Source organism: Bradyrhizobium sp. WD16 (assembly GCF_024181725.1).
Taxonomy (GTDB): Bacteria; Pseudomonadota; Alphaproteobacteria; order Rhizobiales; family Xanthobacteraceae; genus Bradyrhizobium_A.
In genome coordinates, this window is sequence record NZ_CP028908.1 from 3,853,268 (window position 1) to 3,907,740 (window position 54,473).

At 64.7% G+C, this 54,473-nt stretch carries 57 protein-coding genes and 1 pseudogene (1 of these 58 cut by a window edge); 31 read left to right on the top strand and 27 right to left on the bottom strand.

The window, feature by feature from the left end:
• From DB459_RS17755 to flaF, 3 genes are all read left to right on the top strand, one after another.
• Nucleotides 1–1,133, top strand: partial view of a RimK family alpha-L-glutamate ligase gene (locus DB459_RS17755; protein ID WP_253706589.1) — the 3' portion only. 118 nt of this gene lie to the left of the window's left edge; 1,133 of the gene's 1,251 nt are visible here — the last part of the coding sequence; the start codon falls outside the window, past its left edge; its stop codon occupies nt 1,131–1,133.
• A gap of 179 nt (nt 1,134–1,312) precedes the next feature.
• Nucleotides 1,313–1,690 carry a flagellar biosynthesis repressor FlbT gene (gene flbT, locus DB459_RS17760; protein WP_253706590.1) on the top strand — a complete coding sequence of 126 codons (378 nt, stop codon included), beginning with the start codon at nt 1,313–1,315 and terminating at the stop codon, nt 1,688–1,690.
• Nucleotides 1,691–1,693: 3 nt separating this feature from the next.
• Nucleotides 1,694–2,062 (top strand): flagellar biosynthesis regulator FlaF, encoded by a 369-nt coding sequence (gene flaF / locus DB459_RS17765; RefSeq protein ID WP_253706591.1) that lies wholly within the window; start codon nt 1,694–1,696, stop codon nt 2,060–2,062.
• Nucleotides 2,063–2,108: 46 nt separating this feature from the next.
• On the opposite strand, the gene DB459_RS17770 is transcribed toward flaF, so the two are convergent.
• The 4 genes from DB459_RS17770 to DB459_RS17785 all read right to left on the bottom strand — a co-directional run bounded on the left by DB459_RS17770 (nt 2,109) and on the right by DB459_RS17785 (nt 4,606).
• Entirely contained in the window at nt 2,109–2,468 is a 360-nt protein-coding gene (locus DB459_RS17770) for a hypothetical protein (protein WP_253706592.1), read from the bottom strand.
• 200 nt (nt 2,469–2,668) lie between these two features.
• Complete coding sequence (locus tag DB459_RS17775) at nt 2,669–3,145, bottom strand: hypothetical protein (RefSeq protein WP_253706593.1); 477 nt, start codon at nt 3,143–3,145, stop codon at nt 2,669–2,671.
• Nucleotides 3,146–3,164: 19 nt separating this feature from the next.
• Nucleotides 3,165–3,494: a flagellar assembly peptidoglycan hydrolase FlgJ gene (gene flgJ, locus DB459_RS17780; protein WP_253706594.1), complete on the bottom strand. Its 330-nt coding sequence runs from the start codon at nt 3,492–3,494 to the stop codon at nt 3,165–3,167.
• Nucleotides 3,494–4,606, bottom strand: a complete 1,113-nt coding sequence (locus tag DB459_RS17785) for a flagellar basal body P-ring protein FlgI (protein ID WP_253706595.1) — start codon at nt 4,604–4,606, stop codon at nt 3,494–3,496. Before DB459_RS17785 ends, flgJ begins: the two co-directional genes overlap by 1 nt.
• A gap of 323 nt (nt 4,607–4,929) precedes the next feature.
• On the opposite strand from DB459_RS17785, the gene DB459_RS17790 reads away from it, so the two are divergent.
• Nucleotides 4,930–5,340, top strand: coding sequence for a flagellar assembly protein FliX (locus DB459_RS17790; RefSeq protein WP_253706596.1), 411 nt, complete (start codon nt 4,930–4,932; stop codon nt 5,338–5,340).
• 28 nt (nt 5,341–5,368) lie between these two features.
• Here DB459_RS17790 and DB459_RS17795 read toward each other — a convergent pair whose 3' ends face one another.
• Nucleotides 5,369–5,761, bottom strand: coding sequence for a helix-turn-helix domain-containing protein (locus tag DB459_RS17795; protein WP_253706597.1), 393 nt, complete (start codon nt 5,759–5,761; stop codon nt 5,369–5,371).
• A 176-nt stretch (nt 5,762–5,937) separates the two neighbouring features.
• Here DB459_RS17795 and DB459_RS17800 point away from each other — a divergent pair, with 176 nt between their 5' ends.
• Both DB459_RS17800 and dksA read left to right on the top strand, forming a co-directional pair.
• Nucleotides 5,938–6,549 (top strand): NAD(P)-dependent oxidoreductase, encoded by a 612-nt coding sequence (locus DB459_RS17800; RefSeq protein WP_253706599.1) that lies wholly within the window; start codon nt 5,938–5,940, stop codon nt 6,547–6,549.
• 178 nt (nt 6,550–6,727) lie between these two features.
• Nucleotides 6,728–7,093 carry an RNA polymerase-binding protein DksA gene (dksA, locus tag DB459_RS17805; RefSeq protein WP_253713618.1) on the top strand — a complete coding sequence of 122 codons (366 nt, stop codon included), beginning with the start codon at nt 6,728–6,730 and terminating at the stop codon, nt 7,091–7,093.
• A 219-nt stretch (nt 7,094–7,312) separates the two neighbouring features.
• Here the strand turns inward: dksA and DB459_RS17810 are convergent, their stop codons facing one another.
• Genes DB459_RS17810 through DB459_RS17820 form a run of 3 tightly spaced genes read right to left on the bottom strand, consistent with a single transcriptional unit; the run spans nt 7,313 to nt 9,896 of the window.
• Entirely contained in the window at nt 7,313–8,065 is a 753-nt protein-coding gene (locus DB459_RS17810; protein WP_253706600.1) for an ABC transporter ATP-binding protein, read from the bottom strand.
• A complete protein-coding gene (locus tag DB459_RS17815) occupies nt 8,059–8,907 on the bottom strand; it encodes an ABC transporter permease (protein ID WP_253706601.1) in 849 nt (282 codons plus the stop codon). Before DB459_RS17815 ends, DB459_RS17810 begins: the two co-directional genes overlap by 7 nt.
• On the bottom strand, nt 8,904–9,896 hold the full coding sequence (locus DB459_RS17820; protein WP_253706602.1) for an ABC transporter substrate-binding protein: 993 nt from the start codon (nt 9,894–9,896) through the stop codon (nt 8,904–8,906). The genes DB459_RS17815 and DB459_RS17820 overlap by 4 nt, the downstream gene beginning before the upstream one ends.
• Nucleotides 9,897–10,383: 487 nt before the next feature.
• Between DB459_RS17820 and nifH the strand changes: the two genes are divergently transcribed.
• From nifH to DB459_RS17840, 4 genes are all read left to right on the top strand, one after another.
• Nucleotides 10,384–11,265, top strand: a complete 882-nt coding sequence (nifH, locus tag DB459_RS17825) for a nitrogenase iron protein (RefSeq protein WP_253706603.1) — start codon at nt 10,384–10,386, stop codon at nt 11,263–11,265.
• Nucleotides 11,266–11,773: 508 nt separating this feature from the next.
• A complete protein-coding gene (locus tag DB459_RS17830; RefSeq protein ID WP_253706604.1) occupies nt 11,774–12,586 on the top strand; it encodes a hypothetical protein in 813 nt (270 codons plus the stop codon).
• 349 nt (nt 12,587–12,935) lie between these two features.
• Nucleotides 12,936–13,199, top strand: a complete 264-nt coding sequence (locus tag DB459_RS17835) for a hypothetical protein (protein ID WP_253706605.1) — start codon at nt 12,936–12,938, stop codon at nt 13,197–13,199.
• 150 nt (nt 13,200–13,349) lie between these two features.
• Nucleotides 13,350–14,081, top strand: coding sequence for a hypothetical protein (locus DB459_RS17840; protein WP_253706606.1), 732 nt, complete (start codon nt 13,350–13,352; stop codon nt 14,079–14,081).
• A gap of 56 nt (nt 14,082–14,137) precedes the next feature.
• Here the strand turns inward: DB459_RS17840 and DB459_RS17845 are convergent, their stop codons facing one another.
• Together DB459_RS17845 and DB459_RS17850 are read right to left on the bottom strand one after the other, a co-directional pair.
• Complete coding sequence (locus DB459_RS17845) at nt 14,138–14,719, bottom strand: DUF2478 domain-containing protein (protein ID WP_253706607.1); 582 nt, start codon at nt 14,717–14,719, stop codon at nt 14,138–14,140.
• Nucleotides 14,720–14,773: 54 nt separating this feature from the next.
• Nucleotides 14,774–16,177 (bottom strand): aldehyde dehydrogenase family protein, encoded by a 1,404-nt coding sequence (locus DB459_RS17850; protein ID WP_253706608.1) that lies wholly within the window; start codon nt 16,175–16,177, stop codon nt 14,774–14,776.
• A 186-nt stretch (nt 16,178–16,363) separates the two neighbouring features.
• Between DB459_RS17850 and DB459_RS17855 the strand changes: the two genes are divergently transcribed.
• Nucleotides 16,364–16,744, top strand: a complete 381-nt coding sequence (locus DB459_RS17855) for a hypothetical protein (RefSeq protein WP_253706609.1) — start codon at nt 16,364–16,366, stop codon at nt 16,742–16,744.
• Nucleotides 16,745–16,900: 156 nt separating this feature from the next.
• Here the strand turns inward: DB459_RS17855 and DB459_RS17860 are convergent, their stop codons facing one another.
• The 5 genes from DB459_RS17860 to DB459_RS17880 all read right to left on the bottom strand — a co-directional run bounded on the left by DB459_RS17860 (nt 16,901) and on the right by DB459_RS17880 (nt 19,607).
• Entirely contained in the window at nt 16,901–17,296 is a 396-nt protein-coding gene (locus DB459_RS17860; RefSeq protein ID WP_253706610.1) for a winged helix-turn-helix domain-containing protein, read from the bottom strand.
• A 122-nt stretch (nt 17,297–17,418) separates the two neighbouring features.
• Nucleotides 17,419–17,787, bottom strand: coding sequence for an arsenate reductase (glutaredoxin) (gene arsC / locus DB459_RS17865; RefSeq protein WP_253706611.1), 369 nt, complete (start codon nt 17,785–17,787; stop codon nt 17,419–17,421).
• Nucleotides 17,788–17,824: 37 nt separating this feature from the next.
• Nucleotides 17,825–18,271: a YeeE/YedE family protein gene (locus tag DB459_RS17870; protein WP_253706612.1), complete on the bottom strand. Its 447-nt coding sequence runs from the start codon at nt 18,269–18,271 to the stop codon at nt 17,825–17,827.
• A gap of 9 nt (nt 18,272–18,280) precedes the next feature.
• Entirely contained in the window at nt 18,281–18,700 is a 420-nt protein-coding gene (locus DB459_RS17875) for a YeeE/YedE family protein (protein WP_253706613.1), read from the bottom strand.
• A gap of 139 nt (nt 18,701–18,839) precedes the next feature.
• Complete coding sequence (locus DB459_RS17880; protein WP_253706614.1) at nt 18,840–19,607, bottom strand: sulfite exporter TauE/SafE family protein; 768 nt, start codon at nt 19,605–19,607, stop codon at nt 18,840–18,842.
• Nucleotides 19,608–19,792: 185 nt separating this feature from the next.
• Here DB459_RS17880 and DB459_RS17885 point away from each other — a divergent pair, with 185 nt between their 5' ends.
• On the top strand, nt 19,793–20,344 hold the full coding sequence (locus DB459_RS17885; protein ID WP_253706615.1) for a hypothetical protein: 552 nt from the start codon (nt 19,793–19,795) through the stop codon (nt 20,342–20,344).
• Between the two features lie 27 nt (nt 20,345–20,371).
• On the opposite strand, the gene DB459_RS17890 is transcribed toward DB459_RS17885, so the two are convergent.
• Complete coding sequence (locus DB459_RS17890; protein WP_371926771.1) at nt 20,372–22,843, bottom strand: heavy metal translocating P-type ATPase; 2,472 nt, start codon at nt 22,841–22,843, stop codon at nt 20,372–20,374.
• Nucleotides 22,844–22,911: 68 nt separating this feature from the next.
• Here DB459_RS17890 and DB459_RS17895 point away from each other — a divergent pair, with 68 nt between their 5' ends.
• On the top strand, nt 22,912–23,187 hold the full coding sequence (locus DB459_RS17895; protein WP_253706616.1) for a metal-sensitive transcriptional regulator: 276 nt from the start codon (nt 22,912–22,914) through the stop codon (nt 23,185–23,187).
• Nucleotides 23,188–23,308: 121 nt separating this feature from the next.
• Complete coding sequence (locus DB459_RS17900; RefSeq protein WP_253706617.1) at nt 23,309–23,713, top strand: four-helix bundle copper-binding protein; 405 nt, start codon at nt 23,309–23,311, stop codon at nt 23,711–23,713.
• A 25-nt stretch (nt 23,714–23,738) separates the two neighbouring features.
• On the opposite strand, the gene DB459_RS17905 is transcribed toward DB459_RS17900, so the two are convergent.
• The gene (locus DB459_RS17905; RefSeq protein WP_253706618.1) at nt 23,739–24,740 is read right to left on the bottom strand and encodes a sensor histidine kinase; all 1,002 of its coding nucleotides are present in this window, start codon (nt 24,738–24,740) and stop codon (nt 23,739–23,741) included.
• 557 nt (nt 24,741–25,297) lie between these two features.
• Between DB459_RS17905 and DB459_RS17910 the strand changes: the two genes are divergently transcribed.
• The 3 genes and pseudogenes from DB459_RS17910 (at nt 25,298) to DB459_RS17920 (ending at nt 28,952) form a co-directional block, all read left to right on the top strand.
• The gene (locus DB459_RS17910) at nt 25,298–25,525 is read left to right on the top strand and encodes a hypothetical protein (protein ID WP_253713754.1); all 228 of its coding nucleotides are present in this window, start codon (nt 25,298–25,300) and stop codon (nt 25,523–25,525) included.
• A gap of 2 nt (nt 25,526–25,527) precedes the next feature.
• Nucleotides 25,528–25,659: pseudogene (locus DB459_RS17915) on the top strand (YhjD/YihY/BrkB family envelope integrity protein); the annotation flags it as partial.
• 245 nt (nt 25,660–25,904) lie between these two features.
• The gene (locus tag DB459_RS17920) at nt 25,905–28,952 is read left to right on the top strand and encodes an EAL domain-containing protein (RefSeq protein WP_253706619.1); all 3,048 of its coding nucleotides are present in this window, start codon (nt 25,905–25,907) and stop codon (nt 28,950–28,952) included.
• 327 nt (nt 28,953–29,279) lie between these two features.
• On the opposite strand, the gene flgH is transcribed toward DB459_RS17920, so the two are convergent.
• From flgH to flgF, 4 genes are read right to left on the bottom strand one after another with little or no spacing between them, the layout of a single operon-like run.
• Nucleotides 29,280–30,038 (bottom strand): flagellar basal body L-ring protein FlgH, encoded by a 759-nt coding sequence (gene flgH / locus DB459_RS17925; RefSeq protein ID WP_253706621.1) that lies wholly within the window; start codon nt 30,036–30,038, stop codon nt 29,280–29,282.
• Nucleotides 30,039–30,043: 5 nt separating this feature from the next.
• Complete coding sequence (flgA, locus tag DB459_RS17930) at nt 30,044–31,102, bottom strand: flagellar basal body P-ring formation chaperone FlgA (RefSeq protein ID WP_253706623.1); 1,059 nt, start codon at nt 31,100–31,102, stop codon at nt 30,044–30,046.
• Between the two features lie 22 nt (nt 31,103–31,124).
• Nucleotides 31,125–31,913 (bottom strand): flagellar basal-body rod protein FlgG, encoded by a 789-nt coding sequence (gene flgG, locus DB459_RS17935; RefSeq protein WP_253706624.1) that lies wholly within the window; start codon nt 31,911–31,913, stop codon nt 31,125–31,127.
• Nucleotides 31,914–31,925: 12 nt separating this feature from the next.
• The gene (flgF, locus tag DB459_RS17940; protein WP_253706625.1) at nt 31,926–32,693 is read right to left on the bottom strand and encodes a flagellar basal-body rod protein FlgF; all 768 of its coding nucleotides are present in this window, start codon (nt 32,691–32,693) and stop codon (nt 31,926–31,928) included.
• A 370-nt stretch (nt 32,694–33,063) separates the two neighbouring features.
• Between flgF and fliL the strand changes: the two genes are divergently transcribed.
• The 5 genes from fliL to DB459_RS17965 all read left to right on the top strand — a co-directional run bounded on the left by fliL (nt 33,064) and on the right by DB459_RS17965 (nt 39,849).
• Nucleotides 33,064–33,552 (top strand): flagellar basal body-associated protein FliL, encoded by a 489-nt coding sequence (gene fliL / locus DB459_RS17945; protein WP_253706626.1) that lies wholly within the window; start codon nt 33,064–33,066, stop codon nt 33,550–33,552.
• Nucleotides 33,553–33,567: 15 nt separating this feature from the next.
• Nucleotides 33,568–34,761, top strand: coding sequence for a flagellar motor switch protein FliM (gene fliM / locus DB459_RS17950; RefSeq protein WP_253706627.1), 1,194 nt, complete (start codon nt 33,568–33,570; stop codon nt 34,759–34,761).
• Complete coding sequence (locus DB459_RS17955) at nt 34,758–35,228, top strand: DUF6468 domain-containing protein (protein ID WP_253706628.1); 471 nt, start codon at nt 34,758–34,760, stop codon at nt 35,226–35,228. Before fliM ends, DB459_RS17955 begins: the two co-directional genes overlap by 4 nt.
• A complete protein-coding gene (locus DB459_RS17960; RefSeq protein WP_253706629.1) occupies nt 35,225–36,013 on the top strand; it encodes a MotE family protein in 789 nt (262 codons plus the stop codon). Before DB459_RS17955 ends, DB459_RS17960 begins: the two co-directional genes overlap by 4 nt.
• Before the next feature lie 80 nt (nt 36,014–36,093).
• Entirely contained in the window at nt 36,094–39,849 is a 3,756-nt protein-coding gene (locus DB459_RS17965) for a tetratricopeptide repeat protein (protein WP_253706630.1), read from the top strand.
• 307 nt (nt 39,850–40,156) lie between these two features.
• On the opposite strand, the gene fliP is transcribed toward DB459_RS17965, so the two are convergent.
• Complete coding sequence (gene fliP, locus DB459_RS17970; RefSeq protein ID WP_253706631.1) at nt 40,157–40,909, bottom strand: flagellar type III secretion system pore protein FliP; 753 nt, start codon at nt 40,907–40,909, stop codon at nt 40,157–40,159.
• Nucleotides 40,906–41,961 carry a flagellar biosynthetic protein FliO gene (locus DB459_RS17975; protein ID WP_253706632.1) on the bottom strand — a complete coding sequence of 352 codons (1,056 nt, stop codon included), beginning with the start codon at nt 41,959–41,961 and terminating at the stop codon, nt 40,906–40,908. Before DB459_RS17975 ends, fliP begins: the two co-directional genes overlap by 4 nt.
• Before the next feature lie 460 nt (nt 41,962–42,421).
• Here DB459_RS17975 and flgB point away from each other — a divergent pair, with 460 nt between their 5' ends.
• From flgB to DB459_RS18020, 9 genes are all read left to right on the top strand, one after another.
• Entirely contained in the window at nt 42,422–42,820 is a 399-nt protein-coding gene (gene flgB / locus DB459_RS17980; RefSeq protein WP_253706633.1) for a flagellar basal body rod protein FlgB, read from the top strand.
• 72 nt (nt 42,821–42,892) lie between these two features.
• Nucleotides 42,893–43,315, top strand: a complete 423-nt coding sequence (gene flgC / locus DB459_RS17985; RefSeq protein ID WP_253706634.1) for a flagellar basal body rod protein FlgC — start codon at nt 42,893–42,895, stop codon at nt 43,313–43,315.
• A 17-nt stretch (nt 43,316–43,332) separates the two neighbouring features.
• Nucleotides 43,333–43,659 carry a flagellar hook-basal body complex protein FliE gene (fliE, locus tag DB459_RS17990; RefSeq protein WP_253706635.1) on the top strand — a complete coding sequence of 109 codons (327 nt, stop codon included), beginning with the start codon at nt 43,333–43,335 and terminating at the stop codon, nt 43,657–43,659.
• Nucleotides 43,660–43,698: 39 nt separating this feature from the next.
• Nucleotides 43,699–43,962: a flagellar biosynthesis protein FliQ gene (gene fliQ / locus DB459_RS17995; RefSeq protein ID WP_253706636.1), complete on the top strand. Its 264-nt coding sequence runs from the start codon at nt 43,699–43,701 to the stop codon at nt 43,960–43,962.
• A 213-nt stretch (nt 43,963–44,175) separates the two neighbouring features.
• Nucleotides 44,176–44,940: a flagellar biosynthetic protein FliR gene (gene fliR / locus DB459_RS18000; RefSeq protein WP_253706637.1), complete on the top strand. Its 765-nt coding sequence runs from the start codon at nt 44,176–44,178 to the stop codon at nt 44,938–44,940.
• A 386-nt stretch (nt 44,941–45,326) separates the two neighbouring features.
• Complete coding sequence (gene flhB, locus DB459_RS18005; RefSeq protein ID WP_253706638.1) at nt 45,327–46,394, top strand: flagellar biosynthesis protein FlhB; 1,068 nt, start codon at nt 45,327–45,329, stop codon at nt 46,392–46,394.
• 254 nt (nt 46,395–46,648) lie between these two features.
• On the top strand, nt 46,649–49,216 hold the full coding sequence (cckA, locus tag DB459_RS18010) for a cell cycle histidine kinase CckA (RefSeq protein WP_253706639.1): 2,568 nt from the start codon (nt 46,649–46,651) through the stop codon (nt 49,214–49,216).
• A gap of 226 nt (nt 49,217–49,442) precedes the next feature.
• On the top strand, nt 49,443–50,402 hold the full coding sequence (locus DB459_RS18015; RefSeq protein ID WP_253706640.1) for a TIM44-like domain-containing protein: 960 nt from the start codon (nt 49,443–49,445) through the stop codon (nt 50,400–50,402).
• 180 nt (nt 50,403–50,582) lie between these two features.
• Nucleotides 50,583–51,275, top strand: coding sequence for a lectin (locus tag DB459_RS18020; protein WP_253706641.1), 693 nt, complete (start codon nt 50,583–50,585; stop codon nt 51,273–51,275).
• A gap of 212 nt (nt 51,276–51,487) precedes the next feature.
• Here the strand turns inward: DB459_RS18020 and DB459_RS18025 are convergent, their stop codons facing one another.
• The 4 genes from DB459_RS18025 to DB459_RS18040 all read right to left on the bottom strand — a co-directional run bounded on the left by DB459_RS18025 (nt 51,488) and on the right by DB459_RS18040 (nt 54,374).
• Nucleotides 51,488–51,847 carry a GFA family protein gene (locus tag DB459_RS18025; RefSeq protein WP_253706642.1) on the bottom strand — a complete coding sequence of 120 codons (360 nt, stop codon included), beginning with the start codon at nt 51,845–51,847 and terminating at the stop codon, nt 51,488–51,490.
• 243 nt (nt 51,848–52,090) lie between these two features.
• A complete protein-coding gene (locus DB459_RS18030; protein ID WP_253706643.1) occupies nt 52,091–52,315 on the bottom strand; it encodes a hypothetical protein in 225 nt (74 codons plus the stop codon).
• Between the two features lie 307 nt (nt 52,316–52,622).
• Nucleotides 52,623–53,569 (bottom strand): IS630 family transposase gene (locus DB459_RS18035; protein WP_253706644.1). Its coding sequence is split into 2 segments (ribosomal slippage): nt 52,623–53,230 and nt 53,230–53,569, totalling 948 coding nucleotides; the frame shifts between segments, so codons are not numbered across the junction.
• Nucleotides 53,570–53,861: 292 nt separating this feature from the next.
• Entirely contained in the window at nt 53,862–54,374 is a 513-nt protein-coding gene (locus DB459_RS18040) for a hypothetical protein (protein WP_253706645.1), read from the bottom strand.
• Nucleotides 54,375–54,473: the final 99 nt, after the last annotated feature.

Sequence of the window (54,473 nt, forward strand, 5' to 3'; positions counted from 1 at the left end):
GCCTGATGGAGCAGGTGGCCAATGGGACGGCGCAGGCGGGTGTGGCCCTGGACCTGTCCCTGATCGCGCAACTGCTCGGTGACAAGCAGACCGGTTTGCGGATTCAGGACGAGGCGCTCGCCTTTCACAGACTGTACCGCTCGCCCTGCGCCCTGGCGAAACCGCGGTTGCGCGTCCTGGCGCTGGCGGCCGCGACCGACATGGGCAGCAACACGCCGATCGAGTTCCTGCTCGAGGAATCGGATATCGAGCTGACGACGCTCTATGTCGTCCCCGGAACGGATCTGCCGGTTCAGCTGCCGGAGCACGACGTCGCCATGGTCATCGCATCGGATTCCGAGGACTGCCGCGGCGCGCTCGACGCCATCGACCAGGTTGCGGCGCAATGGCCGCGGCCGATGCTCAATCCGCCGCGACGCATCCGCAATCTCGATCGCGACAAGCTGTATCGGCTGCTGCAAGGCACGGAGGGCCTCGACATCCCGGCGACGGTTGGCGTCACCCGGGCGCAGCTCGCCGCGTCGTCGAATCCGATGGAGCTGCTCACCGACGTGGCCCCGGGCCGCAGGGGGGCGGTGATCGTGCGGCCGCGCGGCTCGCATGCCGGCGTCGGTCTCGCGCGGATCGAAGATCAGGCCGCGATGGACGCCTATCTCGCCGAACGGCCGGAGCAGCAGTTCTTCCTGTCCCGCTTCGTCGACTATTCGAGCGAAGACGGGCTTTTCCGCAAGTACCGAATCGCCGTCGTCGATGGCCGTCCCTACGCCTGCCATATGGCGATCGCCGACCAATGGAACATCTGGTATCTCAACGCCGGTATGTCGTTCAGCGAGAGCAAGCGCAACGAAGAGGCCGCCTTCATGCGCACCTTCGACGAGGCTTTCGCGGCGCGTCACCAGCGGGCGCTGGCCGAGATGATCACCCGGATCGGACTGAACTATTTCACGGTCGACTGTGCGGAAAACAAGAACGGCGAACTGCTGATCTTCGAGGCAGACAACACCGCGGTGGTGCACAATATGGATTCGCCGGACCTGTTTCCCTACAAACCGCCGCAGATGAACAAGATCTTCGAGGCGTTCGCGCGGATGCTTTATCACCACGCCGGAACGGGGCGGATCCGCGCGGCGTGAAGGTCCGGCCGCACGGCCGAGCTCCGCCGCCGCAGGTCACAGCTGCATGGTGATGCGGTTTGAGCCGTATTGTCGAGTATTGTAGTGCGATTCGGGCGCAGGGCTGGAACATCGCAACGTTGAAGTCGCAACGTTCAATTCGACGTCGTTTGAACCGTTGAGCGCAGGGGAGAACAGCAATGGCACTGAAGGTTGAACTGAAGCCGTTCGAGCGCATCATCATCGGCGAGAGCCTGGTCACCAATTCGGAGAGCCGTACGACCTTCCTGATCGAAGGTGAGGCGCCGATCCTGCGGGAAAAGGACATTCTCACGGCCGAGACCGCGACCACGCCGGTGAAGCGCCTCTATCTTTGTGTGCAGATGATGTATCTGGAGAAAAATATCCCCAAATACCAGGATCTCTACATGGACTTCGTCAAGGATCTGATCGAGGCCGTGCCGAGCTTTCGCAAGCCGATCGAGGAGGCGAGTAAACTTATCTTAAGCGGCTCTCTCTACAATTCACTCAAGGAAATCCGCAAGCTGATCAAGCGGGAAGAAGAGTTGCTGAGGTAAAGGATGTCCAGTTCTGCCGCCCAGGCTTATGCGCGTACTGCTACCTTCACCGCTTCGCCGCGGGACATCGAGGCGCAGACACTGCTCAAGGCCGCCAACAAGCTGCAGGACGCGGTGAACGGCGCCGATCCGTTCTCGGAAAAGACCAGGGACGCGCTGCTCTTCAACCGCAAGCTCTGGACGATTTTCGTCAGCGATGCACTGCGCGATGAAAATCCCCAGCCGCGCGAGGTGCGCGAGAACATCGCCAATATCGGCGTCTTCGTGCTGAGCCAGTGCGCGGCGCTGCAAGCCGTGCCGCGGCTCGACCAGTTCAAATCGCTGATCGATATCAATCGCAATATCGCCGCGGGTCTCAGCGGTCGCGCCTGAGGCGTGATGAATTGGGCCGATTGAGCGGTCCCGCAGCCGCTCCGGATCAGGCTCGCTGATCAAGCTTCGCCTTGGTTTGCATCTTGCCGTCTTCGATCTGGCGGTAATAGGCCCGCGCGCGCAGGCGCGCTTCGTCGGGATACTGGCGGATCACGAGGCCGGTGCGGTTGTCGACGATGCGATAGACGATGGTGGCGGCGGCGCGGTCGATCTGGATGTCGCGGGCGAAGCGGTCATTGGCGTTCTGCGCGTCGTTGTGCATGGCAGACGCGTTGTCGCTCGCCGTCGCGGTCTGCGACGGCGGCAGGTCGGTGGAGACGGCATCCTTCACTGCATCCGGCAGCGGCTTGATGACACTCGCGGCAGCCGGTGCCCCGACCGGCTTGACACTGAAGTCCGTACTCATGGCAGCCCTCCTGGCTTTCCTTGAGTCAAACCCCAACCCTGTCCGTGGGCAACCGTATGCCGCCTGGCTCAACGCCGCGTTAGCAAAGGCGGTGAACGGCGTCCGAGCGGCGGTGCGGCAGTTCGAATTAAACTTGAAGGATTTTCAGGCGCGCGAAAGCCGGCTCGCGGTGCGAGCCGGCCATTTTGCGTCGGGTCACGCTAAAGCGAGCGGCTCACCGAGATCGGCGCGGCATGGCGGGCGTTGGGCGCCGCATTGCGGCCAGCGGCCGTGTAGGTCTGCGGCATGTTCTTCCTCTGCATCTCGACATTGACCCCGCGGATGATGCCTTCGGACACGGCATGGGCGGTGGCGAGAACAGTCAGATTGACCTGCAGCATGGCGCGGAACGTGTCGTGATGGCTGTGCAGCGCCTTCATCAGGTCGGGCGCGGCGCGGCTGAAATAGGTCTGGCTGATCTTCAAGCTGCCGATCAGCGAGGCGTAGCGGCGCGACAGCTCGGTCTTGCGCGCGGACAGTGCCATGGCATCGCGCAGCTTGCCGGCGCGCACCAGCGCAGTCTCGTTCTCGATGATGCCGAGCAGTTCGGTCATCACCTCCATCAGCCCATTGGAGAGCTGGCGCGCCTCGGTCGGCGAGGCAGCTGCGGGAGGGGGCGCGGGGTGGGCGGTGGTCATGGGCGGATCTCCCGTAAGCTCAGGCGCTGCGCGCGGCCTGCTGAAGGATGAGCGAGCGATAGACCTCGCTGGCGATGCCGACGCCGCCCTGCTGGGCGAAAGCGCGGGCGTATTGATCGTTGAGCATCGAGCGCCACACGCCGGTGCCGACCGTGCTGCCATACGGGCCATCGCCCTTGAGGCCGGTGGTCATCTGCTCGAACATCGTGTTCAGATAGACCGCCTCGAAATCGCGGGCCGAGGTCTTGGCCTTCTGCTGCTTGTCCGGTGCGACTTTCTTCAGCGCCTCGGCGAAGGTGAGGTCGTGGGCTCCGACGGCCCCCACGGGCGCGAGTGACAGTCCAGTCATCACATCACCTCGATGTCGGCCTCGATGGCGCCGGCGGCCTTGATCGCCTGGAGGATGCCGATCAGGTCGCGCGGGCCGATGCCGAGATTGTTGAGGCCATCGACAAGCTGCTGCAGCGAGACGCCGTCCCTGACCAGCGCCAGCTTCTTGCCATCCTCCTGCACGCCGATCCGGGTCGACGGCCGGACGACTGTGCGCCCCTGCGACAGCGGATTGGGCTGGCTGACGACGGCGCCTTCGGAGATGCTGACGGTGAGGTTGCCTTGGGCGACCGCGACGGTTGCGACCCGCACGTCGCGCCCCATCACGATGATTCCGGACCGCTCGTCGATGATGATTTTGGCCGAAAGGTCGGGATCGACCTGGAGCTGCTCGATCTCCGTGAGCAGGGCGACGACATTGCCCTTGAATTCGGACGGGATCGAAAGCTGCACGGTTGAGGGATCGACCGGTTCGGCGGTCTTGGTGCCGAGGAAGTCGTTGACCGCAGCGGCGATACGTTTGGCGGTCGTGAAGTCGGCATTTCGCAGCGCGAGGCGCACATTCGGCAGCCGGTTCAGCGCGAACTCGATCTCGCGCTCGATGATGGCGCCGTTGGCGATGCGGCCTACGGTCGGCACGCCCTTGGTGATGCTGGCGGCGTTACCTTCGGCGGCGAAACCGCCGATGGAGAGCGATCCCTGGGCCACCGCGTAGACATTGCCGTCGGCACCGAGCAGCGGCGTGACGAGCAGGGTGCCGCCCTGCAGGCTCTTGGAGTCGCCGAGCGCGGAAACGGTGACGTCGATCCGGGTTCCCTGGGTGCCGAACGGCGGCAGGTTGGCGGTGACCATCACCGCCGCGACGTTGCCGGTGCGGATGGTGGCCCCCCGAATGTTGACGCCCATGCGCTCGAGCATCGCCTGCAGCGATTGCTTGGTGAAGGGGATGTTGTTGAGGGTGTCGCCGGTTCCATTGAGGCCGACCACGAGACCGTAGCCGATGAGCTGGTTCTGGCGGACGCCTTCGATATTCGCCAGATCCTTGATCCGCGACGTCGCGCCGGCCGGTCCAGCCATGACAAGCAGCAGCAAGGCGGCGATCGCCCCGGCCACAGAAACACCCCGTGTCATCCCCTGCTCCCCGCTGAGGTCCTGCCGGGCTGCCGCCGTGCTCCCCACGGCGGCGATCCCAATTCTTCGGAGAGAGGTCAGCGAATTTCGTGCCAGTGCGGGAATTTTCTCTAACCTTTTGATAGATCAGCTGAAAGAGATCATGCCCGGAGCCGTGGCGAGGCTGCTGGCCATAACGAAACTGCCGTACCCGGCAAATTCTGCCGACCTGTTTACCGCCTGTTAACCTTATCCGGAGAGGGTTCCCGTGCCGTTAATGGTTCCGGGAGAATGGAGCCGGGCAAAGTAGTGCGAATCAGCACTGCGGCCGAAAGGGCAGGGGCATGCGAATTTACGGACCTGGCGCGACGACCCTCGGGTCGCCGGCGCAGGCGACCCGGCGGGTCGGCGGCAGCGGCTTTTCGCTCCCCGACGCCACCGGAACCACCGAGACACGGGCGGCTACAGCGCCGAAGGCGATCGGCGGCATTGACGCGTTGCTGGCGATGCAGGGTGTGGAGGACGCTACGGAGCGGCGCAAGCGCTCGGTGCGCCGCGGTCAGTCGGCGCTCGATGTTCTTGATGACCTCAAGGTCACTTTACTGGGCGGAACCCTGGATGGAACCACGGTCGCCCGCCTGCGGGCCGCCGCCGCCGAGTTGGCGGAAAGTTCCGGCGATTCCGGCCTCGATGCCGTACTCGGCGAGATCGATCTGCGCGTCCAGGTCGAACTGGCCAAGACCGGCCAGCGCTGAACTGTATTCCGTCGCCGGGTCGGCAGCCTCAGGCAACCTTGGTTTCCTCGGTGTTCTCGCGTCGGCCGGCGCCACCATAGCGCCGCTGGGCCGCCTGCACGGCCTTGAGATTGGCTTCCGCCCACAGCCGCAGCGGATCGACCGCCTGGGCCAGGGTCACCCCGAGCGGCGTGATCGAATATTCCACCGTCACAGGCACCGTCGGAAAGGCGCGCCGCCGCACCAGGCCGTCACGCTCCAGACTCCTGAGCGTCTGCGCCAGCATCTTTTGGGAGATGCCGCCGACCCGGCGGCGAAGCTCGTTGAAGCGGGTTGGGCGCTCCGCCAGCAGGCCCAGCAGCAGCACCGTCCATTTGTCGGCGATGCGGTCGAGGATCACGCGGGTGGGGCATTCGCTCTGGTAGGCGTCGGGGAGATGCATGCGGTTACTCTCGGCTCATCTGGTGGGGTGTGGGTGCCTTCTTTACACCAAATATCTATTGGCTATCTGGTTCCCATTGTAAACCGCCAGTGCCCGGGACACTGGCGCAAGGAGGCAACGCCGCGAAGACCGCGGCCGAACCGCGCCCTGTCCAGCGCGAAAGGATGTCGTACCTCATGAAAATCGCCGTCATCGGCGCCACCGGAAACGCCGGCTCGCGCATCACCGCCGAACTGCTCGACCGCGGCCATGCTGTCACGGGAATTGCCCGCCATCCCGAGCGGCTGGAGAGCCGCGCCGGCCTGATCGCCGTCAAGGGCGACGCAGACGATCCGCAGGCTCTGGCGAGTCTCCTTGTCGGGCATGACGTGGCGGTAAGCTCGATTCACTTCCTCGCCAGCGATCCCGAGAAGCTGATCGCCGCGGTCAAGGCCTCAGGGGTGGGGCGGTACCTCGTTGTTGGCGGCGCCGGCAGTCTCGAAGTCGCACCCGGCGTATCGCTGGTGACGACCCCCGAATTCCCACCGCTGTACAAGGCCGAGGCGGAAAAGGGTGCCGCATTCCTCGCGCGGCTGAAGCAGGAGACGGCCTTGAACTGGACCTTCCTGTCGCCCTCGGCGTTGTTCACGGCCGGGTCGCGGACCGGCAAATTCCGTCTCGGGACCGACCAGCTCCTGGTCGGCGCCGACGGCAAGAGCTGGATCTCCTTCGAGGACTACGCGGTGGCCCTGGCCGACGAGATCGAGCGGCCCGCCCACGAGCGTCGCCGCTTCACGGTCGGCTATTAAAAGCCCTGTTCCAGCCCGATGTGGGTAGCCTTGGCGGGCTGCTCGGCCCGATATTGTGCGGCCATCGGCGTCGCTATATAAGCGGCGCCGCAGCCGGGCCTTTCGGTTGCCTTGCACGGATTCGGGACCGGTGTTGGACAAATTCAAGAGCTACAGGCCCTCCGAGAAAGAACCCTTCATGAACGAGCGCCAGCGCGAATATTTCCGCGCCAAGCTGCTCGCGTGGAAGGAGGAGATCTTAAAGGAAGCGAAGACCACCCTGCAGCAGTTGCAGGATGAGAACGTCAATCACCCCGACTTGACCGACCGCGCTTCGTCGGAAACCGATCGCGCGATCGAACTGCGTGCCCGCGACCGCCAGCGCAAGCTGATCTCCAAGATCGACGCCGCGTTGGCCCGCATCGACGATGGCTCCTACGGCTATTGCGAGGAGACCGGCGAGCCGATCTCGCTCAAGCGGCTTGAGGCTCGCCCGATCGCGACCCTGTCGGTCGAAGCTCAGGAGCGGCACGAGAAACGGGAAAAGGTCTACCGCGACGAATAGATTCGGCCGCCTTTGGCGGCCGGTTTCGTCTTGGTCGGCAGTGAGACCGGCAGCAGCCGGGGCGGCTCACCGTTGCCGGCGGCAGACGGCTCAGCGTCGTTCCATCCCCTGTCGACCCTGCGCTTGGAGCCGGCGACGTTACGCTGACGAGTTTGCGCCGGCGATCAGCGATCGCGCTGCGGGAGCTGCGCAATTGCAATAGCTAGCACCTCGCTGCGATCATGCCGGATCGCGGTCTGGCCGGTAGGTGCCGCCCGCGTTCCCGCCGAAGACTTTCGCGAAGGCCGGCTGACGCAGCAGTTCGGCGACCGCGGTCCAGGTCTCGGCCTGCGTTGCTCGCGGCGTCTGGGGACACTCGGCAACTACCCGGCCCGGCCGGCCCGCCATCAGGACGATGCGGTCGGCAAGCGCTACGGCTTCGACGAGATCATGGGTGACGAACAGTGCTGCCGTTCCCTGTTTCCGGCAGAGGGTTCGCGTCAGAGTCTGGAGGTCGCGGCGGCGGGCAAGGTCGAGCGCGGCGAAGGGTTCGTCCATGACGACGAAGTCCGGTTCGGTGACGAAGGCGCGCGCGACGGCGACACGCGCCTGCATGCCGCCCGAAAGCTGGGCGGCATGCTTGACCATGTCGGTCGGCTCGAAGCCCAGGCGACGCAGCCATCGCGCGGCGACGTCGTGCCGCTGCGGCCGCGACAGGTCGCTGCCGTCGAGGGCGAGGGCCACATTGTCGATCGCATTGGCCCACGGCAGCAGCCGGGGTTCCTGAAACACCGCGGTGGTGCGCGCGAAGGCGTTGCTCACGGTACCGCAGGTTGCGCGCTCGATGCCGGCGGCGAGGCGCAGAATCGTGGTCTTGCCGATCCCAGAAGGTCCGACCAGAACGATGATCTCGCGCGGCGCGACCGCGAGGTCGCAATTGGCGATCAGCGGCGCCCCGCCGACATCGTAAGCGACACCGGCGAACGTCAGCATGCGCCGTCCTGCGACGCGCGTAGCGCGGTTGCGCGCGCCACATCGGACTCGTTTCGCCGCTGGCGGGGTGAGCGGGAGCGCGCCATCCAGCGGCGCAGGCGGCCGAGCAGCAGGAGATCCGAGGCCAGTACGAAGCCGACCACCAGGAGGATCCAGGCCATCGCCTCAGCGAGGTCGAGATGGGCACGCGCGGTGGCGAAGCGTCCGCCGGCGCCGCTGCCGTCGCCGAGAACTTCGGCGGTGAGCGCGACCTTCCAGGCGATGGCGAAGGCGCTGGCCAGTGCCGGTGCCAGGATGGTCGCCAGCTCCGGCATCATGATCTTCAGGAGACGACTCCGCACCGGCAGGCGGAAGACCCTCGCCATCTCGATGAGGTGAGGATCGCGGGCACGCATGCCCTGCAACGTGGCGGCGAAGACGATCGGCATGGTGGTGATCGCGACCGTGAACAGCGGGCCGAGCCCGCCGGGGCCGAACCACAGCAGCGACAGCACCACCCAGGCGATCGGCGGAATGCCGAGCACCACGGTCGCGACCGGGGCGATGGCCGCGCCCAGTAGCCGCACCCGGCCGCCTGCGACCCCGACCACCGTGCCGACCGCAGCCCCTAAAAGGCCGCCGCCGACCGCGTGCAATACCGTCGTGCCGATCGCGGGCAGCGCTTCGCCGGAGGTCAGGATATGCCCGAGCGCTGTCGCGGTATCAGTGAGGCTTGGCAGAACGAAGGGACCATAGGTGCGGTTGAGCAGGCTCCAGCCGAGCCCGAGCAGCGTCAGCCCAACCGCGCCCCAGGCTGCGTCGGGCAGGCGGTGCGGATCGTTGCTGTCGTGCTGCGCTCTCACAGGTCGAGATAGAAATCGTCGGGCGGCAGCCGGCCCCCGAGCGCTTCGGGTTCGAGGTCGAGCAACGTAGCGTAGAAGTCGGCCAGCTCCGACTTGCCGGCCCGGGCCGACACCACGTCGATATTCAGATGGGGAAACGCCTTCTCGAAGATCTGCGGCCGCATCTCCATCTTCGCTTCGGCAAGCTTTGCGGCTGCTGCGGGATCGGCCATCACCCGGTCCCGGGCCGGCGCGAGCCCCGCGCGTATTGCCGCGAGCAGCTCCGGCGCCTCCTCGATCAGCCCGGCATGGAGCGCGATCCCGGCCATGGGAATCCGGGGCCTCGGCTTGTGGCGCCCCCAGATGCTGGTCAGCTCGAAGGCGCGGCGCAAGGTGCGCCCCTTCGCCTGCGCCATCATGATCGCGGCGGTCGCCTGCGGCTCGGCGAGAATGGCGGTGGAGACCCTGCCGGCGGCGAGCATCTGCGCCGCCTCCATGGCGGTCTGGACATAGCTCAAGCTCATGTCCTTCTCGGCATCCATGCGCTCCATCCTGGCGATGGCCCGGAAGGTCAGATCCGGCATGTCGTGGCGAAAGAAGCCGAGCACGGGTTTTCCCGCGAGGTCGTGAAAGTCCGCGATGCTGTCGTCGTCCGTGACCACCGCAAGATGCCCCATGCCGAGCAGACACAGCATCCTGAGCGGCAGGCCTCGCGCAGCGAGATTGGCGGGGACGTGGCTCGGCGTCGTGAACAGCCGGGTCCGGCCGGAGACGATGCCGGCGCGCAGATCGTCAGTGGTCCGCCACAGGCGGAACGTTGCGCCGGGCGCGGCGGCGGCCAGGGCGCCCGATGCCATCAGTTCGACGAGGACGATGGTGGACCCGTTCGGTGCGCCAAGGATCTCCAGCCCCGCCAACGGCGCCGTGAGGGCGCTGTGCGCGGTGATTCCGGCGAGGGGCAGGCTGCCGAGGCCGGCGAGGCAGGATCGGCGCGTCAGGAAAGGAGGCATTTCAGGTCTCGATGGGATGGAGGCTGTCGTCGGGTCGGGTAATGATGTCAGCAACTATGAAACGTGGGAGCCGAACGGGAAATTCAAGATATGGGCCAGCGGGGCGAAGCCTTCCTGGAGGTGGATATTGTCGGAGATCCGACAATTTGGCGGATCGACCATCGATATATTGAATGAAATATAACGTTGTCGGCTGCCAATGTCACGGAGCGAACCAAGGGGCGTCGTCCGCCTGTTCCCGTCCTGTGCCGAGAAGGGGCCGCCTCGGCTTTTCCCCGAGGCGGATGTCGATGACAGAAGGGCATTATTCCGCGGGATCGTCGGCGTTTCATTATATTCACTTGAACATATCGAATTGGCAATCGCAGGCGAGGCGGCTGGTATCGCTCTTGCTTTGACGCTCCGCAGCATTTCGTCGTCCAACGTCCTTCGGCAGGTGAGCGGCCATCCGGCAAGCTGCGGCGAATGCGGTACCAGGAGAAGAACCATGAGCCTGAGACAAATCGCATTCTACGGCAAGGGCGGGATCGGCAAGTCGACCACCTCCCAGAACACGCTGGCGGCGCTGGCCGAGATGGGCCACCGGATCCTGATCGTCGGCTGCGATCCCAAGGCGGACTCGACCCGTCTGATCCTGCACGCCAAGGCGCAGGACACCATCCTCAGCCTGGCCGCCAACGCCGGCAGCGTCGAGGACCTCGAGATCGAGGAAGTGATGAAGATCGGTTACCGCGACATCCGCTGCGTCGAGTCGGGCGGTCCGGAGCCGGGCGTCGGCTGCGCCGGCCGCGGCGTCATCACCTCGATCAACTTCCTCGAGGAGAACGGCGCCTATGAGGACATCGACTATGTGTCCTACGACGTGCTCGGCGACGTGGTGTGCGGCGGCTTCGCGATGCCGATCCGCGAGAACAAGGCGCAGGAAATCTACATCGTGATGTCCGGCGAGATGATGGCGATGTACGCCGCCAACAACATATCCAAGGGCATTCTCAAATACGCCAATTCCGGCGGCGTGCGCCTCGGCGGCCTCGTCTGCAACGAGCGCCAGACCGACAAGGAGCTCGAGCTGGCGGAAGCGCTGGCCAAGAAGCTCGGCACCCAGCTGATCTACTTCGTGCCGCGCGACAACATCGTGCAGCACGCCGAGCTGCGCCGCATGACCGTGCTGGAATATGCCCCGGATTCAGTCCAGGCCAACCACTATCGGACGCTGGCGCAGAGGGTCCATAACAATGTCGGTAAGGGCATCATCCCGACCCCGATCACCATGGACGAGCTCGAGGACATGCTGATGGAGCACGGCATCATGAAGGCGGTCGACGAATCCCAGATCGGCAAGACCGCTTCCGAACTGGCGACGGCCTGAGCCGGAAGGAATGCGGTCGCCCAGCCGCGGCTTGGCCGGGCGACCGATGTTCTCCATCCGGTTTTGCTAGTGCGGTGGATCTGACGCTCGATTCAGCATCGGAGCGAGCTCTTCATACGAGCATCAGATCCAGAACCGGGACACTAGTGTCCCGTTTCCAACGTTCGTATCCCATTGCAGCAGGCGCTCATACGAACGTTGGAAACAAGGGGACACTAGCAATGATCGTGATTCTAGTGTGGTTTTGGATCTGACGCTCGTTCGAAGAACTCGCTGCAATACTGAAACGAGCGTCAGATCCACCACACTAGTGTCCTGTCTCCGAATTACCGCTTCGTTTGCCTCACCCTCGCACGGTAATTCGGAGACATCAGGACACTAGCAAAATCAAAAAGCTAGTGTGGCTTATGTCTCGCAATTGCCTACGAGAGGCTTGCCGCAAAGGCGGTAGGCAATTGCGAGACGCCACACTAGGCCGGGATGGTTTCGGTCGTGGGGATCGAGTTCAATGGATGACCGGCGGTCCATCATCGTCTATGGGCTGGGTGAGCGAGCCTCCGCGATCGCGCGCATGATGCTTTTGTCCGGCCACGCCGTGGCGGTTCACGAGGCCAGATCGCCGTCGGTTCTGCGTCGGAAGATGGCGTTTTCCGACGCCTGGTACGACGGCGCCGCGGCTCTCGACGGGGTCGAGGCGCGCCGCGCCGACAGCGACGCCGACTTCCTCGTCGCTCTGCGCAGCGGCACCGCCATTCCCGTTCTGACTCATCCTCTCATCGATGTGGTGGGGCGGTGGCCGTGGGATGTCGTGATCGACGCCCGCGATATTTTCGATCCGATCGAGCGATCGCGGCGCGGTACAGCGGAGCTGACCATTGCGCTCGGTGCCGGTGCGGTCGCGGGATCCGACTGCGATCTCGTGATCGAAACAGGCGGCCCTGATCCGGGAGCCGTGATCCGTGCCGGACGAGCGCGTCAGGATTGTCCCGTGCGTCGCCGGATGGATGGCCCGGTATTGGCGCCCGTTTCCGGCGTATTCGTCTCGTCCCGGATGATCGGCGAGGTAGTCGACGCCGGCGAGTTGATCGGGGCGGTGGACGAAATGCCGGTGGTCGCTCCGGGGCGACGACGGATTCTCGGGCTTCAGCGCTCGCCGCGCTCGGTCAGGGCAGGGGAGGTTCTCGCTGAACTCACGGCGCAGCGGAGCCGCAAGGTCTGTGGCGTTGACTCCGCCGACCAGCTGATTGCGCGAGCTGTCGCCTTCGCCATCGACCTCGAGCTCAATTGGCCCTCGCTTCGCTTCGAAAACCTCAAATGGTGAGCGGTTGAACGTCGTTCAGGCCTGCACCCGCCGCGTCGTCGCTGCACGAGCCCGCCCGTTACCGAACACGTCGGCTCTCCGCGGCGGCGTCGATTGCGCCGCCTCTACCCGCCGCCAGAATTCGAATTGATTCAGATCAAAGACAGCGCTGCGCTGCGACAGGACTATTTTTCATGGTGCCTCATGCGCGGCCAAGTGTGGAAACTGCATATTGTTTTGGCATTCGTTATATCCAGTAAACTATAACGATGACTTCGATGGAATGCGCAATCGCTGCCGCGCGTGAGTGCCCAAAAGATAGCCAATCGCGGGCAATGGATGTCCCGCCTCAGTGAGGAGAATGGCAGAAATGGCGGCTCAGATTCAGACCAAGCTTAGACCTGTCGAGGACGACAGCGCGGTGCCCGACGAGGTGCTGGTGCATGTGCGCTTCCACCCGAGCGCGGAGATCATGTTGATCGGTGAGCAGCCGGCTCGCGTCAGTGCGAGCGACTGGTTCAAGCACCTGCTTGCAAACGCCTCGCAGTATTATCAGGTCTTTGCCGGCGGTCGCGGCTTCTTTCGCATTCCGCGCCAGCGGTTTGAGGCCATCGTGAGTGCATTGCCGCAGTAAAGGCGTCGCGCTCGCGAGGACACCGGAGCCGGGCGGTGTCCCTCGTGCGTGCCCAGTTGGGATGAAAGTCGTGGACGAGGAGTTTTCACCGCCGTTTGCAGAGGGATCGCTTTCACGCGATCCGGCAGCGGAATTCCGTGGCGGCCCGGGATGACGGCGATCGAATCGTCTGGCCCGTTCAGGGAGCTGCACCTGGCTTTTGCCCGCATCCTTGCTGCCCGGCATGCGCCTGGCATGCTGATCGATATGCTGGTCGGACAGGCCTTCGATCTGTTCGAAGACAATATCGGCGTCCAGACGCAGGATCTGCCGCCGCTTGCCTGTCAGAAGGGATGTCCGTCGTGCTGCATCTTGCGGGTGACGGCGACCGCACCGGAAATCTTTCTGCTGGCTGACTATGTCCAGCGAATCGACGCGACGCCGCAGGGCGCTGCTCTCGCTCTGCCGAGGCGCATCGCTCACGCCCATCGAGCTACCGGGGGGCTCGCCGAGGCGGAGCGGATGGCATTGCGCAAGCCCTGTCCATTCATCATTCACGGCGTGTGTATCGTCCATCCGGTGCGGCCGTTGGCCTGCCGCGGCCATGCCTCATTCGACCGCCGGGCCTGCGCCCGGGCCGCGGCGGGACGCGATGTGGAGGTCCCGGTTTCGGAACCGCACCTCAATCTGCGCGGACTGATCCAGAATGCGCTGCAGTCGGCGCTGCGCAGCGCCGGCCTGTCCTGGGGGCTCCATGAGATGAACCACGGGCTCGTGCTCGCTCTCGACGGCCATGGCAGGCGAGGTCGGTGGCTGGAGGGCGGCGACAGCCTTGGGCCAATCGTCGCCGAGTTTGATGCCACGAGCGCGGCCGAGCGCTTCGACCAGCTTCTGGCGAATTGACCTTCGAGGCCGAGCGCAGTACTCGCTCCGTTCATTCGGACGTAGCGGGCAGGCCGTCAGTACGACTTCAATGTCTCGCAGACGCGCCCCAAGCAGGCGCGCGAGGCTGAGCCCGGACCAGAGGCGTCCCGTTTCGTTCCCTGCCACCAGGCCTGCAGTGCCGCGGGTCTGCAGGCCAGTTTGACACTCATGCCCTCTGCGAATCGCAGCCATTCGTTGAAGCGCCATGTTGCGACGGCAATCACGACGGGAATATCCATTTCGAGCGCAGCGAGGATCAGGCCGCAAAGCCCGTGGCCTTCGCTCTCCTGGCGTCCAAAACGGCTGATGATGACGAGATCGGCGCCGTTCGCCAGCTCGGCGGCGATCTGCCGGCCGGCATCGACAAGCTGTCCGGGATCGAGCCGGCAGCCCTCGGCGCCGGGGCCGAGCTGTCGCCACAGGCCGATGCGGCGGCCGGAATGGATGATGACGCCTGAGGGCTCGTGGCAAGCCTGCCGCCGTCGCGCCGACTGGATCAGTCCGACGACGCGGCATCCGCGGCTGCGGAGCGACATGGCGAAGTGGCGAAGGACGGCATCCGGATCGTCGCCGTCGCGATAGACGATTGCCGCCAGGTCGCTGTGTGAATCAAACATCGTCCCTTGCTCGCCGCTTGCGACGGCCGCGCTGAGCGCGGCCATCGGGCCGCGTCACCGCGCGCCGTTGATGATCTGAAGTTGGGTGAATTCCGCAAGTCCTTCTTCGGCGAATTCCACCCCGATGCCAGACTGTTTGGCACCGCCGAACGGGATGTGCGGCGCCATGTCGATATGCTTGTTGATCCAGACCGTGCCGGCATCGATCCGGTTAGCGATCTGATACGCCCGCTCAGGATCCGACGACCAGACCGAGGCGCCGAGACCATAGCTGCTGGCATTGGCTCTGCGGATGGCATCGTCCGGCTCGGAATATCTGATCAGCGGTAGCACCGGACCGAATTGTTCCTCATCGACCAGACGGGAGCCTTCCTCGATGTCGCGCACGATGGTCGGCTTGATGAAATAGCCCGGCCTGTCCATGGCCTCGCCGCCGGCGACGATCTTGCCATTAATGCGCGCGTCCTCGAGGAAGCTCTTCACCTTCTCGTACTGCATGCGGTTCTGCAGTGGTCCCAATTTGGTGCCTTGCTTGAGGCCGTCGTCGACGACCGCGCTGTTGGCCAGGGCTGCGAGCTCTTCGCACAACTCGTCGTAGACGGCTTCGTGGACGTAGAGACGCTTGATCGCGAGGCAGACCTGACCGCTGTTCTGGAATGCGCCCTCGAAGATGCCGGGAGCGACCTTCTTGGGGTCGACATCGTCGAGGACGATGCCGGCGTCATTGCCGCCGAGCTCGAGGGTGATACGCTTCAGCGTTTGCGCCGCGCTTGCCATCACCTTTCGTCCCGTCGACGTCGAGCCGGTGAAGGAGATTTTGCGCACGTCGGGATGGCGCGTCAGCGCGTCACCGAGGTCGTTGGCGTCGGCGATCACGTTGAGCACGCCGGGTGGCAGGATTCCGGCTACCAGTTCAGCAATGCGCAGCGTCGACAGCGGTGTGGTCGGTGCCGGCTTCACCACCAGTGTGTTGCCGGCAAGCAGGGCGGGCGGCAGCTTGAACCCGAGGATCAGGAGCGGATAGTTCCAGGGGATGATGGCTCCGACCACGCCGAGGGGGCGGCGGTGGGCTTCGACCCGCCGGCCGCTGCTGTCCTCGATCACCTTGGCCGGGAGGTCAAGCGAGGCGAGATAGCGGAAGAAGGCCGCCATCCCCAGTACTTCTTCCGTCGCGTCGGCGAGCGGCTTGCCCTGCTCGCTGGTCAGCAGTCGTGCCAGCTCCGGAGCATGCACTTCGATTACGTCGGCCATCTGTCCGATCAGCTGGCGGCGCTCGCCGATCGGAGTTGCGGCCCATGCCGGAAAGGCGGCCTTCGCCGCCGCGACGGCGGCGTTGAGCTGCGTCTCTGAGGCCCGCGGGCACAGTGCCAGAACTTCCTCGGTAGCCGGATTGAGAACCGCCATTGTCGCGTCTCCCTGAACCAGCTCTCCGCCGATCAGAAGTCTGTAGTCGCTCATATGTGTCTCTCCCTTGTGTCGTTCTTCCGGAGAATCTATTTCCCGGAAAACGAGCCGCTTCGGCTTCGTTATATATAATCATATATCATGGTCGCGGAGCTTCGGCCACCGTCTGGAGCAGCTGGACACCGCAGCCGGTCGACGATATATTTAATTAAACATATCGATGCGGAGTGTCGATCGGAGATGGATCTCGAAAGCCGGCAATTGACGAACTGCCATGTCGCTCCCGACGGTGGATTGATCTCTCTCGGTTTCGTCGACGGAGCAGGGTGTCCCACATCGATCAATTTTCCTCTTGATCAGATCGGTGTACTGCTCATGACGCTGCCGGCGCTGATCGAAGCGGCACTCCGTGCGCGTTACCGCGATGCCAGCCTGCGCTACACTTATCCCCTCAAGTCTTGGAGCTTCGAGCGCTCGTCTGATCCGGCCACCAGCATCATTACGTTGCGGACGGCGGATGGTTTCGGCGTCTGCTTCTCGATGGCCCAGGAGCTGCGCAGCGAGCTCGGAGAGGCGCTGGCGACGGTCGGGGAGCTTGGCGAGCCTCCGGCTGCGAATTGAAGTGAAGTTGAAGTTAGGTGTGTGCACTTGACGGCGATGGAGGATGACGCGCGCCGAGGCTGCGCAGGCGGACACGCTTCCTCGGCAGCGCTCTCATCGCAATTGGGGCAGGGTCGTGCGTCACGCGAACCGCCGGCCGGAGCGGCCGACCGGTGCTTACCGACGCTTCGACCTGCGTGGTCCGGCGACGTCGGAACGTAATCCCAACAGATCGGCGCGGGCCGCGTCTATCGCGGCCTTTTCGATCCGCCGGTACCGTTCGATCAGGGATTCGCCCAAGGGGGTCAGGGCAGCGCCGCCGCCATCCTTGCCGCCGGTCTGGCGCGTGACGACCGCCCGGCCGCAGATCCGCGTGATCTCCTCGACCAGATCCCAGGCGCGCTTGTAGGACATCTTCATCGCTCGGCCGGCGGCCGAGATCGAGCCCTGGGTCCGGATCTGCTCGAGCAGTTCGATCTTGCCTGGGCCGATTCGGCCGTCCGCATCGAGGTCGATGCGTATGCTCAGATGCGGAATCTGTTTGGCGGCTCGTTCGGCTTTAGCGGTGCTCATCGGTACTCTCCCGCCTGGCAGCATCCATCATGGTGGTCATCGTGGACATTGTTAGGCCGCGTGCCGCCGCCGAACAAGCATAACGCTCGCCGGCGGGTTGGCCGGAGCGACGCCGGACTGTCTCACGGTTCGGTGGCGGCACCCTCGAGCAGGTCGAGGACGCGGTCGGCGGGGCGGCACAGGCGGGTGCCCTTGGGCGAAACCACGATCGGCCGCTGGATGAGGATCGGATGGGCGGCCATGGCGTCCAGCAGGTCGTCGTCGCTCCGGTGCGGACCATCGAGGCCGAGCTCCTTGAAGGGCGAGCCCTTGTCGCGCAGCAGGTCGCGGACCGAGATGCCCATGGCCTTGACCAGCTCGACGAGCGTCTCGCGGCTTGGCGGCGTCTTGAGATATTCGATGACGGTCGGCTCGACGCCGCTCTGCCGGATCATCGCCAGAGTGTTGCGCGACGTCCCGCAGGCGGGATTGTGGTAGATGGTGATGCTCATGATGTCCTCAGTGCAGCCGATCGTGGGCACCCGGCTGTCAGTTGTCGCATTGCGCCGCCATGGTTGGCGTCCACGACCGGGACTGGAGCGCGCCGTTGAGCAACATCCCGACAATCATTGCTGCGACAAAGACGATGATCTGCGGCGTCGCGGATGCAAGGTTGACGATCGCCGGCCCGGGGCACAGGCCTGCCAGTCCCCAGCCGATCCCGAAGATCGCCGAACCGGCTGCCAGCGGCCTATCGATCTCGGTCCTGGTCGGTCGGTCGGCGACCTCCGCGAGCAGGGGGTGTTTCTGGCGGCGCGCCAGCGCCAGTCCCGGCAAGGCGACGAGCAGGGCCGCGCCCATCACGACGAGCAGGCTCGGATCCCAGGCACCGAATACGTCGAGAAAGGCGAGAACCTTGGCAGGCTGAACCATGCCGGAAACCAAAAGCCCGGCGCCGAAGATCAGGCCGCAGACGAGAGAAGCGAGGATCTGCATGGGGCGATCTCAAAACATGTGTCGGGAAAGAGCGACGGTCACGATCGCCACGGCCATGAAGATGCCGGTCGCGGTGATCGATCGACGGGACAATCGCGCCATGCCGCAAATGCCGTGACCCGAGGTGCATCCGCCGGCGAGACGCGTGCCGAAGCCGACGAGCAAACCGGCAACGATGAGCACAGCCCAGCTGCCGGGCAGTACCGGCACGTCGAATGAATATCCCATCAAGCGACCGAGAAGCGGCGCGATGATCAGCCCGCCGACAAAGGCGAGGCGCCAGTGCCGGTCCTGGCCGCGGGCGGTGAGCAGGCCGTTGACGATGCCGCTGATGCCGGCGATCCTGCCGGTCGAAATCATCAGCAGCACGGCAGACAGCCCGATCAGTCCGCCGCCGATCGCCGCAGAAAACGGCGTGAATTGCATCATGGGTGGGAGGCTCCCGTCGATCGTTGCCGCGAGTGTGGCGGCTCCATTGGATCATACAGCGGGATGGGTGGTCTCTGCAAAACGTTGGCAACCACGCGAGCCCAAACTAGCCGCCAGTCAACCGGGGGCCGAGCGGTGGTCAGCCGAGGACCGCCATCCCGCTCCGATAGAGGACATAGACGGCGACGGCAAAGACAATGGCGGCGAAAATGCGAGTGAGGGCATTCTTGTAGGAGGTGAGACTGGTCGCAAGCAGTGTGCCGAGCACGCCGCCGACGAGGCCGCCGCCGATGAATTCGGCGGCGACTACCCAGTCGACGAGGCCGGAGATGGCGTAATTGAGGCTGGTCGCCAGGCCGAAGGTGCCGACCGCCAGCAGCGACGAACCGATGGCGTTGATCGTCGGCATACCGGTCGCAAGAATCAGGCCGGGCACGATGAGAAATCCGCCGCCGATACCGAAGAATCCCGACAGCCCGCCGGTGATCAGAGCGATGGCCGCGGTCGTGACGCACATGCGTCGGTCGACCACCAGGGGCTTGCCGGAAGATTGCGCGCGGGGGCGCAGCATCAGGCTGGTGACCAGCAGCATCAGAAGCCCGAAAAGAAAGAGCAGGCGCTGGCCGTCCAGGAGCTTGCCGAGACTCGAACCGACGAAAGCGCCGAGCGTGCCGATGGCGGCGAACACCGCGGCACAGCGCCACCATACATTGCCCTTGCGGGCATGGGCGATCAGGTTGGCGTAGGCGCTGACCGCGACCGCCAGTGCGCCGGTGCCCAGCGCCACGTGGGGGTCGCTGACGCCGACGACGTAGAGGAGGAGCGGCGTGGCGAGGATCGAACCGCCGCCGCCGATCAGGCCGAGGACGAAGCCGACGAGGCCTCCGGAGGAGAGTGCTGCGATCATTGCCTGCCGAGGTCAGGCCAGAGTTTCGTGAGTTGGCGGCGACGATGAAATGGTTTAGCAATTGCTAAAATATTTGGCGGGGACAGATTGGCAACCCGCGGCCCCTATCGAACTTCCGATGTCAAGCCGTCGGCTGTCATGGCAGAATCCTGCCACGCAGCCCGCCCGTCATGGAGGAAATGGTCATGTTCCGTATCGTCATCCTGCTCGCCGCCCTGATACCGGCTTTTGCATTCGCGCAGGATAGCCATCACCATCATGGTGATCATGGCGCCGATCATCAGATCATGGCGGCTCCGCGCCAGGCCGGCCAGTCCACTTTCGCCGCGATACAGGAAATCGTTGAAATGCTGCAGGCCGATCCTGATACCGACTGGAGCAAGGTCGACATCGAGGCTTTGCGGCAGCATCTGATCGACATGGATAATGTCACCTTTCGCGCAAAGGTTCACAGCACGCCGATCGATGGCGGCATGATATTCACCGTCGAGGGGGAAGGGGCGGTCCAGGACTCGATCCGTCGCATGGTGGTCGCCCATGCCGATACCATGAACGGTATCGAAGGCTGGACGATGAAAGCCGCCGAGACCGATCGCGGTGCGACGCTGTCCGTCGTCGCTCCCGCGCGAGATCAGAACAAGCTGAAGGCGCTCGGCTTCATCGGCGTGATGACACTCGGCATGCATCATCAGCAGCATCACCTGATGATCGCCCGCGGCGACCATCCGCACCACTGAGCTGACGGGTGCGGCGCGGTCGCTGCGTCACAACTTGGTCATGCGCAGGCGCAAGGCATTCCCCACGACGCTGACCGACGACAGCGCCATGGCGGCGGCGGCGATGATCGGCGACAGCAGGATGCCGAAGCTGGGATAGAGGATGCCCGCGGCGATCGGGATACCTGCGGCATTGTAGATGAAGGCGAAGAACAGGTTCTGCCGGATGTTGTTCATGGTGGCCTGCGACAGCCGACGGGCGCGGACGATGCCGCCGAGGTCGCCCTTGAGCAGAGTGACACCCGCGCTTTCCATGGCGACGTCGGTGCCGGTGCCCATGGCGATGCTGACCTCGGCCGCCGCCAGCGCCGGCGCGTCGTTGACGCCGTCGCCGGCCATGGCGACGATACGCCCCGCCCGGCGCAGCTTCGCCACCACGGCGCTCTTCTGATCGGGCAGGACTTCGGCCTCGATGTCGGCGATGCCGAGCCGTCGCGCCACTGCCTGGGCGGTGGTGCGGTTGTCGCCGGTCAACATGATGACCTTGATGCCTTCGCTTGCCAGCGCCGTCAGGGCCGCAGGCGTCGACGACTTCACCGGATCGGCGATGGCAAAGAGACCGGCCGGCGCGCCGTCGATCGCCATGGCGATCACGGTGGCACCTTCGGCGCGCATGCGTTCTGCTTCGGCTTCGAGGGGACGGATGTCGATGCCGCGCGAGGCCATGAAGCCGGCGTTGCCGAGCAGGATTACTCGGCCCGCGACCGTGCCCGTCGCGCCCTTGCCCGTCGGCGAATCGAAATCGGCGACGTCGGCAAGAGCTAGGTCGCGCTCCTTGGCGGCGCGGACGATGGCGTCCGCGAGCGGGTGTTCGCTGGCCCGTTCGACGCTGGCTGCGAGCCGCAGCAGCTCGTTCTCGGCAAGTCCCGAGGCCGGCACCACCGACACCACCTTCGGCTTGCCTTCGGTCAGCGTTCCGGTTTTGTCGATCACCAGCGTGTCGACCTTCTCCATCCGCTCGAGCGCCTCGGCATTCTTGATCAGGACGCCTGCCTGGGCGCCGCGGCCGACGCCGACCATGATCGACATCGGCGTGGCGAGTCCGAGCGCGCAGGGGCAGGCAATGATCAGGACGCTCACCGCGGCGACAAGGCCGAAGGCCATGCGTGGTTCGGGGCCGAACGTCGCCCAGGCGCCGAACGCGATGAGGGCCGTGACGATGACGACGGGAACGAACCAGCCGGAGACCTGGTCGGCCAGGCGCTGGATCGGTGCACGCGAGCGCTGCGCTTCGGCCACCATCTTCACAATCTGGGAAAGAAGCGTGTCGCGACCGACCTTCTCGGCCCGCATGACAAAGCCGCCAGACTGGTTGAGTGTGCCCGCGATTACGCGGCCGCCGGCTTCCTTGGTCACTGGCATGGATTCACCGGTCACCAGGGATTCGTCGAGCGACGAGCGGCCTTCGAGAATGACCCCGTCCACCGGCACCATCTCGCCGGGGCGCACCCGCAATCTATCGCCGACCGCGAGAGTGTCGATCTCCACCTCACGTTCGGCACCGTCATCGTCGATCCGCCGGGCGGTCTTCGGCGCGAGCTGCAGCAGGGCCTTGATCGCGCCCGAGGTCGCCTCGCGCGCCCGCAATTCGAGCACCTGGCCGAGCAGCACCAATACGGTGATCACCGCGGCGGCTTCGAAGTACACCGCGACCGTGCCGCCATGGCTGCGGAACGCGGACGGGAAGGCGCCGGGCGCGAGCGTGGCGACGAGGCTGTAGACATAGGCCACCCCGGTGCCGATGGCGATCAGGGTGAACATGTTGAGGTTGCGGGTCAGGATCGACTGCCAGCCGCGGACGAAGAAGGGCCAGCCCGCCCAGAGCACCACGGGCGTGGCGACCGCGAGCTGAATCCAGTTCGACAGGGTGGGATCGACCCAGTTGTGCGGCCCGATGATGTGACCGCCCATCTCCAGCACCACGGCCGGCAAAGCCAGCACGAGGCCGATCCAGAAGCGCCGCGTCATGTCGGCGAGTTCGGGATTGGGACCGGCCTCCAGCGACGCCACTTCCGGTTCGAGAGCCATGCCGCAGATCGGGCAGCTGCCCGGACCGACCTGTCGGATCTCCGGATGCATCGGACAGGTGTAGATGGCGCCGGGCGGAGGCGGCGGTTCCGGCGTCCGGGCAGTCTTGTCGAGATATTTCACCGGGTCGGCGACAAATTTGGTGCGGCAGCCTGCGGAGCAGAAGAAGTAGGTTTCGCCGTGGTGCTCGGCACGGTGCTTGGCCGCGGCGGGGTCGACGCTCATGCCGCAGACCGGGTCGATGGCCTTGGCGGATTCGTCGCGGACGGCTGCCGGGACTGTGCCGCTGCAGCAGGAGGATGTCGCGGGCGGGAGGGCGTTCTTTGCCGCGCCGGCGCTGCCGCAGCCGCCGGAACCAGTTCCGGCTGAACCGTGTCCCGAGGAACCAGTTGCCGAAGAACCTGGGGCATTGTGGTCGTTGTCGGAACCCATCCGCCGTCTCCAATCGCGTGGGAAGGTTTCGCTTGTGGGCAAATACCCCCATGGGGTATATAACGGCAATGCGAAACGAACTCAAGGCTTCGGTCACGAAACGTCTCAGCCGCATCGAAGGGCAGGTGCGCGGTCTCGCCAGGATGGTGGAGGACGATCGCTACTGCATCGACATCATCACCCAGATCGCGGCGGTGCGCGCCGCGCTTCGCCGGGCCGAGGACGAGATTCTCAAAGACCATGTCGCCCACTGCGTCGAGCACGCGGTTGCCAGCGGCGACAGGGCGGACCAGCGGGACAAGATCGCTGAACTGGTCGCGCTGATCGGCCGTGTGGAACGTTGAAGCAAAGCCGGACCGGCGCGTTTCCGCACATTTCTGCAATTGACAGCGTTCGCGGGCGGACCTTCTTCCGCCGGCATTCGTTGCATGGCGGGGCAGGGCAAAACTCGAAAGGATCAGCCCCATGCGCGCCCAGGACATGATCAGCACCCATCCACACGTCCGTGGCAACCTCAATGACTCCCTGATCCGCTGTATCGAGGAGTGCTACACCTGTGCCCAGGTCTGCACCTCGTGCGCCGACGCCTGCCTGGCCGAGCCGATGGTGCAGCAGCTCACTCAGTGCATCCGTCTCAATCTCGATTGCGCCGATGTGTGCAACGTCACAGGACGGCTGGTGACGCGCCGCACCGGGTCCGACGAGGAACTGATCCGGCGCATGCTTCATGCCTGCGCCGCCGCCTGCCGGATGTGCATGGAGGAATGCGAGCGTCACGCCGGTCAGCATGAGCACTGCAGGATCTGCGCCGCCGCCTGCCGTGATAGCATGGAAGCCTGCGAGGCCGCCGGCCGCAGCATGGCTCATTGATCACTGCGCGCCGACCCAGATCCGTTCAGGTCAGGGCAAGGCGGATGGTGACGAATGTCCCGCCCGGGCCGGATCGGGTTTCCATGGTCCCCCCGATCTGTGCGACCAGCGCCGCGATGATGCGGCTGCCGAGGCCCTCGGATCGTGCCGGAGCAGTTGTGTCGTAGCCCCTGCCGTCGTCGGAATAGGTGAAGACGTAGGTTCCATCCTTGCGCTCCAGTCCGATCACCACCGACCCGGGTCCGGAGAAGGCGTGCTTGGCCGAGTTCGTGAGCAGCTCGGCGGTGATCGAGGAGAGCACCATGGCCTTGGTTCGCGACAATTCAATGTCGCAGGGCCTGCAGGTGACAAGGATAGCGCTACTGCTGAGCGCGCCGAGGATCTCGGAGGTCAGGGTCTCCAGAAACGGTCCCATCAGCACGATCTGCATGTCGGGGCTGTAAAGCAGACGGTTGATGCGGCTCATCACCTCGAAGCGTGTTGCGGCGGCGTCGATCACCTCGGGCGCTGTTTCGGGGTGGCGCAGAACCAGGGCGCGATTCCGCTGCAGCATTGCCGAGACCACCTGCAGATTGTTCGCGGTGCGATGCTGCAGCTCCTTGAACAGGGTCGACGACAGGTCCCGCTCGCGCTCGAGCGTGCGCATGGTCTCGTTGAGGCCGCGGACGACAAGCAGGACGACAGCCGCAGAGAAGGCGTAGAGCGCCACCGAGATGTGGCCGGCCGGCCATTCCAGTTTCCATGACCCGCGTGGGGGGATCCATAGATACCAGGCGGCGAGTCCACCGATGATGGCGGCGAGAATGCCGGCCTTGCGCCCCCCGACCAGGGCGGCAATCACCATGGTGGGAAACAGCAGCACGTAGGGCAGCGCGAGATAGGGATCGAGCAATTCGCGAATGGCGATGCCGCCAAGCGTCAGGCCGGTGGCGATGCCGTAACCGGCAGGGGTGTCCTGAAATTTGCGGATTCCTCCGATCAGCCAAACGAGGCGCGTGGTCTCGATCGGCCGGAGGTCATTCGGCATGCGGCAACCTTGTTGCATTCCCGCCGGACAAAGAGCCGGGAGGTCGGCCATTCAGCCCTTCAGCATGCCGGTTCCCCCAGCCTCGCGCAATGATCGGCTTGACGGGAATCCGATCAGGTCTGCCGAATTGTCCCGGCTCACCTTTGTACCTTTTGAAAGGACTGCAGATGATTCGATTGACCCGCGGCTTTGTCGCCTTTGCGGCCATCATAATGGCCGGCTCGGCCCAGGCTCTCCCGATTCAATCGTCCCTGGGGTCCTACACCGGTTTGATCATGGTGCGTGGTGGCCATGGCGGCAGCCACGGACACGGCGACGGCCACGCGCACGGCAATCGCGGCCGGCATCTCGGCTGGTATATCGGCCGGCACCAAGGCTGGAGCCACTCCCACCGTCATTGGCATCACCGGTAAGAGAGCTCGCCTGTTCTGATTTTTCCTCCTCGGAACGCCGCCTCGGCCCGATGGTTGGCCCCCTGACTAGCCGACGCCGGCAAGCTCGCCGGGCCGGAACAGGAGCATTCCGCGGCTCTGCGGCGCGCGAAAGGAGGAGAAGGCATGTACAAGACAGCTATTGCGGCCGCGGCCGTGTTGACGGCCCTGATGACGACGGCGGCTTCGGCCGCGCCGCTTCCGGCGGCGCCGACGGATACCGCCGGATATTCCGATATCGATCAGGTGCGGCTGGTCTGTAACGAAGACGGGCAGTGCTGGCGCAGCCGCCGGCCACGCTATGTCCGGCGGTACGAAGAGGGTGTCGTCGCGCGTCACAGCTACGCAGCGTGATCGCGACCGTCACCTGGATCGTCGGCTCGGCGCTGTTGTCGTACGATCTCTCCCATTTTGCCAATTACGACGCCACCTATGGCTCGCATGGCGCCGCGACCGGCCTGATGATCTGGATGTGGATGTCGACCGTCCGGCGCGGGGCGGCGATGACCGATACGGTCGGCGAGGCGAAGTGAGCCGCTCAGGGCAGCTGCAGGTATCGGGATCGGCAATGCGTCGAACCGCTGCGCATTCCGGCAAGGCTTGATTTACCCTGCATTCCGCTTTCGCCGTCGTGGGGCGGCCGGAACCGCGGATTTAGTCATTCTTAACGCAACGCGCTAACCAGCCCTTGCCTCATGGCTGCTTTGATGGCCGCCGGGAGGACTGGACGATCATGAACGGCCGGCCACTTGACGCCAGGATGTTTACCGCGCTGAGCGCGACGAACGAGGCAATTCTGCGCTCCACGAGCCCGGAAGAACTCTATCAGAAGGTCTGCGATGCCGCGGTCTACGGCGGCGACATCAAGTTCACCGGCGCGTTGCTGCCGCTGCCGGACGGCTCGCTGCGCATCGCGGCCGCAACCAGCCAGAGCGGCCCGGTGCCGCCGACGACGATCTCCGTCGATCCCGACTGCGAACGTGGCCAGGGCCCGAGCGGTATCGCCTTCCGCAGCGGACGATCCGCAACCTGCAATGATGTCTTCAACGACCCGAAGATGCGACCGTGGATCGAGGAGAACAGGCGCAATGGTATCGGTGCCGTCGCTGCGGTGCCGATCCTGCGCGCCGGCACGAGCATCGGCGTGTTTCTGTTCTGCCTGGGCGAGGCGGGGGCGCTGACGAGCGAGATCGTCGCGCTGCTCGAGCGCATGGTGGAGAACGTCTCTTTCGCCCTCGATGGTTTCGACCGAGAGAGGCAGCGGCGGCAAGCCGAGGCGGCGAGCCAGCGTGCCTTCAACATCTTCAAGGCCCTCAGCGCAACCAATGAAGCCATCCTGCGCTCGTCCGACGCGAACGAGATGATGCAGAAGGTCGCCCAAGCCGTGGTCGACGGCGGCAAGCTGCTGGGCGCGGCCATTTTCCTCAAGGCCGCCGGGATGCCGGTGCTGCGACTCGCCGGCCACTCTGGTCCGGTGGCGGATATCATTGCGCAGATGAAGGTGTCGGTGGATCCGGACGTGCCCGAGGGCAAGGGCCTGGGCGGCAGCGCCTTTCGCACCAATCAGCCGACAATCAGCAACGACGTCCCCGGCGACATGCGCATCGCTCCATGGCGTGATCTCGCCATCCGTTCCGGCCTGACTGCCTGCGCGGCGCTTCCGATCCGCGACAACGGAGCACCGATCGGCATCATGTATTTCTTCTACAGCGAGGGGTACGGTCAGATCGAGGGGCCGCTTATCGAGTTGATGAGCCGAATCGCGGCCAATGTCTCGTTCGGGCTCACCCGCTTCGAGCAGGACCGGGCGCGCCGGGACTCCGAGCGTGAGCAGGAAAATCTCAATCGCATGTATGTCGCGCTGAGCGCGACCAATGAGGCGATCATGCGGGGGCAGACCCGCGACGAATTGTTGGGCCGGGTCTGCGACGCAGCTGTGCTGGGCGGAAAGTTCACCTCCACCACGATCGCACTGGCGCAGCCCGGCAGCGAATTCCTGGAGATCGTGGCCTCGCGCGGCAGGAATGCTGATCGCGTCCTGACCACCCGCTTCTCGACCTCGGCCGCGCACCCCCAGGGCCGCGGCTTGACCGGCACCGCCTTCCGCACGCGCCAGCCCTGCATCGCCCACGATTTTCTCGGCCATGACGGCACGCGCCACTGGCATAAGCTGGCAAGTGGCGGCGGTACGAAATCGGGCGCGGCCTTTCCGCTGCTCAAGGGCGACACCGTCGTCGGCGTCATCCTTTTTCTCTCTGCCGAGCACGACATTTTCACCCAGCCCATGGTCGATCTGCTGGCGAGACTGGCGGAGAACATCTCTTTCGCGCTGGCGAATTTCGAACGCGTCGAGGAAAAGCGTCGGGCTGAACGCCAGATCAGTTTTCTCGCCCGGCATGATCCGCTCACCGGGTTACCGAATCGCGCGACCTTCAACCACCTGATCGAGGCCGCCGTGAAAGAGGCGCGAGCGTCGTGCAGCGAACTCGCCGTGTTGTTCGTCGATCTCGATCGCTTCAAGGTCGTCAACGATTCCCTCGGCCATGCCGCCGGTGATCGGCTGCTCAAGGAGGTCGGGCGACGCCTGCGCGCCTGCACACGGCCGGGCGACGTGGTCGCACGACTGGGTGGCGACGAATTTGTCGTCCTGCTCAAGGCCTCGGCCGGGGACGGGTCGATCGCCAAGGCAGCCGGCCGTATCCTGCGGGCCATGGCCAGGCCGGTGTCGCTGCACGGCCATGAGTGCCAGGTGACGACCAGCATCGGTATTGCGCGCTTTCCGGCTGATGGTCTCGATGGCGATGAACTGATCAAGAACGCCGACCTTGCGATGTACGCTGCCAAGCAGGAAGGCAAGAACAACTTCCGATTCTTCACCCACCAGGCCGCGCTCCATTCAGTCGAACGCCTTTCACTCGAAGCCGATCTGCGCCGGGCCGTCGAGCAGAACCAGCTCAGGCTGCACTATCAGCCGAAATGCGGTACGATGAACGGTCGCCTCAGCGGTGTCGAGGCGCTGTTGCGCTGGCACCACCCGACATTGGGCGAGCAGCCGCCGATGAAATTCATCCCGCTCGCCGAAGAAAGCGGGATGATCATTCCGATCGGCCGCTGGGTCCTGAAGACTGCCTGCGAACAGAACATGGCCTGGCAGGAGATGGGCTTTCCACCGATGTCGATGGCCGTCAATCTGTCGCCGCGCCAGTTCCTCGATCCCGATCTCCTCAAGGACCTCGACGTGGCACTGAGGTTGGCCGGAATGAGGCCCGAACTGTTGCAGATCGAGATCACCGAGAGCATGATGATGCAGAACGTCGAGCGTGCGGTCGCGCTGCTCGAGGCCATCCGCAGCCGCGGTGTTCGCCTGGCCATCGACGACTTCGGCACCGGCTACTCTTCGATGTCGCTGATGAAGCGCTTCCCCATCGATACCATCAAGATCGACCGCTCCTTCGTGCGCGACGTCGCCGTCAGTGCCCAGGACCGGGCCATCGCCACGGCGATCATCAGCATGGGACACGCGCTCGGGTTGACGGTGGTGGCCGAGGGGGTCGAGACGATCGAGCAGGACCGCTTCCTGCGCGAGCGCCACTGCGACGAATTGCAGGGCTACCTTTTCAGCAAGCCGCTTCCGCCCGAGGAGATGCCGCGGTTTCTGGCCAGTTTGCCCCGGGATTGCGAACTCGCCGAGGTCGCCGCGCCATCGATTGTCGGCGAACTCGCCGAGGTCGAGTGCAGGGGGCTGAGTGAGAGCGCCATGTCGCGTTGCAAATCGCAATAGACGGGCGCCGTTGCGCGAAGGTGGAATGGTTGAATTCTGACGGAGCGGGACAGTTCGTCAGAATGGACTGCGGCCTCCGGCAGGGAGCTACCGGAGGCCGCGTCATTCACTTTGCCGCGCCTAGGTTCACGGCAAAGTGTGGGAGCTCGGAGGGGCGCCGCCGCCTAGTGTGGTGGATCTGACGCTCGTTTCAGTATTGCAGCGAGTTCTTCGATCGAGCGTCAGATCCAAAACCACACTAGAATCATAGTGATGCTAGTGTCCCCTTGTTTCCAACGTTCGTATGAGCGCCTGCTGCAATGGGATACGAACGTTGGAAACAGGACACTAGAATGGGAGCAGCACGTCGAGGACCTGCTGACCGTAGCGCGGCTGCTGCACGTCGCTGATCTGGCCGCGGCCGCCGTAGGCGATACGGGCTTCTGCGATTTTGGTCGAATCGATGGTGTTGTCGCTCTGGATATCCTCCGGCCGTACGATGCCGGCGACAATCAGCTCGCGGATTTCGAAATTGACCCGCACTTCCTGCTTGCCTTCGACCACCAGATTGCCGTTCGGCAGCACCTGGGTGACCACGGCGGCGACGTTGGTCTGCAACGCTTCCTGGCGATCGACGCTGCCTTTGCCGTCGCTGGAGGAGGTGGAGTCGGCGGTCAGCGTCCGGCCGGGCAGCGCCTTGGCCCATGTTCCCGACAGCCACTGCGATCCGAAGAAGGCGGTCGTGCCGCTGTTTTCGCTGTTGCTGCGGCTGCGCTTGGTCTCGTTGGCGATGTTGGCCTTGTCGGTGATGTTGACGCTTACGGTGAGGATGTCGCCGACCTGTGCGGCACGCTGATCCTTGAAGAAGGCGCGGGATCCGTTTCGCCACAGCGAGTTCGGATTGTAGGACGCCGGCTGCGGCGTCGGCATCGGCATCTGCACCGGCTTGTAGCCCGATTTGGTCGTCGGATTTTCGATGGCGCCGAGCGCCGGCCGCTCCCCGATCATCGACAGACGATCGATGGCCGAGCAGCCGCCAGAAAACGCTCCGAGCGCGGTCAGCAGGGCGAGAAGGGCGAGGCGGTTGAACACGCGAAAACTGGACATGGACGTTACTCGGCTTTTGGCGCTGCGGGCGACGAAGCGGGAAGGGAGGCGGTGGTGATCGGCTTGGGCGGCGACATCGACACCTGGCCGGGGGCGGTGACGACCCCCTGGACGGTGCGCTTGGATTGCAGATTCATGACCGACACCGCATCGCCTTGGCCGCCTGCCTCGAGCGCCTTGGCGCGCATGGTTAGGAACAGGCCGTCGGTCTGATAGACGAGGGTGACCATCTGGTCGCGTTGCACCATGTCGGGCCGCGAGAGGTCGTTCGCGCGAACGACCTGGCCGGCGCGCAGAGGCTTGCGGGCCTGCATGCCGATGGCGACGTCGCGACGGGCGCCGTCGCCTCCCAGTTCGGATTTCGGGCGGCGCTCGACGATGAGGTCGCTGGCTTTGAGGATCTCGCCGCGGTCGACGGCACGGGTCAGCACCGTGGCTTCGGTGGTCGCGACCGCGGTACCGGTGAAGCGCAGCCGGAGCGGTGTGCCGCCATTGGCATCGGCGATCTCGAACAACACGTCGAAGCGGTTGTTGCGGGCGTCGAAGCGCGTATAGGCAGGCTTGAGCTCGCCGCCGCTGGCATCGAGCTGAAGGGTGCGCAATTCGCGGTCGAACGTCACCGTGAGATCGGCGGCGTCGCCGAGGCCGTTGCGGTGCTCGAGCAGCCGGGCGATCTGCTGCTCGACCTCCTTGGAGGTGAGCTCGCGCGTCAGCCTCGTCACCGAGATTTCAGTGAGGCCGTGCGTGTCGACGCCGATCACGTTGTGGCTGCGCAGCGTCGCGAGCACCTCGGCCACCGAAAGCGATCCGGTGGTGCCGAGATCCGGCGCCCGATAGACGGCGATCTGTGCCGCGCTGCCGGCGTTGTCGATCAGGTCGCCGATACGCACGATCTCGCCGCTGACGCTGATAGTGGCGCGCAAGCTCGGGGCGGTAATGCCTTCTTCCTTCGATTGGGCGAGTGCGGCGTGGCCGCCGGTGATCAGGATGGCGACGAGCGCAAGGCTGCGCAGAACAAGGTTGCTTCGGCGAAGAGTGGTGGCGGTGCGGCGGACGAGGGTCATGGCTCGCTCGATCAGTTTCACGTCAGCGGAAGAGGTTGGTGGTCGACTGCATCATCTGGTCGGCGGCGCTGATTACCTTGGAGTTCATCTCATAGGCGCGCTGGGCGGCGATCAGGTCGGAGATTTCCGTCACCGATTCGACATTGGCCTGCTCCAGATAGCGCTGCTGCAGGTCGCCATAGCCGTCGTTGTTGGCGGTGCCGTCCTGCGGCGCGCCGGAGGCAGGCGTTTCCTTGAAGAGGTTGTCGCCGATCGGCTGCAGGCCGGCCTTGTTGATGAAGCGCGTCAGTTGAAGCTGGCCGAGCACGGTCGGGGTGGTCGAACCCGGCAGTGTGACCGAGACCTGGCCCTGGGAGTTGATGGTGAGCCCGGAGGCGTTGTTCGGCACCGTGATCGTCGGCTGCACCGGGTTGCCCTCGGCATTGACGATGCGGCCGGTGCCGTCGAGCGTGAAGGTGCCGTCACGGGTGTAAGCGAAGGTGCCGTCGGTGAGCTGGATCTTGAAGAAGCCCTCGCCGCGGATGGCGAGGTCGAGGTCGTTGCCGGTCTGCACCGGGGTGCCCTGGGTCATCGACCTCGGCGTTCCCACCGTCTTGACGCCGCCGCCGAGGTCCACGCCGATCGGCAGGATCGTGCCCTGGTCCGATGCCTGGGCACCGACGCGGCTGACATGCTCGTAGATCAGATCCTGGAACTCGGCCCGCTGCTTCTTGTAGCCGGTGGTCCGCATATTGGCGATGTTGTTCGAAATGACCTGAACGTTCAGTTCCTGGGCCGCCATTCCGGTCGCTGCGGTATAGAGGGCGCGCATCGCTCAATCTCCTTAGGCGGGCACTTCGGCCAATTTGTCGAGGGCCGACTTCCGCAGGTCGCCTTGCTGCGTCATGATCGAGGACAGCTGGGTATAGAGGCGCGTCACTTCGATCATCCGGCTCATCTCGGCGACCGCGACGACATTTGATTTTTCCAGGAAGCCCTGGCGCGGCTGGGTCTTGGTATCAGCCTGGGCGACGACGCCCTGCGGCGCCGAGTACAGATTGTCGCCTTCCTTCTGCAGCCGACGCGGTTCGGCGAAATTCACGATCCGCAGCTTGCCGCGGACGGAATCGGTGAGCGTCGTGGCGCCCTGGCGGACGGTGATGGTGCCGTCCTGGGCGATCATCGGTTCGACGTCGTTGGGCTGGAAGGTGATCGGCCCGTTGGTGCCGAGCACCAGGTTGCCGTCGGCGGTGACGAGCTGACCCTGGTTGTTGATATGAAGGGCGCCGTTGCGAGTGTAGCGCTCGCCCGCGGGGGTCTGCACCGTGAAATAGCCGTTGCCATCGAGCGCGACATCCAGCGGATTGCCGGTCGGCTCGGCCGCGCCCTGGGCGTGGTCGCGCCAGGAGGTGCGATCCTGGACATAGCTCAGCAGCCGGTCGCGGCCGACGAAATTGTCGGCCCGGGCGACGGGCATCAGATATTCCTCGAACGACGACCGGTCGGCCTTGTAGCCGGTGGTGTTCACGTTCGCGATGTTGTTGGCGATCACGTCCATCTGGCGCTCGAGCGTCATCTGGCGCGACAGTCCGATGAGGAGGGTATTCTCCATCGGCAATATCTCCCCTTGATGGATCGCGCCGGCAGCCCTCCCAAGGCGTTCGGCCGTTCCGTGCAGGCTGCTGTTCTCCCAAACCGCGGCTCGCCAAAGGGGCAAAGCGAGATGCGTGCCAGAGCCAAAAATGACGGTATTTCAAATAGATGAGTTTTTTGCCGGTTGCTGCGACCCGGCAATAAGGAATTGTTGACCATGTTTGCCCGGCAAAATTTTCCCAGTTGCCGCGGCAAAGAAAGGTTCCGTTAACCATTCCAAACCTAAGGTTACCGGACTGGGCGCCCATCGCGCCGGCGGCATTCGTATCGCGTCATATCAAGCCTGCACGGCAGCAAAACGGGTAAGCCCGATCGGGCAGGCGGGGGCGATGGCGGACGACGCGACGGAGCAGGGCGACGGCGAAGCAGGTGCCGGCGCACCAAAGAGCAGATTCAAACTGATCGTGGCCGGGGTGCTGGTGTTCGTCGTCCTGGCGGGCGGCACCACCTCCTATTTTCTCTTCATGCGCCCGAAGGGTGAGGAGAAGCACGTCGAGGAAAAGGTCAAGCCGCCGGTCTTCGTCGACGTCCCGGAGGTGCTGGTCAACCTGTCCGGCCTGCCGGGCGAGCGCGTGCAGTATCTCAAGGTCAAGATCGCCCTCGAGGTGAAGGAAGAGAAGCAGATCGAGGCGATCAAGCCGTCGATGCCGCGGGTCGTCGACATCTTCCAGACCTACATGCGCGAACTGCGCGCCGGTGACCTCAACGGCTCGGTCGGCCTGTTCCGCCTCAAGGAGGAGCTGACCCGCAGGGTCAATGCCGCCATTCAGCCGAATCAGGTCAGCGCCGTGCTGTTCAAGGAATTCATCGTCCAGTGAGCGGGATCTAGAGCGATGGCGCCAGGTGACGTCGACCAGGATGCGCTAGCCGCGGAGTGGGGCGCCTCGCTCGATTCCGAGGATCCGGAGGCTGCCGCCAACGAAGCTGCCGCCAACGAACTGACCGAGGCCATGGCCGAGCAATGGGCCGCCATGGTCGAGGAGAGCAGCCGCGGGCTGCAGACCAATTCGGGCGAGCGGGTCCTCACCCAGGAGGAGATCGACAATCTCCTCGGCTTCAGCGTCAGCGAGGTCAATCTCGACGACAATTCCGGCATCCGCTCGATCATCGATTCGGCAATGGTCTCCTACGAGCGCCTGCCGATGCTCGAGATCATCTTCGACCGGCTGGTCCGGCTGATGACGACGTCGCTGCGCAACTTCACCTCCGATAACGTGGAGGTCTCGCTCGATCGCATCACCTCGGTCCGGTTCGGCGACTACATGAATTCCATTCCGCTGCCGGCCGTCCTCGCGGTGTTCAAGGCGGAGGAGTGGGAGAATTTCGGCCTGGCTACCGTCGATTCCAGCCTGATCTATTCGATGATCGATGTGCTGCTCGGCGGCCGTCGCGGCACCACCTCGCTGCGCATCGAGGGGCGGCCCTACACCACCATCGAGACCAATCTGGTCAAGCGGTTGATCGAGGTCGTTCTCGCCGACGCCGAACAGGCCTTCCGGCCGCTGTCGCCGGTGCGTTTCACCATCGATCGGCTGGAGACCAATCCGCGGTTCGCGGCGATCAGCCGGCCGGCCAATGCCGCCATTCTGGTGCGCCTGCGCATCGACATGGAGGATCGCGGCGGCAACGTCGAATTGCTGCTGCCTTATGCCACCATCGAGCCCATCCGCGACGTGCTGTTGCAGATGTTCATGGGCGAGAAGTTCGGTCGCGACCCGATCTGGGAGGGCCATCTCGCCACCGAAATCGGGCGGGCGCAGATCGCTGTCGATGCCGTGCTCTACGAATCCGATATCCCGCTGCGCAAGCTGATGGAGCTCCAGGTGGGAGACACCCTGCCGCTCGGGCTGCGGGCCGATGCCACGGTTTCGATTCGCTGCGGCGATGTCACCCTGACCGAAGGGCGGATGGGGCGGGTGGGGGATCGCGTCGCGATCCGCGTGGTCAAGCCCCTGCGCAAGCCGCACATGACGCTTGCGATGTTTGAGAAGGCTGACGAGCAGACAAAGATGATGGAGGCACAATGAATCACTCGCTGGGCATGATCATCGAGACCCTGGTTGCGATGCTGCTGATCCTTACCATCGGCTATTGCATGCTGCTCAACAGCCGCCTCAAGCGGCTGAAGGCGGACGAGCAGTCGCTGAAGGCCACCATCGCCGAACTGATCACGGCGACCGAAATCGCGGAGCGGGCGATCGGTGGTCTCAAGGTGACGGTGCGGGACTGCAACGAAAACCTCGGTAGCCGGCTGGATTCCTCTGCCGATATGATCGCTGCGCTCGACAAGCGCTTGATCGCGGGTGAAGAACTGCTGCGGCGGCTGTCGCGGATCGTCTCGGCCGGCAAGCCCGGCGGAGAAGCCGCCCAGGTGCCGCAGGCGGCCTCCGTGACGGCGCCGGCCGCACCCGCCGTTCCCGCCGCGCCGAAGTCCATTCTTGCCGCGGCTCAGGCCTTCTCCGAGCGTCGGCGCAGCACTGGTCTCGCCGCATGAACGGATTTCGCAATTTCCGCATCCTTCCCCTGCTGCTGGTCGCGATCGTCTGCCTGGTCGGGCTGAAGGTGATGGGACTGGTGACGGAAGGCGGCTACATTTTCGTCGACCGTGCTCCCGCTCGCGAGAAGCCCCAGTCCTGGGCGCAGGACATGCTCAACTTCCCCGGCGGCAAGCGTGTGGCCGCAGGCGATCCCTCCGACATCACCGGCTCGGTCGCGGCCAGGAAGGACGACAAGCCTGCGGAGGACAAACCGGCCGAAAAGATCGTCGACCAGACGATGCCGGCGGACCAGGCGAAGCCGGTGTCGCCTTCCGAACGCGCCATCCTCGAGCGGCTGCAGGAGCGTCGCCAGGAGCTGGATGCGAGATCGCGTGAGATCGACATCCGCGAGAACCTGCTGCGCGCCGCCGAGAAGCGGATCGAGGGCAAGGTCGAAGAGATGAAAGCGGTCGAGGCCCGGATTGGTGCTGCCACCGAGCAGAAGACCCAGCAGGATGCTGCCCGCTTCAAGGGCATTGTCACGATGTACGAGGCGATGAAGCCCAAGGACGCGGCCAAGATTTTCGATCGGCTCGAGATGGGGGTACTGATCGAGGTGGCGATGCAGATCGCACCGCGCAAGCTGTCCGATATCGTCGGCCAGATGCAGCCCGACACGGCTGAGCGCTTGACGGTGGAAATGGCGCGACGGGCGTCCGGCGACAAGGCATCGCTGGCGGCTGGGCTGCCGAAGATCGAGGGGCGCTCGACGTCGGGCAATCCGCCGCCCGCGGCCAATTGAGGTCGATGGCCGCGCGCACGAACATGCTTAACAGGTCCTTCATCGCCGCCTCGTAGTGTACGGCCAATGAGGCGCTGCGAATGAAGCGAACTTCGGATTGGGACACTGGAGCCGCGCAGGCAGGGACTGATCGGAACCAGGGTCATGACAGCGGGCCGACACAGGTGAGCACGGCGCGGATCATCGTCGCAGCCGTCCGGCGATCGTCGATCGCGGCGCTGGCCGCCTGCGGCCTGTTGCTGTCATTGATCTCGGGTGAGCCGGCGCACGCCCAGCAGGCGATCAGGGGCGAGGCGTCCTTTTCGGCCGGCGGCGGCTACGCCCGGCTGGTGCTCAAGCTGGCAGAAGACGTCGATACCGATGTCAGCGTCGCAGGGTCCGTGCTAATCATCCGCTTTCGCAAGCCCGTGGACGTTCCGATCGATCCGCTGGCGACGGCCGTGCCGGACTATGTCGGCTCCGCCCGTCGCGATCCCGATGGCATGGCGATCCGGCTGGCGCTGGCGCGCAAGGTCACCGTCAACGCCATGGATGCCGGCGAGCGGACCTTCATCGATCTGATGCCGGAAGGCTGGACCGGCCCACCGCCGAGTCTGCCGCAGGAGGTCGTCCGGGAGCTGGCCGAACGCGCGCGCGAAGCGGAGCGCCTGCTGCGGCAGCAGAAGGCGGCAACCGAAGTGAAGAAGCGGCCGCCGGTGCGAGTGCGGGCTTCGACCCAGCCGACCTTCGTCCGCTTCGTGTTCGACCTGCCGCCGGGCATCGGCGTGTCCTCCTCGCTCGAGGACAAGAAGTTGTCGCTGGTGTTCAATGCGCCGCTCAGCTTCGATCTCACGGACGCCAAGCTCGCCGCTCCGCCATCGATCATGGCGATCGAACAAAAGCTGGACCCCAATGGATCCCTGGTCAGCTTCGCCATCATCGGCGAAGTCGACGTGCATTCCTTCCGCGAAGACGCGAACTACGTCGTCGATATCGGTTTCGACAAGCCTGGCAAGCCGCCGCTCGCCGCGGTTCCCGACGCACAGCCCGAACAGAAGCCGGCGGCGAAGTCCGACAGCAAGTCCGACGCGGGAGCCGCGACCAAGGGGGCGGTCGCTCTTGCGTCGAAAGGAAAGGGTAGCGGCGAGGTGAATCCGGCTGCCGACCTCATGGCCGAGATCAAGACCGCTGCGGAGGCCGCGCCGAAGATCGCGCCGCCCGCGGTGGTGGCACCGGTGTCGGCCGAGCCCTCCAAAGTGCCGGTCACTGGTGGCGAGCAGGCGGCCATCGATGATCACAGGATCGATGCCGCGCGTGCGCAACCGGCCAGGGCCGCGGCCGTGGCCAAGCCCGATCCCGTCAGGGCCGGTTTCGTCCCGCCTGTAGCGATCGACGGGACAGGTCCCGAGCGAGCCGACGCGTCGCCGACCGCGGCGAAGATCAAGGTGGTGGCCCAGCGCAGCAGCGACGGGCTTCGCCTTATCTTCCCGTTCCGGGATGAAGTCCCGGTGGCATTGTTCCGGCGCGGCGACGCGATGTGGCTGGTCCTCGACACGATGCGGCCGATCGACACCGAGGCGATCCGGAGGGACGGCGGCGCCGTGATCGGTGACGTGACGGTGATTCAGCTTGCCAACGGACAGGCCATCCGGATCCGCCTCACGCGGCCGCAGCTCGCTGGAATTTCGGCTGACGCCGCCGATGTGACAGTCGTATTCGCCGACGTGCTCGACGCCCCGTCGCGGCCCCTGACGGCGATACGCAATATCGCCGATCCCGGCCGTGCCCATGTTTCGGTGTCGTTGCCGCATCCCGGCATCGTCCACCGCATTCTCGATCCCGATGCTGGCGACGCGCTGACCGTCGTCACCGCGCCGCTGCCGGCGCGCGGGTTCGTCAGGCGGCAGAACTTCGTCGAGTTCTCGCTGCTGGAGACGATCCACGGCGTCGTCGTGCTGAGCGCCGCCGACGATCTCGCGGTCACCACCGCGCCCGACAAGGTGATGCTGACCCGGCCGGGCGGTCTCATTCTGTCCTCCGCGGAATTGGCGCCCAAACGCGATGCCAGCGGTCCCAAGCCGCTGCTCGACGCAGTCGAGTGGCGCGCGAACAGCGAGGCCGTCTTCGCCGGGCGGGTCGATGAACTCATTGCCGCGGCTGCGCGAGGCACCGGCGAGGCGCGGGCCAGGGCCAATCTCGACCTCGCGCGTTTCTATCTGGCGCGCGGCTTCTATCCGGAGGCAAGGGCGGCCGCGGCCCTGGCGCTTGCCGGCGCCAATCCGGGCTTCGAGGATCCTGCGGCGCTGATCCTGCGCGCTGCGGCAGCCATTCTCAGCAATCGTCCTGAGGCAGGGCTGAAGGACCTCGCCAATCCGGTCATCGCCAGCAGCTTCGACCTCGAGGTCTGGAAAGGCCTCGCTTATGCCAGGCAGAAGAAATGGCCGGAAGCGCGGGAGAAATTCAAGAACGCTGAGTTCGCCATCGCGGCGCTGCCGGAGGAGCTGCAGCGCATCATCCTGTCCGATGCGATGCAAGCCTGTCTCGAGGTCCACGATTACGATGGAGCCTCGGCCCGCAGCAATGACCTCGGCGTCCTCGGCGTCACCGAGGCAATGAAACCCATGGTCAGCGTCATGCGCGCGCAGCTCGCCGAGGCGCTCGGCCGGGAAAAAGAGGCGCTGGCCGGATTCGATGAGGTTGCCGCCTCATCGAACCTGCAGGCGGCGACCAAGGCGCGGCTGCGCACCCTGTTGCTGCGTCAGAAGCGCCACGAAATCGACGAGGAGCAGGCGCTCAAGGGCCTTGAGACCCTTGCCGTCACTTGGCGCGGTGACGACGTCGAGCTGGAGATCCTGCAACAGCTTACGCGGATGTATGCGACGAAGAAAAGCTACAATGACGCTCTGGCCGCAGCGCGACTGGCAACGAGGCTGCAGCCGAACTCGGAGATCGCCCGCGACATCCAGACGGAAACCTCGGCGCTGTTCGTGGAATTGTTCCTCGGTCCCAAGGCGGACGCGCTGCCGCCGATCGAGGCGCTCGGCATGTTCTACGACTACCGCGAGCTCACCCCGATCGGGCGGCGCGGCGACGAGATGATCCGTCGCCTCGCGGAGCGACTGGTCGGGGTCGACCTGCTCGATCAGGCCGCGGACCTGCTACAGTACCAAGTGGACCACCGTCTCGAGGGCGCGGCAAGGGCCCAGGTGGCATCGCGGCTCGCGACCATCTATCTCATGAACCGCAAGCCCGATCGGGCGATCGGAGTGCTGCGCGCGACCCGCATCGCCGATCTGTCGGGCGAACTGCGCCAGCAGCGCCTCCTGTTGGAGGCGAGGGCGCAGAGCGATCTCGGCCGCCATGATCTCGCGCTCGACATCATCTCCAATCTCACCGGACGCGAGGTGACGCGGCTGCGGTCCGACATCTTCTGGGCGGCGCGGCGCTGGCGCGAATCCGCCGAACAGATCGAACTGTATTACGGTGATCGCTGGAAGGAGTTTCAGCCGCTCAATCCGGCCGAAAAGGGCGACATTATCCGCGCCGCGATCGGCTATGCGCTGGCGGAAGATGCTCTCGGCCTCGGACGCTTCCGTGAGAAGTACGGGCCGAAAATGAGCGAGGGCACCGATCGTATCGCCTTCGACACCGCGAGCAAGCCGGCGGCGGCGACCAGCGCCGAATTCGCCCAGATCGCGCGCATGGCGGCATCGGTCGATACGCTGGAAGGCTTTCTGCGGGAGATGAAGGGGCGCTTCCCCGAGATGTCGCGGGCGGGCGGGGCGCCGGACGCTGCGGCAGATGCAGTCACGACCGGCGCCTTGCCGCGCATCCGCAGCGTCGCCGCCCGCCAGTGACGCGGCATCTGCGGGACACGAACTTCGGCAAGCGGGCGCTGCCGTGAAGAACGCTTGCCATAGGGCATCCTCCTCCTGACGATTCAGGATCGATGATGCACCATCAGAGTCCGGGACTACACACCTAGTGTCCCGTCTCCGAATTACCGCTTCGTTTGCCTCACCCTCGCACGGTCATTCGGAGACATCGGGACACTAGCAAAATCAAAAAGCTAGTGTGGTTTATGTCTCGCAATTGCCTACAGGGGCTTGCCGCAAAGGGCATAGGCAATTGCGAGACGCCACACTAGTGCGGTGGACCGGGGCACTAGCTGCCGTAGCTCTGCACCAGCGACCCGGCGACCAGCGACCAGCCGTCCACCAGCACGAAGAAGATGAGCTTGAAGGGCAGCGACACCGTGACCGGTGGCAGCATCATCATGCCCATCGACATCAGGACCGATGCGACCACCATGTCGATGATCAGGAACGGGAGGAAAAGCAGGAAGCCGATCTCGAAGGCCCGCTTGAGCTCTGAAATCATGAACGCCGGCACCAGGATGCGCAGCGACATCAGCTCCGGAGTCGCCGCCGGCGGTTCTCCAGACAGGTCCATGAACAGCTTCAAGTCCTTCTCACGGACGTTCTTCTGCATGAAGCTGCGCAGCGGCATGACTGCGCGCTGCAGGGCCTCCTCGACCCCGATCTGGTTTGCCACCAGCGGTCGGATGCCGTCGTCGTAGGATTTCTGCAGCGCCGGGCCCATCACGAAGGCGGTCAGGAAGAGCGCCAGGGCGAGGATGACGGCATTGGGCGGGGCGGTCGCGGTGCCCAGGGCAGTGCGCAGCAGCGACAGTACGACCACGATGCGCGTAAACGACGTCATCATGATCAGGATCGACGGTGCGATCGACAGCACCGTGAGCAGCGCGATCAGCTGGATCGCGCGTTCGGTCACCCCGCCATTGCCCTGGCCGAGATTGATGCTGATGTCCTGTGCGGCAGCCGGGCCGGCGAAGGCCACGGCGGCGAGACAGGCGAAAAAAAAGAAAACTCTACGCGGTGAGGCGAGGCGCTTCACGTCGGGGTCTTCGGGCGGCCGAGCAGGCTCGCCATCTCGTCTTCGAGATTCTCGAAGGAGATCCGCGGTCCGGGGCCGGCCGGCTGTGGAGCAGGATGCTCTTCGGTGGCCTCCGGCGACGCGGACCGGAGCGGGCGCACCGGGGCTTCGCGAACAGGGACTTCGCGAACCGGAACCTCCGGGGCAACCGGGGGCGCACGGTCGGCCGCAGGCGGCTCCGCCGGCCGACGCAGCGCCGCTTCGAGCCGCTGCGCCATTTCGGCAAGGTTCTGGTCGGCGCTCTGTACCGGTGCTGGTGCTGGTGCCGGGCGCTCGGCGCGCTGCGGGGCCGGTCTGGGCTCGATCGCTGGGGCCGGGCGGGGCGGTATCGGTTCGCGGTGCATCTCGCGCGGAATCATGGGCTCGCGCTCGCTGCGCGGCATGATCGGTTCGCGCTCGCTGCGCAGCGCCGCCTCGCGTGGAAGCGCCGGCTCGGAGCGGGGCATCACCGGCTCGCTGCGGGGCGTGCCGCGCGGACGGGAGGGCGGCTCGCTGCGGACGAGGGGCTCCGGCGCAATGCCCGCTAGCGGATCGACGCGGCGCTCGGCGCCTGGCGCAGCGCGGCGCATCTCTTCGGCGAAGGACGGGCGCGCGGCGCGCGGCGGCAAGTCCGGCAGCGTCGGCTCGGGGGCTTCGGGAAGTTCGACGGCCGGCTCAATCCAGTTGGCGTCGGGCAATGGCGCGACCCGTGGCGGCAGTTCTGCGCCTACCGGACCGCGCGGCATGACCGCTTCCCGCTGCGGGCCGGCGGCACGCATGATATTCTGCTCGACGACGATATCGGTCGGACCGCCGATCATCAGCAGATGCTCAATGTTGTCCCTGCGGACCAGGACGAGGCGGCGGCGGCCATCGACTACGGCGGCGTCGATCACCGCGAGGCGCGGCATTCGCCCGCGATTGGCATTCGAACCAAGCCGGCTCGAAGCGAAGCGCCGGACCAGCCAGGCGGCAACGCCGATCAGGGCCAGCACGGCGACGAACAGGAAGAAGACTGTCAGTTGTGTAGGCATGCTTGGTCCCCACCAAATAGAAGCTTACCTTAGCTTGCGGATTCGTCGACTGCCGCGCGCCCGAAATGCGGCCCTCACGCTCCCAAGTTGAGGCCCTCTATTCTGATTACCCTCGATCGGCCCAATTCGCGAATCCGATGGCCAAATTGCCCGAAGATGACCGACTTCGGCAAACGCCTCCCGCAATCCGGCCCGGGCGGTATGGCCTCGAGAGGCGTCACCGCATTCGTTAACGTCCGAGGGCAGGATTTGCCGCCCCAGATCCTAATAGCCCGTTAAGTGGCACTGACAATAGGTGTTTGGCCGCTGAACGATTCTGAAGTTTCAATGACTTGGGCGGTTAACGACGCATTCGTGGCGAAAATGAGTCATTTTCCGATTTAACGGTTTATTAACCATGCAGGCGGCAAATTCTGCCTACCTGATCCGGCTCCTGCCGGTCGCAGGTCGGAGGCCGACCATGCCCATCACCGACATTCCCGCGCTCACCGCGCTACGTACCCGGATGCAATGGCATCAGGAGCGTCAGAAGGTGCTGGCCGAGAATATTGCCAACTCCGATACCCCGAACTTCCGGCCGCGGGACCTGGTCGAGCCCACTTTTGATCGCAATGGGGCCTCGCCGATGGGCTCGCTGCCCATGATGCGGACCTCGAACACGCACCTGACCGCCTCCGGCGGCGATGGCATCTTCGGTTCCAGCCGCAACGGCGGTTACGAAATCCGACCAGCCGGCAATGCGGTCAGCCTGGAGGATGAGATGCAGCGTTCGGCCACCAATCAGATGGATTTCGCTGCGGCGACTTCACTCTACAGCCGCAGTCTCGCTTTGTTGAAGACTGCGATCGGAAGGCGCTGAACGCGTCCGCTGCCTGTGCAGTCAGCAGGGCCGCCCCTGGCCCTTGAGCCATCATTCGCCGGGAGATAGCCAATGAGCGACGGAATGGACTTCCTCAAGGCGATCGACATCGCCAGTTCTGGGCTGCGGGCGCAGGCCGGGCGCATCCGGGTGATCTCGGAAAACCTCGCCAATGCCGATTCGACCGCGCAGGCCGCCGGCGGCGAACCTTACCGGCGCAAGGTGCCGACCTTCACGTCGGAGCTCGATCGCAAGCTCGATGCCCACGTCGTCGGCATCGGGCGCGTCAAGCCCGACAAATCACCGTTCCGCACGAAGCACGAGCCCGGGAATCCGGCCGCCGACGCCAACGGCGACGTCAAATACCCCAACGTCAACTCGCTCGTCGAGATGACCGACATGCGCGAGGCCCAGCGATCCTACGAGGCCAACCTCAACGTCATCACCGCGACGCGCCGGATGATCCAGCGCACGCTCGATATCCTCAAGGCCTGAGCCCGGAGAACTGACAGATGGCTTCACCGACCGCTGCCGCAAATGCCTATGCGAGCCTCTCGCGAATGATGGAGACGGCGGCCGGCGCCGGTCGCACCTCGTCTGCTTCGTCGTCCGATCCGTCCGGGGCCTCGTTCGGCGCGCTGCTCAAGGACACCTTGAACAGCGTCATGGAGTCCGGCCGCAAGTCGGACGTCCAGACCGTTGCCATGGCCAAGGGCAAGGCCAACGTCATGGACGTGGTCACCGCTGTGGCAGAGACCGACGTCGCCGTCTCGACGCTGGTGTCGGTCCGCGACAAGGTGATCCAAGCCTACGAAGATATCATGAAGATGCCGATCTGATCGGTCGGTTCGAGGGCAATTGAATCGGGGGGATCTGGAATGACCGGGGCAGAGGTTCTCGACGTCTCGCGCGACGCAGTCTGGACCATTGTGGTGGTATCATCGCCGCTGATGATCGTGGGGCTGGTGGTCGGAGTGGTGATCTCGCTGGTGCAGGCGCTGACGCAGATCCAGGAGCAGACGCTGGTGTTCGTGCCGAAGATCCTTGCGATCTTCCTCACTTTGCTGCTTGCGCTGCCGTTCATGGCCGATGCGCTGCACAGCCATATGCTGCGGATATCGTCGCGAATCATCTCGGGTTAGCGCATGATGCCGGCGGTCCGATTCCAACGTTCGCATGCCATCGCAGCAGGCGTCTTTGCGCACATCGGAATCGAGGGCCAATGGATTTGACATTCGCCTCGCGAGCCGCGTTCCGGTGGGTAGCGAATGTCGGATCCACCCCACCAGGAGGCGCGTGCGCAGCGACGGCGCGTCCGATCACGATATGAGCGCGAGGCAGGGCGCGATCCGATCATGCGCGTCGATATTTCGCTTTTGCCGGCGCTCGCCGCGGCCTTCATCCTGGTATTCGCCCGGATCGGAGCCATGGTGATGCTGCTGCCGGGCTTCGGCGAGAGCAACATCCCGGTCCGTACCAAGCTCGCCATCGCGCTGGCGCTGACGCTGATCGTCCTGCCACTGCACCGGTCGGCCTATCATGTCGATATGACCTCGCTGACGTCGCTGCTCGTCCTGATGGTGCACGAGATCATCATCGGCATCGTGCTCGGCGCCACCGCGCGGGTGACGCTGTCGGCGCTCTCGGTGGCCGGATCGCTGATTGCCCAGCAGCTCGGGCTCGGATTCGTCACCACGGTGGATCCGACCCAGGGCCAGCAGGGGGCGCTGATCGGCAATTTCCTCACCATGCTCGGCCTCACGCTGCTGTTTGCGACCGACATGCATCATCTGGTGATCGCTGCGCTCGCCGACAGCTACAAGGTGTTTGGCCCGGGCGAGGTGCTGCCGAGCGGCGACATCGCGGCGCTCGCGACCCGGGCCTTCGCCGCCGCATTCAAGATCGGCGTGCAGCTCTCGGCGCCGTTCATCGTGTTCGGGCTCGTCTTCAATGTCGGTCTTGGACTGCTGGCGCGGATGATGCCGCAGATGCAGGTCTATTTCGTCGGCGTTCCGCTCTCGATCCTCGGCGGCTTCCTGATTCTCGCGGTCGTTCTGACAACGATGATGGGCACCTTCCTGGACTATTTCGGCGAGATCATGCGTCAGCTCACGCCGTGACCGCATCGTCTGGCGAGCGTGCGGCAAATGGGGCGGTCATTCGGAGACAGGACACCTAGTGCGGCGTCTCGCAATTGCCTTTCCCCTCTGCGGCAGGCCTCGTAGGCAATTGCGAGACATAAGCCGCACTAGTGTGGTGGATCTGACGCTCGTTTCAGTATTGCAGCGAGTTCTTCGAACGCGCGTCAGATCAAAAACCACACTAGAATCATAATGATGCTAGTGTCCGCTTGTTTCCAACGTTCGTATGAGCGCCTGCTGCAATGGGATACGAACGTTGGAAACAGGACACTAGTATTTTGATTTTGCAAGTGTCCTCACGTCTCCGAATGACCGTCGGAGCGTACGGCAAATGGGCGGTCATTCGGAGACAGGACACTTGAGCCATGGCCGACGAAGACGATTCCGAAAAGACACAGGACCCAACGCAAAAACGTCTCGATGACGCCCATCAACGCGGTGATGTCGTCAAGAGTCAGGAGGTCAATACCTGGTTCGTCATCGCCGGTGCAGCGCTGGTGATTTCGACTTTCTCCGGCAGCATCGGCAGCGGCATCGAGATGCCACTGCGCAACCTGCTGGCCAATGCCCATCTGATCAGGACCGACGGCCTTGGGCTGCTGTCGCTGGCGAAGAACATCGAATATGTGCTGTTCGCGGCACTCGGGGTGCCCTTCCTGCTGCTGATGCTCGCCGCGCTCGTCGGCAACCTCGTCCAGCACCGGCTGGTCTGGTCGGCCGAGCCGTTGGTGCCGAAATTCAGCAAGCTGTCGCCGATGAGCGGCGCCAAGCGCTTGTTCGGCAAGCAGGCCATGGCCAATTTCGTCAAGGGCATCGTCAAGATCGTCGCCCTTGGCGCCGTCATGATCGCGGTGTTGTGGCCCGAGCGCCATCGCATCGACGCCATGGTGCGGCTCGATCCCGCGGTGCTGCTGCCCGCGGCGAAATCTCTCTCGATGCAATTGATCGGCGCCGTCGTCGCCATGCTCGCGGCCGTGGCCGCCGCTGATTATCTCTTCCAGTACCGCCAGTGGTTCGAGCGACAGAAGATGTCGTTGCAGGAGGTCAAGGAGGAGTACAAGCAGATGGAAGGCGACCCCCATATCAAAGGGCGCATCCGTCAGCTCCGCCAGGCCCGCATGAGGAAGCGGATGATGGCCGCCGTGCCGAGCGCGTCGGTCGTCATCACCAACCCGACCCACTTCGCCGTGGCGCTGAAATATGAACGCGGTATGGGCGCGCCGGTCTGCGTCGCCAAGGGCGCCGATGCGATCGCACTGCGCATCCGCGAGATCGCCAAGGAGAATGACGTCCCGATTGTCGAAAATCCGCCCCTGGCGCGCGCACTCCACGCCTCCGTGGAGATCGACGACGAGATTCCGGTGGAGCACTATCAGGCCGTTGCCGAGGTCATCGGCTTTGTCATGCGGCTGAAACAAGGTCTGCGACCGTGATCGGGATCGGCCGGCGACCCGAATTGCGTCGCGGCTCCGGCCGACGACCCATGAATCGCTTGCGCTGGGCCGGCCGATTCAGGCACTTGGGAACGCGCTTGGGATGATCTTGCGCTCGCACTTGGGATTCGAGGCTGGCAGGGCTACACCGGTTCGGAAGGCTCGGGTTCCGCCTGGCGATTCGGACGGCTGAGAAACACCGGATTGGACGCAGGACAGACTGAGCGACGATGAAGGGCCGGCGCGGCGATTCGATGGTAGTTGACGTGAACAACGATCCGCATCGTCCGGAGCACGAGACGGTGGATGCGCCGCGCCGCAGCGGCAGCATCGTGCTCGTGCTCGCCGTCGCCGCAGCCATTGTCGCCGCTGCCGTGGCGGTGATGGTGTTCGGCCGAGGCCCGGCGCAGCCCTACATTCTCGGCCTGCTGGCGCTGTTGGCGATGGCCGGCCTGTTCGCGCTGTTCGCCCTCGCTGCCGGCCTGATCCGCTTCGCCGATCGCACCACTGACGATCCGGTGACGCGCCCGCTCGTCGACCATTCCGTCGACGGCCTCGCCGTCACCGATGGCCAGGGTCACATCGTCTACGCCAATGCCTCTTATCTCGCGCTGACCGGTGCCGCCGGCGCCGACGACGTGCGGCCCGTCGAGCGGGTCTTCATCGGCAATCCCGACGTCTCCGAAGCGGTTTTCCGCCTGCTCAAGGCCGCGCGCGAGGGCCGCCGCCAACAGGAGGAAGTGCGGGTCGCCGGCCAGGCCGGCGGCAAGGGGCGCTGGCTGCGGCTGCGGGTGCGCCCCCTCGGCGACAGCAAGCGGGAGTCGAAATTCACGGTGTGGTCGATCGCCGACATCACCCGCGATCGCGAGCGCCAGGAAGACGTCTTCCAGGAGCTGCAGCACGCCATCGAATATCTCGACCATGCGCCTTGCGGCTTTTTTTCCGTCAGCCCTACCGGTGAGATCGTCTATATCAACGCAACCCTGGCGGGGTGGCTGGAATACGATCTGGCCGAGGTCGGCTCCGGCGGACTGAAGCTCGCCGACATTATCTCCGGCGAGGGCGCGGCGCTCCTCGGCTCGATCGCCGCCGAGCCCGGCGACGTCAAGACCGAGACCTTCGATGTCGATCTGCGCATGCGCAGCGGCAAGCCGGTGCCGGCCCGGCTCTATCACAAGCTGGCCTTCGGCGCCGACGGTCGGCCGGGCGCCTCCCGCACCCTGGTCATCAGCCGGGCCCGGGAGGAGGGCGTCGATCCGCAGCGCACCGCCGAAGTGCGCTTCATGCGCTTCTTTGACCGCACTCCGATGGCGATCGCCACCGTCGATCGCGCCGGCTCCGTGGCGCGCTTCAACGCCCGTTTCGCCAAGCTCACCCAGAGCCTGCCGGCGGGCGGCGGCGCCAGCAAGTCGATCCTGTCGGTCGTCAATGAGCGCGACCGTGCGGCGCTCGCCGCCGCGATCGCGCGTGCCGCCGAAGGGCAGGGCGACATCGCGCCGGTCGACGCCATGCTGGACGGCCCCGGCGACCGCTGGGGACAGTTCTTCGTCACCGCGGTGGAGAAGGACAAGGGCGACGGCGAGGTCGCCATCGTCTACGTGCTGGAGACCACCGAAAAGCGCTCGCTGGAGAACCGGGTCACCCAGCAGCAGAAGATGGAGATGGTCGGCCAGCTCGCCGGCGGCATCGCCCATGACTTCAATAACGTGCTATCGGCCATCATGATGGCCAATGATTTCCTGCTGAATGCCCACAAGCCGACCGATCCGTCGTTCCAGGACATCATGCAGATCAAGCAGAACGCCACCCGCGCGGCGACGCTGGTCCGCCAGCTCTTGGCGTTTTCACGTCGGCAGACCCTGCGGCCTCAGGTTCTCGATCTTGGCGATGCACTCTCCGATCTGACCATGCTGCTGCGCCGCCTCATCGGCGAGAAGGTCAAGCTCGACCTCGTCCACGGTCGTGACCTGTGGCCGGTCAAGGTCGACGTCTCTCAGTTCGAGCAGGTGATCGTCAATCTCGCGGTCAATGCCCGTGACGCCATGCCCGATGGTGGCAGACTGACGGTCAAGACCGCCAATGTCAGCGCCGAGGAAGCGAGCAGGCGGCCCTACAAGGGAATGCCCGCGGCCGATTATGTCTGCATCGAGGTCACCGATACCGGCACCGGTATTCCCGCCGAGATCGTCGACAAGATCTTCGAGCCGTTCTTCTCCACCAAGGAGGTCGGCAAGGGGACTGGCCTCGGCCTGTCCACGGTCTATGGCATCGTCAAGCAGACCGGCGGCTTCGTCTATGTGGACTCCGCAGCCGGCCAGGGCACCACATTCCGCATTTTCCTGCCGCGGCATCGGGTCGAAATCGAAACGCCCGCGGCCGAGGCGGCCGTGCCTGCCGGCACTGCCGCCGACACGCCGTCCGCATCCGCCAAGCCGCGCACCGATCTCACCGGCCAGGGCACCATCCTGCTGGTCGAGGACGAGGACGGACTGCGTTCGCTCAATGCTCGTGGCCTGCGCTCGCGCGGCTATACGGTGCTCGAGGCCTCAAACGGCATCGAGGCGTTGGACGTGCTGGCCGAGCGCGACGGCGCGATTGATCTCGTGGTGTCTGACGTCGTAATGCCGGAGATGGATGGCCCGACGCTGCTGCGGACCATGCGCGAGCGCAATCCCGATCTCAGGATCATCTTCGTCTCCGGCTACGCCGAAGACGCCTTCGCCCGCAGCCTGCCGGAGAACCAGCAGTTCTCCTTCCTGCCCAAGCCCTTTACCCTGAGCCAGCTCGTCGCCCAGGTGAAGGAAACGATGAGCGGGGCGTGAGAGGTCGGTTCCGGCCGTGATCGCGATGAGAGGCGATTCCCGGCTCTGACCGCGCCAAGGCGGCGGCTTTTCGCCGCAAGGCCGGGCAAATCCTCGGAAAGATTGACAAAATTTACCCCCTTGCGACTGCGCGCCGCAGGGTTCAGGGCTCCGGGGTGCTTTCTTTTTCGGCAGGCTTCCCCATCTTCAGAAAGCTTCCCCCTGCCGGGGATCCGAGGGAAAGACGATGACCTTTTCGCAGCGTATGCGCATCCTGACCAAGAGCCTCGCCGTGGCCATGGCCGTCGCCGTGCCGCTGGCGTTGTCCGTGCCCCAGGCCGACGCCCGTGTCGGCGGTGGCATGAGTTCGGGATCGCGCGGGGCGCGGACCTTTTCGGCGCCTCCGTCAACCTCGACGGCGCCTAATGCAGCGCGGCCGTTCGACCGCACCATGACCTCGCCGAGCCCGGGTGTCGGCACGCCTGGCAACCTCGGCAATCGCGGTGGCTTCTTCAATCGTCCGGGACTGCTCGGTGGTCTTGCTGCCGGTTTCCTCGGCGCCGGCCTGTTCGGCATGCTGTTCGGTAACGGGTTGTTCGGCGGCCTGGGCGGCTTGTCCTCGGTGCTCGGCCTGATCCTGCAGATCGGCCTGATCGTGATCCTGGCGCGGCTCGCGATGTCATGGTGGCAGCGTCGGAACGCCGCCGCCTACGCCGGTGGGCCATCGCGCTTCGACGCAGCTCCGCAGCCCCAGCAGCCGGATGCGGCGCGTGGCCTCGGTTTCGGCTTCGGCGCGAACCGTGCCACGCTGCAGATCGGGCCCGACGATTACGAGGCCTTCGAGCGTTTGCTCGGTGACATTCAAGCTGCCTGGTCCAACGAGGACCTCAACGCGCTGCAGCGCCTCGCCACGCCGGAAATGGCTTCCTATTTCGGTCGCGACCTGCAGGCCAATGCCGCGCGGGGCGTCGTCAACAAAGTCAGCGGAATCAAGCTGCTCCAGGGCGATCTCGCCGAGGCATGGCGCGAAGGTGAGACCGACTATGCCAGCGTCGCCTTGCGCTTCGCCCTCGTCGACAAGACCGTGGATCGAGCCAGCGGCCGGGTAGTGGAGGGCAGCGACCAGCCCACCGAGGCTACCGAGGTCTGGACCTTCTTGCGCCAGCGCAGCGGCAACTGGGAGGTTTCAGCCATCCAGCAGGTCTGACCCGACCGCCGTTTCGAACTGAGACCGATCAAGGCGCCGCCCACGCGGCGCCTTGATCATGTCGGGATCATGCGGGGGCGTCCTCGGCGGAATAAACCGCCGCGCGCGGGGTGCTCACGCAAAGAGATTGGTTCGTCAGCCCGGCCGATCGTGCAAGGGCGTCATCACGGGAGGATCAGCATGAGTGTTGCTTTTGGAACGACAACTGCGCGGTTCGGGGGACTTTGCGTCGGCATTGCCGCTGCGCTCGTGGTCGGCGTAGTTCCAGTCGCGGCCCAGCAGGCGGCGATGACCTTCTTCGTCACCAGCGCCGGACCGGGCAAGGGCGGTGACCTCGGCGGCCTCGCGGGCGCGGACAGGCATTGTCAGAGCATTGCCGAAGCTGCCGGCGCCGGCGGCAAGACCTGGCACGCCTATCTGTCGACCCAGGCTGCGGGCGGCAAGAGCGCAGTGAATGCGCGCGACCGCATCGGCAAGGGCCCGTGGCAGAACGCCAAGGGGGTGGTGATCGCCAAGGATATCGCCGAACTGCACGGCACCAACAATCTGACCAAGCAGACCGCGCTGAGCGAGAAAGGCGAGGTCATCAATGGCCGCGGCGACACCCCGAACCGGCACGACATCCTCACCGGCTCGCAGCCTGACGGCACCGCCTTCACCGGTTCCGAGGATCGCACCTGCAGCAACTGGACGAGCAGCACGAAAGGCGCCGCCATGCTCGGCCATGCGGACCGCACCGGCCTCGATGATTCCGCGCCGGCAAAATCCTGGAACAGCTCGCATCCCTCGCGCGGTCCGGACGGCGGTTGTTCCCAGGCCGATCTCAAGACCACTGGCGGCGACGGACTGCTCTACTGCTTCGCGGTGAACTGACCGGCGGACCAGGCGCCAGGACAGGCCCAGCCTCCAGCGATTTCATTCGCTAGTGTCCTGTCTCCGAATTACCGCTCCATTTGCCTCATGCTCGCACGGTCATTCGGAGACATAAGGACACTAGCAAAATCAAAGTGCTAGTGTGGCTTATGTCTCGCAATTGCCTGCGAGCGGCTTGCCGCAAAGGCGGTAGGCAATTGCGAGACGCTACACTAGCGGTTGCGGCCGTCGATCGGCAACATCGTCAATGACGACAGATCGATGTGATCGATCGTCGCCACGTTGACCGCAATCACCTTGGTGCCATCCGGCTTTTCGCCGAGCGCAAACACATCCACCCCGCATTCGCTGCAGAGCTGGTGGTGGATCACCCGCTTGTTGAAGAGATACTCCTTGAGGCTTTCGGCACCGGCGCGAAGCTGGAACTGCGGCTCCGGCACGAAGGTGAAATGCAGGCCCTTCTTGGTGCAGATCGAGCAGTTGCAGGCGGTGACCATGTCAAGGTCGGTGGTGCATTCGTAACGCACCTGGCCGCAGTGACAGCCGCCGGTGAAGGTCCTGGCCTCGCCCATCGTCCGCTCCGTTTCGAATTCTTTGCATCGTGATCTGAAACAGCCTTCAAGGCAATCCTGCGGCGGCATCTTGCTGCGCATGGAACAGGCCGGCTTCCGTTTCCCCGGCAACCGTTTCGTCTACGACGCGATGGGACCGGGGCTGGGGCAAAGGCGATGGAACAGATCGACCAGCTCTCCGCCGAACCGCCCGCGGCAGAGTGACCGCGTCCGGGCTTGTTGCGCCGGCGATGGCGGAATGGATCAGCAGCCGCGGCAGATGCTCTTGATTCTGCTGTTGAGGGTCCTGTCGAGGTCGTCAGAGGCGCCCTTCAGCGGCTTCTCGTTGATCGCCGTGCGCTCGGCGGTGCTGCGGCGATCGTGGGTCGCATGATGACTGCGGCGGCTGCGCGCGTCGGCCGGATGGACGGTCGCGGTGATGGCGAGTGTGGTCAGGACGGCTAAAACTAGCAGTGCAAAACGGATCATGTTGGCTCACAAATCATTTCTGCCGAATTGAACCGGCGCTCGGCGTCCCGCGCATCTAGTGCGTGGATCTGACGCTCGTATCAGCATTGCAGCGAATTCGTCGTACGAGCGTCAGATCCAAAACCGCACTAGAATCATAATTATGCTAGTGTCCCTTTGGTTCTAACGTTCGTATGAGTGCTCGCTGCAAAGGGATACGAACGTTAGAACCGGGACACTAGTGTGGCGTCTCGCAATTGCCTATGCCCTTCGCGGCAAGCCCCTGTAGGCAATTGCGAGACATAAGCCGCACTAGAGCAGACTCCGATCAAGGTGGATCATATCCGCATGCGGCGAAGTAGTTTGCGCATTGGGCGGGCTTGAAGATGTCGGCGCAGGTTTCGAGGGCGCGCATCAGGGCGGCGACAGTTCGCTCGGCGATTTTGCGCAAATGCGCTTTCAGCTTGGAAAACGCCTTCTCGATCGGGTTCATGTCGGGGCTATAGGGCGGGAGGTAGAGCAGCTCGGCGCCCGCGGCCTCGATCAACTCCTTGACCCGCGGCCCCTTGTGGGCGGACAGATTGTCCATGACGACAACGTCGCCTTTCGTGAGGGTAGGAACGAGGCAGTGTTCCACCCAGTCCTCGAACAGGGCGGCGGTGATCGGACGATCATAGGTCTTCGCCGCCACGAGCCCGCGAAGGCGGATGCCGGCGACGAGCGTGACCGTCTTGTAATGGCCGTGCGGCACGCCGACGCGCAGCCGCCGCCCACGCCGGCAACGCCCGCCTTTGCGCGCCAAATTGGTCGAGGCGCCCGTTTCGTCGATGAAGACGAGCTTCTCGGGATCGAGATCGAGCTGTCGCTCGAACCATTCGAGGCGTTGCTTCAGGACGTCCGGCCGCTGCTGCTCCGAGGCGTGTGCGGTCTTTTTTTAAACGTGACGCCATGACGGTCGAAGAAGCGCCACAGCACGGAACTCGAAAAATGCTCGCCGCAATTCCTGATCAGACGTTCCTGGATCTCCAGCAGGGTGACGTCCGGCGTGCGCCGGATCAGACCCATCAGATAGCCGTGATGGGCTTCGATGCGGCCGGAGCGGCGATCGCCTCCAGTCGGCTTCGGCGACATTTCTCCCGTCGTCTCGAATTGCTTGACCCAGCGCACGGCGCTCGCAATGCTGACTTCGAAACGCTTCGCCGCCGCATTGCGCGACAGCCCGCCCGAGACGACAGCCTCCACCACTCGTTTGCGAAGATCGTCGGAAAGCGCCATTCCAGCCGCCTCCATTCTGCGGCAGGAATCATGAATCAGATGTCAGCCGATTCGGGAATCCTGATTCGATTCACATCGCTCGGAGCCTGCTCTAGCTTTTTGATTTTGCTAGTGTCCTGATGTCTCCGAATGACCGTGCGAGGGTGAGGCAAATGAAGCGGTAATTCGGAGACAGGACATAGCGCAATGATTAGGGCTGAAATGGTGCAAACCTGTGGCGCTGCACGGCCTGCGATTACCGCTTCATCACCATCGCCGTCTTTGCGGCATCGGGCCTGGAGAAACCGCAGTCTCAGAATCTGTAGATCGCGACGCCAATGGCGAAGGCGACGAGCGAGCCTGCCGAGACCACCATCGGCAGGATGACGAGGATCGTGGCCGCGATGAGACGCTCCGCGCGCAAGGCGAGCGCGATGGCACAGGCGGCGATCAGCGGATAACCGACGATCTGCAGCTCCATGACCAGCGTCAGGCTGAGGCTGCCGGCGGTGTCGAAGCCGTGCAGCACCACCGGGACCATGTCGCTGAACCAGTTCAGCACGATGATGGCGGCAAGCGCGCAGATCGCCCCAGAGAGCCTGCCCTGCAGGGTGAGAATGAAAGCCGCGATGGCGCAGAGCGGATCGAGAGCCAGCGCCAGCACGGTCAGCGCCGCCATGCCGTCGATACCGCCGAACAGCCCCGCAGCGTCGCCGAGTGTGCTGATGGCCTTGATCATTGTTACCGCCAGCAGCACGATGCGCAGGTGCTCGTGCTGCAGCAGTGCCGGCGGCCCGGGGAGCGTCGCAGGTAGCTGGGCACGCATGACACCGTCCTCCTTGGGACTTTGTCATTTGTCGGTTGCCGCCGGCATTGGTTCGCGATGTCGGCGTTGAAACCCGCGTGAAGCGGAGGGCTGGGGGAG

Bases quoted from the DNA above. Each gene is read 5' to 3' on its own strand.
- flgB (WP_253706633.1), top strand. From the start codon at position 42,422: ATGCCCATCACCGACATTCCCGCGCTCACCGCGCTACGTACCCGGATG.
- DB459_RS17875 (WP_253706613.1), bottom strand. From the start codon at position 18,700: ATGATGCAATTCACGCCGTTTTCTGCGGCGATCGGCGGCGGACTGATC.
- DB459_RS17830 (WP_253706604.1), top strand. From the start codon at position 11,774: ATGGATGACCGGCGGTCCATCATCGTCTATGGGCTGGGTGAGCGAGCC.
- DB459_RS17975 (WP_253706632.1), bottom strand. From the start codon at position 41,961: ATGCCTACACAACTGACAGTCTTCTTCCTGTTCGTCGCCGTGCTGGCC.
- DB459_RS17820 (WP_253706602.1), bottom strand. From the start codon at position 9,896: ATGCCTCCTTTCCTGACGCGCCGATCCTGCCTCGCCGGCCTCGGCAGC.
- flgC (WP_253706634.1), top strand. From the start codon at position 42,893: ATGAGCGACGGAATGGACTTCCTCAAGGCGATCGACATCGCCAGTTCT.
- fliM (WP_253706627.1), top strand. From the start codon at position 33,568: ATGGCGCCAGGTGACGTCGACCAGGATGCGCTAGCCGCGGAGTGGGGC.
- DB459_RS17960 (WP_253706629.1), top strand. From the start codon at position 35,225: ATGAACGGATTTCGCAATTTCCGCATCCTTCCCCTGCTGCTGGTCGCG.
- flgF (WP_253706625.1), bottom strand. From the start codon at position 32,693: ATGGAGAATACCCTCCTCATCGGACTGTCGCGCCAGATGACGCTCGAG.
- DB459_RS17880 (WP_253706614.1), bottom strand. From the start codon at position 19,607: ATGATCGCAGCACTCTCCTCCGGAGGCCTCGTCGGCTTCGTCCTCGGC.
- DB459_RS17845 (WP_253706607.1), bottom strand. From the start codon at position 14,719: ATGTTTGATTCACACAGCGACCTGGCGGCAATCGTCTATCGCGACGGC.
- DB459_RS17910 (WP_253713754.1), top strand. From the start codon at position 25,298: ATGTACAAGACAGCTATTGCGGCCGCGGCCGTGTTGACGGCCCTGATG.
- DB459_RS18040 (WP_253706645.1), bottom strand. From the start codon at position 54,374: ATGCGTGCCCAGCTACCTGCGACGCTCCCCGGGCCGCCGGCACTGCTG.
- DB459_RS17800 (WP_253706599.1), top strand. From the start codon at position 5,938: ATGAAAATCGCCGTCATCGGCGCCACCGGAAACGCCGGCTCGCGCATC.
- DB459_RS17900 (WP_253706617.1), top strand. From the start codon at position 23,309: ATGCGCGCCCAGGACATGATCAGCACCCATCCACACGTCCGTGGCAAC.
- nifH (WP_253706603.1), top strand. From the start codon at position 10,384: ATGAGCCTGAGACAAATCGCATTCTACGGCAAGGGCGGGATCGGCAAG.
- DB459_RS17835 (WP_253706605.1), top strand. From the start codon at position 12,936: ATGGCGGCTCAGATTCAGACCAAGCTTAGACCTGTCGAGGACGACAGC.
- DB459_RS17965 (WP_253706630.1), top strand. From the start codon at position 36,094: ATGAAGCGAACTTCGGATTGGGACACTGGAGCCGCGCAGGCAGGGACT.
- DB459_RS17810 (WP_253706600.1), bottom strand. From the start codon at position 8,065: ATGCTGACGTTCGCCGGTGTCGCTTACGATGTCGGCGGGGCGCCGCTG.
- flgH (WP_253706621.1), bottom strand. From the start codon at position 30,038: ATGTCCAGTTTTCGCGTGTTCAACCGCCTCGCCCTTCTCGCCCTGCTG.
- fliE (WP_253706635.1), top strand. From the start codon at position 43,333: ATGGCTTCACCGACCGCTGCCGCAAATGCCTATGCGAGCCTCTCGCGA.
- arsC (WP_253706611.1), bottom strand. From the start codon at position 17,787: ATGAGCATCACCATCTACCACAATCCCGCCTGCGGGACGTCGCGCAAC.
- DB459_RS17795 (WP_253706597.1), bottom strand. From the start codon at position 5,761: ATGCATCTCCCCGACGCCTACCAGAGCGAATGCCCCACCCGCGTGATC.
- fliL (WP_253706626.1), top strand. From the start codon at position 33,064: ATGGCGGACGACGCGACGGAGCAGGGCGACGGCGAAGCAGGTGCCGGC.
- flaF (WP_253706591.1), top strand. From the start codon at position 1,694: ATGTCCAGTTCTGCCGCCCAGGCTTATGCGCGTACTGCTACCTTCACC.
- DB459_RS17850 (WP_253706608.1), bottom strand. From the start codon at position 16,177: ATGAGCGACTACAGACTTCTGATCGGCGGAGAGCTGGTTCAGGGAGAC.
- fliQ (WP_253706636.1), top strand. From the start codon at position 43,699: ATGACCGGGGCAGAGGTTCTCGACGTCTCGCGCGACGCAGTCTGGACC.
- DB459_RS18025 (WP_253706642.1), bottom strand. From the start codon at position 51,847: ATGGGCGAGGCCAGGACCTTCACCGGCGGCTGTCACTGCGGCCAGGTG.
- flbT (WP_253706590.1), top strand. From the start codon at position 1,313: ATGGCACTGAAGGTTGAACTGAAGCCGTTCGAGCGCATCATCATCGGC.
- DB459_RS17775 (WP_253706593.1), bottom strand. From the start codon at position 3,145: ATGACCACCGCCCACCCCGCGCCCCCTCCCGCAGCTGCCTCGCCGACC.
- flgG (WP_253706624.1), bottom strand. From the start codon at position 31,913: ATGCGCGCCCTCTATACCGCAGCGACCGGAATGGCGGCCCAGGAACTG.
- DB459_RS17955 (WP_253706628.1), top strand. From the start codon at position 34,758: ATGAATCACTCGCTGGGCATGATCATCGAGACCCTGGTTGCGATGCTG.
- DB459_RS17870 (WP_253706612.1), bottom strand. From the start codon at position 18,271: ATGCAGATCCTCGCTTCTCTCGTCTGCGGCCTGATCTTCGGCGCCGGG.
- DB459_RS17885 (WP_253706615.1), top strand. From the start codon at position 19,793: ATGTTCCGTATCGTCATCCTGCTCGCCGCCCTGATACCGGCTTTTGCA.
- DB459_RS17785 (WP_253706595.1), bottom strand. From the start codon at position 4,606: ATGACACGGGGTGTTTCTGTGGCCGGGGCGATCGCCGCCTTGCTGCTG.
- DB459_RS18020 (WP_253706641.1), top strand. From the start codon at position 50,583: ATGAGTGTTGCTTTTGGAACGACAACTGCGCGGTTCGGGGGACTTTGC.
- flgA (WP_253706623.1), bottom strand. From the start codon at position 31,102: ATGACCCTCGTCCGCCGCACCGCCACCACTCTTCGCCGAAGCAACCTT.
- DB459_RS18015 (WP_253706640.1), top strand. From the start codon at position 49,443: ATGACCTTTTCGCAGCGTATGCGCATCCTGACCAAGAGCCTCGCCGTG.
- DB459_RS17890 (WP_371926771.1), bottom strand. From the start codon at position 22,843: ATGGGTTCCGACAACGACCACAATGCCCCAGGTTCTTCGGCAACTGGT.
- flgJ (WP_253706594.1), bottom strand. From the start codon at position 3,494: ATGACTGGACTGTCACTCGCGCCCGTGGGGGCCGTCGGAGCCCACGAC.
- DB459_RS17920 (WP_253706619.1), top strand. From the start codon at position 25,905: ATGAACGGCCGGCCACTTGACGCCAGGATGTTTACCGCGCTGAGCGCG.
- DB459_RS18030 (WP_253706643.1), bottom strand. From the start codon at position 52,315: ATGATCCGTTTTGCACTGCTAGTTTTAGCCGTCCTGACCACACTCGCC.
- DB459_RS17770 (WP_253706592.1), bottom strand. From the start codon at position 2,468: ATGAGTACGGACTTCAGTGTCAAGCCGGTCGGGGCACCGGCTGCCGCG.
- fliR (WP_253706637.1), top strand. From the start codon at position 44,176: ATGCGCGTCGATATTTCGCTTTTGCCGGCGCTCGCCGCGGCCTTCATC.
- dksA (WP_253713618.1), top strand. From the start codon at position 6,728: ATGAACGAGCGCCAGCGCGAATATTTCCGCGCCAAGCTGCTCGCGTGG.
- cckA (WP_253706639.1), top strand. From the start codon at position 46,649: ATGGTAGTTGACGTGAACAACGATCCGCATCGTCCGGAGCACGAGACG.
- DB459_RS17905 (WP_253706618.1), bottom strand. From the start codon at position 24,740: ATGCCGAATGACCTCCGGCCGATCGAGACCACGCGCCTCGTTTGGCTG.
- DB459_RS17790 (WP_253706596.1), top strand. From the start codon at position 4,930: ATGCGAATTTACGGACCTGGCGCGACGACCCTCGGGTCGCCGGCGCAG.
- flhB (WP_253706638.1), top strand. From the start codon at position 45,327: ATGGCCGACGAAGACGATTCCGAAAAGACACAGGACCCAACGCAAAAA.
- DB459_RS17855 (WP_253706609.1), top strand. From the start codon at position 16,364: ATGGATCTCGAAAGCCGGCAATTGACGAACTGCCATGTCGCTCCCGAC.
- DB459_RS17840 (WP_253706606.1), top strand. From the start codon at position 13,350: ATGACGGCGATCGAATCGTCTGGCCCGTTCAGGGAGCTGCACCTGGCT.
- DB459_RS17860 (WP_253706610.1), bottom strand. From the start codon at position 17,296: ATGAGCACCGCTAAAGCCGAACGAGCCGCCAAACAGATTCCGCATCTG.
- DB459_RS17895 (WP_253706616.1), top strand. From the start codon at position 22,912: ATGCGAAACGAACTCAAGGCTTCGGTCACGAAACGTCTCAGCCGCATC.